We start from the raw sequence: 57,671 nt of genomic DNA, 5'->3' as shown, positions 1-57,671 counted from the left end.
GTGTTCCTGGCGATCGTCTTCGTCTCGCCGGATGGAATTCTTGGGTTGTGGGGGAGGATCAAGCCACATCTTGCCCAGGGATCATTGCGCGCCGGCCCCTAGCGGCTGGCGCGGATGAAGCACTGCTGACCAATCAAACGGGAGGAACCGAAAATGCACAGACGTACACTGCTGGCCCTGGCGCTGTTCACCGGGCTGACCGCGCCTTCGATGGCGCTCGCCGCCGACGACACGATCAAGATCGGCCTGCTCGCCACTTTCGAAGGGCCGTTCACGGTGCTCGGCGAGGACGGCGAACGCGGCGCCATGACGGCGGTCGCCGAGACCAACGGCACTGTCGCCGGCAAGAAGATCGAGATCGTCAAGGGCTCGTCCGACGCCTCGCCCGACAGCGCCGTGCGCGCCGCGCGCAAGCTTGTCGAGCAGGACGGCGTGAAGGTGCTGGTCGGCCCGCTTTCGGGCGATGAAGGCCTCGCCGTCAAGGACTATGCCAAGACCAAGCCGGACGTGACGTTCATCAACGGCACCTCGGCAGCGCAGGACACGACGCTGCGCAATCCGGCCGAGAACTTCTTCCGCTTTTCCACCGACGGCGCGCAGTGGATGGCCGGCCTCGGCACCTATGCCTTCAACGACAAGGGCTACAAGAAGGTCGCCACCGTCGCCGAGGATTACTCCTTCCCCTACACGCAGGTGTTCGGCTTCATGGCCGAGTTCTGCAAGGCCGGCGGGCACGTGCCGTCGAAATCCTGGGTGCCGATCGGCAACAAGGACTTCTCCTCCGTCATCGCGGCGATTCCCGAGGATGTCGACGCCATCTATGTGGCGCTCGGCGGCGCCGACGCCGTTAACTTCCTGACCCAATACCAGCAGGCCGGGGGCTCGGCTCCGCTCATCGGCGGCTCGATCACTGTCGACCAGACCGTGCTGACTTCGAAGGGCAAGCTGAAGGATGTGCTGAAAGGCACGCCGTCTGCCGGCCCGACCGCCGACACCAATGACGCGCCGGCCTGGAAGACGTTTGTCGACGCCTACGAGAAGCAGCCGGGAGCCTTCCCCTCGCCGTCGCTCTTCGCCCATGGCTACTATGTGAACATGAAGGCGACGCTGCTGGCGCTCGACCAGGTTGGCGGCGACGTCTCCGACGGCGGCAAGAAGTTGCGCGAGGCCTTGTCGAAGCTTTCCTTCGACACGCCGACTGGCAAAGTGTCGCTCGACAAGAACCGCAACGCGGTCGCCGACATCTTCTTGACCGAGGTTACCGAAGGCTCGGACGGCACTCTTCTCAACAAGCTGGTCAAGGTCGTGCCGCAGGTCAACCAGACGCTGGGCATCCCCGAGGACGAGTTCATGAAGCTCGGGGCGGTCAACCGCGACAATCCGAGCTGCCCGTAACGGCACGCGCCAAGAGCATCGTCAGTGACCGAAAACCTGGCCGCGAACCGTCTGCAGAGCACCAGTGCCTACGCGCTGGAGCTCGATGGCGTGGCGCGGCATTTCGGAGCGCTGGTGGCGCTCTCGGGCATCGATATGAGGATCGCGGCCGGCGAGCGGCGCGCGGTCCTCGGCTCCAACGGCGCCGGCAAGACCACCCTGTTCAACGCCGTGACCGGCGACTTCCTGCCGACTGCCGGACGCATCCGTTTCTTCGGCGAGGACATCACCGACCTGCCGCCGCACGAGCGTATCCGCCGCGGCCTGCGCCGCACCTATCAGATCTCGCAGCTGTTCAAGGGGCTGTCGGTCCTCGATTCCATCTTTCTCGCCTGCCGAGGCGTCTCGCGCCAGCGGTTTTCGCTGCTGAGGCCCACCGCCGCCGACGTCAACATGGTGCAGGCGCGATCGATCCTCGAGGCGGTTCATCTCGAAGCCCATCGCGACGCACTGGTGGCGACGCTGAGCCACGGCCAGCAACGCCAGTTGGAAATCGCGCTGGCGCTCGCCGGCGCGCCGCGCTTCATCCTGTTCGACGAACCGGCGGCGGGTCTTTCGCCGACCGAGCGGCGCGACCTCGTCGCCATCCTCAACGCGTTGCCGAAGCATATCGGTTTCATCATCATCGAGCATGATCTCGACGTCGCCCTGCGCGTGGCGGACTACGTGTCGATGATGCACAATGGGCATCTGTTCAAGGAAGGCACGCCGCAGGAAATCGAGGCCGATCCGGAGGTCCAACAGATCTATCTCGGAGGCAAGCATGGCTGAACGCCCCGCCGGCAAAAGCCCCAGGGCGGTGCTGAAGATAGAAGACCTGCAGGTCTTCTACGGCGAGAGCCATGCCTTGCAGGGGATTTCGCTGACGCTGGAGAGCGGTGTGCTTTCCGTGGTCGGCCGCAACGGCATGGGCAAGTCGACGCTGTGCAATACCATCGTCGGACTGAAGCGCGCGCGCTCCGGCTCGATCCGCTTCGACGGCCGCGAGACCACCGCGCTCGAACCGCACGAGATCCACCGCCTCGGCGTCGGCTATGTGCCGCAGGGGCGGCGCGTCTGGCCGAGCCTGACGGTCGACGAGCATCTGCGCCTTGCCGGCGGCAATCGGCGTGACGCGAGTTGGACGGTCGAGCGCGTCTACCAGACCTTTCCGCGCTTGGCGGAGCGCCGGCACAATGGCGGATCGCAGCTGTCGGGGGGCGAGCAGCAGATGCTCGCCATCTCGCGCGCGCTCCTCAGCGACCCGAAGCTTCTGGTGATGGATGAGCCGACCGAGGGGCTGGCGCCGATCATCGTCGACCAGGTCGAAAAGATGCTGGTCGACCTTGCCGCCGAAGGCGAGATGGCGGTGCTCGTGATCGAGCAGAACATCGGCGTCGCCACCGCTGTCTCCAGCCAGGTCGCGATCATGGTCAATGGCCGGATCAACCGGCTGATGGACGCGGCCGCGCTCACCGTCGACCGCGACCTGCAGCAGCGGCTGCTCGGCGTCGGACGCCACGCCGAGGAAGCGCCTGTCACGCCGACGGAAGCGGCACAGGCAAAGGAGCAACTGGCGGCCGTCTATCGCATCGACCGCGCGTCCGCCGGATCGCTCGAGCCGGCGGGGGGCGACGGCGTCTATCGGCCCGTCACCCAATTGCCCAACCGCTGGAACGTGCCGGTCACCGAACTGAGGCAAGCGGCCGTCGACAAGACGGCGCCCCAGGACGACCCGAAGAAGGTCTTCGCCATCCCCTTTGCCGAGCGCATCGGCAAAACCGTGCTGATCGTCGGCACGTTCGACACCAAGGGCAAGGAATTGCGCTTCGTCGCCGACCGGCTGAAGTCGCTCGGACTGCCTGTGCGCACCGTCGACCTGTCGACATCGGGAAAGCCGTCGAGCGCGGACGTGCCCGCCATGCAGGTGGCCGGCATGCACCCGCGCGGATCCTCGGCCGTCTTCACCGACGATCGCGGCGGCTCGGTCGGCGCCATGGCGGAGGCTTTCGCGCGCTGGATCGAGCGGGAACCGCGCATCGGCGGCGTCATCTCGGCGGGCGGCTCCGGCGGCACCACGCTGGCGACGTCCGGCATGCGGGTCTTGCCGGTCGGCATCCCCAAGCTGATGGTCTCGACGGTGGCTGCGGGCGACGTCGCCAAATATGTCGGCGGCGCCGACATCATGATGTTCCATTCGGTCGCCGATGTTCAGGGGTTGAACTCGATCACCGAGCAGGTGCTGTCCAACGCCGCCCACGCCATGGCCGGCATGGTCGCGCAACTGCCCAATGCCGAGGCGTGGGACGCCAGGCGCAAGCTGGCGCGCCCTGCCCTCGGCATCACCATGTTCGGTGTCACCACGCCGGCGGTGCAGGCGGTGACGAAACGGCTCGAAGCCGACTATGACTGCCTCGTCTTCCACGCCACCGGCATCGGCGGGCGCGCCATGGAGAATCTCGGCGACTCCCGGCTGCTGTCGGCTTTCCTCGATCTCACCACGACCGAAGTGGCCGACATGATCGTCGGCGGCGTCTTCCCGGCGACCGAGGATCGTTTCGGAGCGGCGATCCGCACAAGGCTGCCCTATGTCGGCTCGGCCGGCGCGCTCGACATGGTCAATTTCGGGCCGCGCGAGACCGTGCCGGAAAAGTTCCGCGGCCGCAAATTCGTCATTCACAATCCAAATGTCACGCTGATGCGCACGACCCGCGACGAGAACCGGGCCTTCGGCGAATGGATCGGCACGCGGCTCAACGCCATGGACGGACCGGTGCGCTTCCTGCTGCCCGAGGGCGGCGTGTCGCTGCTCGATGCGCCTGGCCAGCCCTTTCACGATCCGGAAGCCGACAACGCTCTGTTCGAAGCGATCGAAAAGACCGTTCGCCGGACGCCCCAGCGCCATGTCGAGCGGGTGCGCGCCAACATCAACGACATGCCCTTTGTCGATGCGGTGATCAGCGCTTTCCACGCGATCGGCCCAAAGCTGCAGAGGCGGGCATGAACAGTTGGACTTTACCGGACGGCGGACGGATCTTCGAAATTGGTGCCGGGCGCCTGGCACTGACCGGATTGTGTAGGGGAGAATAAATCATGGACGCGCAGAGCTTTGGCGCTTTCCTGTTGTGGCTGATCGTTGCCGCGGTCGTCGTGGTGATCGCCGTCTACATCTTGCGATGGCTCTATCGCCGCTCGACCAAGGAGACGGCGTTCGTGCGCACCGGCTTCCTGGGCGAGAAGGTGGTGGTGAATGGCGGCGCCTTCGTCATTCCGGTGCTGCACGAGATCACCCCGGTCAACATGGGTGTGCTGCGCATCGAGGTTCGCCGCGAGGACGCGCTGGCGCTGATCACCAGGAACCGCATGCGCGTCGACCTCATCGCAGAGTTCTTCGTCCGCGTCGGCGCGAGCCGGGAATTTGTTGCCGCGGCGGCGCAGACGCTCGGCCGCCGCACGCTACAGCCCGAGAGCCTGCGCGAATTGCTGGAGGGCAAGTTCGCCGGCGCCATGCGCACCGTCGCCGCGCAGATGACGCTGGAAGAGATGCATGAGCTGCGCGGCGACTACGCCGACAAGGTCCGCGCGCTTGCTTCGGATTCGCTGACCGCCAACGGGCTGGAACTGGAAAGCGTCGCCATCGTCGACCTCGACCAGACCAGCCTCGAATATTTCGATCCGTCCAACGCCTTCGATGCCGAAGGCCTGACGCAGCTGACGGAGTCCATCGAGACCAGGCGCCGCATGCGCAACGAGATCGAGCAGCGCACTTTGGTCGACATCCGCAACCAGAACCTCGACACCCAGCGCAAGGTGCTGGAGATCGAGCGCGACACCGAATATGCGCGCCTCGAACAGGAGCGCGAAGTCGAGATCCGCCGCGCGGCGCAGCGCTCCGAGCTCGCCAGGGAACGGGCCGTACGCGACCAGGAAGCCGAACAGGCGCAGCTTTCCGCGCGCGAGGCGGTGGAGAAATCGCGTCTTGCCCAGGAGCGCAGCGTCACCGAGGAACGCATCCGCAGCGAGGAGGACACGCAGCGCCGCGAGATCGCGCGCCGCCGCGCGCTCGACGAGGCCGAGATGAAGATGCGCGAATTGACCGAGCGCGAGCAGATCGCTCTCGGACTTGCGCTGGAGAAGGCGCGCATCGAGCGCGAAGGCGCGCAGAGCGGGCTCGAGATCGAACGCAAGAAGTCGCTCGAAATAGCCGAGCTCGAACGCCAGATCGCGCTGGCGGAAAAGGCGCTCGAAGTGACCAGGGCGGAGGCGGAGAAGCGCCGCGCCGAAATCGTCGAGAACCAGGCGACCGAGACCGCGCGGATCGAGCAGGAACGTGCGGTCGACGAGGTGCGGATCGCCAGGGAACGCCATCTCGAAGCCTTGCAGATCGCCAAGCGCCAGGCCTTCGAGGAAGCCGAGATCTCGGCTGGAGAAGAGGTCGAGCGAGCACGCATCACCACCGAGCGCGGCATCGAGGAGGCTCGCCTTATCAAGGAGCGCGATCTTCGTCAGCTCAGCGTCGACCGCGACCAGAAGATCGAGATCGCCGAGATCCAGAAGGCTATCGACATCGCCAAGAAGACGCAGGAACGCTCCTCGGCAATCGCCGCGTCGGAAGCCGTTCGCGCCAAGGCCATCCAAGCCGAGGAACAGGCCCTGACCGCCCGCGAGCGCGAGATCGCCGAGCGCCGCAAGCTGACCGACCTGATCGGCGCCAGCCGAGAGGCGGAGCGCGAGGCCCTTCGCGTGACGGCCGCCGCCGACGCCGAGATGAAGGCCGCAAAGAGCCTGGCGGAGGCACAGAAGATCGCTGCGGTGGCGGCCGCGGAATCGGAAAAGATCCACGCCCTTGCCGCAGCCCAGCGCTACGAGGTCGACGCGACCGGCCATCGGCAGATCAACGAAGCGGAGAACCTTCTCTCCAGCGAGGCGCGCGCCGGGCGCCTGCGCGGTAAATTGCTGGATCACATGGAAGGCATCATCCGCGAGAGCGTCAAGCCGATGGAGAAGATCGACGGCATCAAGATCCTGCATGTCGACGGTATCAACGGCGGATCCGGCGGCAACCGCAACGTCACCGACGAGGTGATCGATTCGGCGCTGCGTTACCGGGTGCAGGCGCCGATGATCGACAATCTGATGAAGGAGATCGGCATCGAAGGCGGCTCGCTCGGACGGATGACCGACGTGCTGCGCGACGCCAAGGACATTTCCAACCTCGCCCGCGATAAAAAGGGCAAGGGCAAGGCCGCCAAGGACGATGATGACGACCGCGACCATTGAGGTGACGGCGGTGTTTTCTTGCCAAGTGGTTCCCCCACTCCGTCGCTGCTTCGCAGCGCCACCTCTCCCCCCTCCGGAGAGAGAGGAAAGGAGCCAGTTGGAATCGCCTCGCGCCTTTCCTCTCCCCCGTCGATCCGGGGAGAGGTGTCGAGCGAAGCTCGACGGAGTGGGGGTCGATCTGGCGCGGCGCAAGACAATAAATGCTCGGACCGCCATGCCCACGGCCGGCTCGCAAGCATGACCAAGGTCTATGTCTCCTCGGTCATCCCGGCCCCGGCCGCGGACGTCTGGAAGGTCGTGCGCGACTTCAACGGCTTGCCGGACTGGGCGCCTTTCGTGGCCGAGAGCCGCATCGAGCAGAATGCGCATGCCGACCGGATCGGCTGCATCCGCAGTTTCACGCTCAAGGACGGCGGACGGATCCGCGAACGACTGCTGGCGCTGTCGGACTACGACCTCTCCTGCAGTTATGCGATCCTGGAGAGCCCGATGCAGGTGGAGAACTATGTCGCCACCTTGTCGCTGACGCCGATAACCGACGGCAATTTGACGTTGGCCGAATGGCAGGCCGAGTTCGATTGCGCCCCCGAGCGCGAGGCAGCGCTGACGCAGCAGATAGGCAGCGGCGTGTTCCAGGCCGCGCTTACCGCGCTGAAGCAGCGCTTCGGACGCTGACCGCCGCGAATGGTCCAGGTCCGCCAGAGCACGATCATCGATGCCCCGATCGAGGAGGTCTGGGCCATCCTGCGCGATTTCAACGGCCACGACCGCTGGCACCCGGCCATCGCGTCGAGCGAGATCGATGGCGGCGAGCCGGCCGACGCGGTCGGCGCCGTGCGCCATTTCCGTCTGGCCGACGGCGGCGAACTGCGCGAGCAGCTTCTGGCGTTGTCCGACAAGGAGCGCCGGCTGAGCTACTGCCTGCTCGAGGCGCCGCCGCCGTTGATGGGTTATGTCGCGTCGATACGGCTGAAACCGGTGACCGACGGCAACGCCACCTTCTGGGAATGGCGCTCCGAATTCCACCCGCCGGCGCATCGCCGCGACGAACTGGTGAAGCTGGTCGCCGAAGATATCTATCGTGCCGGCTTTGCCGCGATCCGCAATCTCCTCGGACGTCGCGACGCCGCCATGCCGGCCGAGGCAAGGCCGTCGCCGGCAACCATGCCGTCGACGCCGACAGGCGTGGCACCCCGTTCGATCCCCGCGCCGTCGATCCTCGCACCGCCCCGGGACACACGAGAAACGACGCGCGCGATCCTTGTCGAGCGCTATGGCGGACCGGAGGTTCTGCAGCTGAAGGAAATCGCATTGCCGCCGCCGGCGCCCGACGAGGTGCGGATCCGCCACATGGCGATCGGCGTCAACTTCATCGACGTCTATTGCCGCACCGGCTTCTTCGATCTGCTGCGGCCGCCGGGCGTGCCGGGCATGGAGGCCGCGGGCGTCATCGAGGCTGTCGGCGCGGCAATATCCGGCCTGTCGGTCGGCGATCGGGTGGCCTATGCCTGCCCGCCGGTCGGCGCCTATGCAGAGCGCCGCAACATGACGGCCGACCTGTTGGTGCGGCTGTCGGACGACATTTCTGACGAGGTCGCCGCCGCGAGCCTGCTCAAGGGCGTGGCAGCCAGTTTTCTCCTGCACGACGTCCATGCCGTTCGGCCAGGCGAGGTCGTGCTCATCCACGCCGCCGCCGGTGGCATCGGCCAATTGCTGGTGCAATGGGCACGCCATCTCGGCGCCACCGTGATCGCAACCATGTCGAGCGATGACAAGGCGCGCATCGTCGAGCGTCTCGGCGCGCACCATGTCATCGTCTACTCCCGGGAGGATTTCAGCGAGGCGGTGATGCGGCTGACCGCCGGCGCAGGCGCCAACGTCATTTACGATGCCGTCGGTATCGATACTTTCGCCGGCTCGCTCGCGGCCCTTGCCACACGCGGTCATCTCGTCAGCTTCGGCCAGGCATCGGGGCCGGTCGGCGCCTGGGACATCGACCGCCTGGCCTCGAAGTCGATCACCGTTTCGCGGCCCAATTATGCTCATTACACCGACACGCCCGAGAAGCTCGCGCCGCATGTCGACCGCTTCTTTACGGCATTTCGCCAGCGCGCCGTCAGGATCGGGCAGCCAGCGTCCTACGACCTGGCCAAAGCCGCGGACGCCCATCGAGACCTGGAAACCCGCAAGACCAGCGGGGCGCTCGTTCTGTTGCCGTAGCCACCCACGGCCGGTCAGAGCGATGGGAAGCTGTTGACGCCGGTGCGCATCGGGTTTTCCGACTTCCATTTTTCGAGCGGGTTCTGCGATTTCCATTCGGCGGCATAAGGGCCGAGCGTGGTGAAATGTACGCCCGCGCAGGCTTTCATGCGCTGGATCAGCCGGTCGAGCATCATGATGCGATGGCCGCGGCCGATGAATTCGGGATGCATGGTGAGCGTGTAGATGCCGCCCTTGCAGTTCTCGAGCGCATACCGGAAGTCATCCCACCAGATTTCCTCGATGTCGCGCGGATTCGAGTAGCCCTGGTTCCAGCCGGCAACAACCTCGAAGGCCGGATAATCGTCCAGCCCCCAGGTGACGGGAAGCTCGACGATATCGGTCGCCGGGCCGAATTTGTAGGGCTCGTCAAGGCCCTCTACCTCGTCTCCCGTGTCGGGCAACCTGAAAAGCGATAGAGCTGTATGGCCCTACTGAGTGGCTGGCCCGATGAGAATTCACCAGTTCCGGATCGTCGCAAGTGACGCCTTGAAGTTTTGCCGTCGGGGCCAACGCAATCTCGATCGGCGCCGGGGTTAGATTTGCCGCCAGGATGCGGATTTCGTCGGCGAGCTGAAAAGCGACGGCCGCCACTGCCGAATGATTGACCGAAACGTCGTAGCGCTGGGTTCCTGCTGCAGCCACGAGTTGGGCATGGATGGCCTGTAACGGTCGCGGGGTGCCATCCTCATTCAAAAGCCCGAACGGTCCGGTCGGTGCTGCCAATATCAATCGATCGGCGGCTGTCGCGGCTGCCTGGGTCGCCACGCCGACGGCAAAGGCGGCACCGAACAATGCTTGCTGGCGCGGGTCGATGCGGGCGGCAGGTATCCGGATAAGGTCAGGATTGGCCGCAACTGACTGTCCGTAAGGATTATGTCGCATACCGATCGTGCACGGTCCCAGCCAGATCGACTTGCCAGGACATAAATGCCGCGCCGTCTCCATCACGGCTGAATAAACCGTCAGGGTTTCCATGACCGACTGCTCGTCGGCGGCATGCACGATCGCGCTGTTGCCGAAGAAGACAAAATCCGCATCTCCGCTCGGCGGATTGCGGTTGAATTCGGTGAACAGGGAGGGAGTTCCCGCGCCTATCAGGCAATCGATGCCATTTGCCTTGAGCGCATCGACCAGTTCGCCGACGGGCCGCTCGCCTGTAGGCAAATGGTTCGAGGGCCGCGTCTTGAATTCGCGCCGGGGCGAAACCAGCAGCGCGCTGGGTTTGACTTTGGACAAACGAATCGCATCGGCAATGGCCGCTGCTTCTGCTGAGGGATCGACCGTTTCAACAACCGCCTCGACCGCCAATCGGGCGCCGAGCGCACCCGCAAGGTCGGCTGATTTGCGCAGCATCCGAGCGTCATGCCCGCGCGCGCTGTCGAAGCGAACAATGATCTCCGGAACCGGCCCAAGCAAAGATGCGCTGGCCGTCGCGTCAGGCAAATCGTCTGGATCGAGGAACAAAGCAATAGACGGCATGCGTCCAGCCGGTCCGCCAAGCGTCAGAGTTACAACGCCGCCGGTTGTCTTTTGGGTTGCCGACGCATCGGCGCGCACGGAAACAGTGATGCAATGACGGTCCTGCGTATCTTTGCGAATGATATATGGACGGGGTTTTGAAAGTGGCCGGATATAGGTCTTGAAAGAGGCGTCCGTCCAGTTGCGCTGGTCCTCCATCTCGAAGGCATCGCCTTCCATGGCGACGGTGCAGGTCATGCCGGGTGCCGGGTAATGCGTCAGCGCCGAAATGTCGAATGCAGGCTGATCCGGACTGATCAGAGAGGGAAAAATCGTATCTTCGATCATTCCGTTGCTGTGCCGGATGGAAAGCTTTCCGCCCGCTGCCTCGGCAGGGTGAAGCACGACGAAGCCTGTGCGGTTTGTCGGAAAATCAGTGAGTGCAACACCTTCGGCCTCCAGGCTGAGTTCGCCCGAGGCGTCGCCGGTAATCGTCATTCGATAAGCAAAGCGGCCTTGCGGACCGCTGCAGAGTCCATCGTAGCCTACTTTGAAGGAGTCCCCTTCCGTCGCCACAGAGACATTGGAGAGCTCGGCCTTGTAAGTCCCCCAGGATGAATCGCGCGCGAGATAGTTTATCGCTCGAACCACCTCGACGCCGGCAAAGGAAATCGTCCGCAGATTGCCGTCCTCAAGGATAGCGGTCAGCGATCCGGCAGTCAGAAGCCGTCGTTCCGGCAGGGGCTCGTCGGTGCCGTAGAGCGCCACAGGATCCGGATCGGCTGTCACAGCTTCGCCTGCTTGAAGTTCTCATCGACTTTGTATGTCACGACCGTCTTGCTGCTCACCATGTCGCGCGTGCTGGCATCGAAGCTGCGATAGTGCTCGGAAGCAAGATGCAGGTCGAAGGCTGCGCGGTCACGATAGATCTCGTAGAGGAAGATCTGCGACGGTTTCTGGGGTCCCAGCGGTGTCAGCACATCGAAGCGCAGGCATCCCGGCTCAAGCTCGACGGATGACGCCGCATTCTCCGAAACGAGCCGGTAGAACTCGGGAAAGGTCCCCTCGACGAGCTCGAAAACAACGGTCAGCGCAAAGGCCGCTTCGGAAAGCATGCTCATCCAGGCTCTCCGTTGTGAATGGGATTCCATTGCATGGGTTGAATGGCGCGCCGTTCGTCCGCGGCGCGATAGGCGGCGTCGACCAGCGCGTATGTCTTGAGATTGTCCTCGCCGCTGGTTTCGGCCGGGACGCCACGCTGCAGACAGTCGAGAAAATGGCCGCATGCGCCGATCACGCCTTGCTGGGCGACATGCCAGGGATGACCGGTCCAGGTCAGGAGCGGCGCGCCAGCATCTTGCGTCCAGGTCTTGCCATCGCTCGTCACCGTTATCCTGCAGCCGGCTCCAAGCGAAATCGCGCCCTTGGGACCTTCAATGACCAGCAGCGTTTCAGGAAAATGATCGGGCAGACGTCGCGACTCGTACGTGCATTCCACAACCGACACCGCGCCACTTGCATGGCGCAGCAGCATGGTCGCCGTATCCTCGGCGCGAACGTGCGGATTGCGTTTCTGGGTTTCACTGGATATGTGCTCGACCTCGCCGAGGAAGAAGCGCGCAAGGTCCAGCATGTGGATGCCGACATCAGCAATCGCCAGCCGCTCCTCGTCATAGAAATAGGGCTGGGTCTTGTAGACATCGAAGCCGGTCCTGAAGCGAATCCTCGCCCAACTCGGCGTTCCGATGGCGCCGCTGTCGATCACCTTGCGGACCACGCGCATCGGCGCCTGGAACCGGAAGTTCTCGTGCACTGCAAGCCATACATTTGCCTTGCGGGCCGATTCGACGATCGCAACGCAATCTTGCCAGGTCGACGCGAACGGCTTCTGGACGATCGCGGCAACGCGATGCGCGATGGCGATCTCCGCCAACAGCCTGTGCGTGTCATGGCGTGTGACGATGTCGACCACGTCGAGACGCTCGGCCTCGAGCATGCTTTCGGCGTCCGAGTAAAACGGCACGCCGAACTGCTCCCCAGCCGCGCGCGCCTTGCCGGCATCGACATCGCAAACGGCAGCGAGTTGCGCTCCCGTTTCGGCGAGGTCGCGCCAGGAATGCAAATGGTTCTGCGCGAAGAAGCCGCAGCCGATCACACCAATGCGCAAAGGGCGGGCCATACCTCTATCCGGCCACGATCGGCGTTCTGAGCACGCCGATGCCAGTCGCCTCGATCTCGACGATATCGCCCGCCTTCATGAAGATCTGCGGCTTCTGGAAGGCGCCTACGCCAGCCGGCGTTCCGGTCGAGACGAGATCGCCGGGCTCAAGCGGCACATAGTGTGAGAGGAAGGATATCAGCCGCGGCAGCGAGAAGAGCCAGTCGGACGTGCTGCCATTCTGCAGCAGCTTGCCGTTGAGCCGGGTCTTCAGCGCCACATCATCCGGCCTGGTCAGTTCATCGGCAGTGACGATGCAGGGGCCGATGGGCGCGAAGCCGGCGAAATTCTTGCCGATGGTAATCTGGTTGTCCTTGAATTGAACGTCGCGGGCGGAGATATCGTTGAGCAGCGTGTAGCCGAAGACCGCCGGCATCACATCGGCCTCCGCGGCCTTGTGCAGGCGCTTGCCGATCACGGCGGTGAATTCAACCTCGTAGTCCATCTGTTCGGTTCGAACCGGCTTCTCGACCGCCACGTCCGGCCCGACGACCGATGACGGCAGCTTTGCGAAGAAGAACGGCTCGGTTGGCATCTTGGCGTTAGGATTTTCCTCGGCATGCCCTTTGTAGTTGATGCCGGAGCAAAGAACCTTGCCGGGGCGGATGGGGGCTTCGAGCATGACATCGACAAGCGCATAGCGCGGCGCCTGGGTAAGTCCGCCGCGAATTTTGTCGAGCGCCGACTTGCCGCCCTGCACGATGTCGAGCACCGACGCCGCTAGCCCGGCTTCGGTGAGGCACACCACCTCCTCGCCGTCGAGGACGCCGGCGTGGTGGTGATGCCCCGCCTTCTTATGGGAGAAAGTCACGAATTTCATACGGCCTCCGAAACGAAGACAGCCTTGTGCAAGGCCATCGGATTGTCAGCGAGTGTTTTGAAAACGGTGGGTGCCTCGGACAGCGAGAAGCTGCTGGCGATCTTGGGATAGTGGATCTTGCCCGACGCAAGCAGATCGAGCGCCTCGGGAAAGCAATCGACGGACGCGCGCGACCCGAGGATCGTGACTTCCTTGCGGGTGAAATCCAGGCCGGGAAACGTGACGCCCTGCCCTTTCTTGACGAGGCCGAGGATGACGATACGGCCGCCGGCGGCGACGAGGTCGATGGTCTGTTCCATCGCTGGCGCCGCACCCGTCGCCTCCATGACGACCGGCATGCCCTCGCCGTTCGTGATCTCAAGCACGCGCTCGAGCAGGCCCGCGCCGCCGGCGATCGGAGTTGCACCCATGTCCGCGGCGGTGGACAGCCGCTCCGCCGAAAGGTCGGTTGCGTAGACTTTGGCGCCGAGCGCCCGCGCGACCTCGACGATCGCCAGACCGATCGGACCAGCGCCTAGAACGAGGACCGTGTCGTCGGCGGTGACCATTCCACGCCGGCAACCCTGGACGCCGATGGCGACCGGCTCGGCGAATGCCGCCTCGAAATCGGTCAGCCCGTCCGGCACAGGGTTCAAATTGGTCGCGGGCGCGGTGACGAAATCGGCGAAGCCGCCCTCGCGATGTACACCGATAATGGCGAGGTCGGCGCAGCAATTGCGCTTGCCGACCCGGCAAGGATAGCAATGGCCGCAGCCTATGAACGGGTCGACGACGACACGCGTCCCGACCTTCGGACCGGCGGTCCCTTGACCGTAAGCCTCGACCGTGCCGGCGATCTCGTGACAGCCGATGCGCGGGTAGATCACGTAAGGATTTTTGCCGGTGTAGATGTAGAGATCGCCGGCGCACAGGCCCGCTGCCCCGACGCGCACCAGCACCTCGCCCGGTCCAGGGAGCGGCTTCGGCACATCGGCGATGCGGATCGACCGCGGCTGATCGAAAATGGCGGCCTGCATCATGCCGCCTTTGCGGGGCGCACCACCCTGCCTTCGGCGTCGAATTCGATCCAGTCGCCGGCCCGAAGCAGATAGGGGTCGGCGATAGGCTCGCCGCGCGCCCTCGCCGCGCCATGATGCTTCATGTAGTCGGCGACATCCTTGTCGCCGTCGAGGGTGATGTAGTGGCATGGCAGCACGGTCTCGAGCCCGAGCCATTGGGTCGCAAGGACCCCCTCGTAGGGGCTCATCTCGCCCGTCAGCATTTCGCCAGGCATCGGATTGAGATGCAGGACCTCCTGCGGATTGGCGATGCCGATGCATCCGACATTCGGCTTGTAGAGTTGGCCCTGCAGCTTCAGGTCGGAGAAGATGGCTGTGTCGCCATAGTGGTAGAAACGCAGCCCGTCGGCATAGACGATGAAGGCCATCGGCACGCCGGATATGAAGGAATTGTCCTTCAACCTGATCTGCGACCAGTGGTGACATTCGAGCGGCTGTATCTCGATGCCCGCCACCTTGACACGGATGCCCCAGGTGGTTGCACGAATCTGGTTTGCGGGGATGCCGCGGTCCATCAGCCAGGCCTTCACCTCGCCGCCGCAGACGACCGGGCATCCATATTTGGCAGCGATTTTGTCGGTGTCGCCCAGATGATCGAAGGCCGCATGGCTAACGATCACCAGATCCACGTGGTCGAATTCGATGGATTTGGTTGCGGCGCCGGGGTTCTGATCGAGAAAGGGATCGCACAATATGCGCATGCCGTTCTCGGTCAGAATCTCGTAGGCGGCGACGCCGTGGAAGCGGATGCGGGTCGTGGGTCGAAGCGTCATCGGTTCAACTCGTCTTTCTCGTGTCGATCTTGAGCGGCAGGCAGGAAAGTCCGTGCCGATCGCCGCGTGTCTTCCAGCGAAGTTCTTTCGTCGTGTCAGGCGCAAGGCTCAAGCGGGCTTCGATCAGCGTCTCAAGTGTCACCGCCATTTCCATGCGCGCTACACCCGCACCGGCGCAAAGATGTGGGCCGGCCCCGAAAGTGAGATGCTTGTTCGGATTGCGATCGAAGCGCAGCTCGTTCGGCGCTTCGAATACCGATGGATCTCGGTTGGCCGAGCCGAAACCGAGCGCCACAATATCGCCCTCGCGTATATTGCGACCGTGCAGGCACAGGTCGTGCGAGGCGTTGCGGCCGAAAATCTCGATCGGCGAGGAATAGCGCAGGAACTCCTCCACCGCGGTGGGAACGAGCGCTGGCTCCTCGGCAAGCCGCTCCAGGGCCTTCGGGTGTTCGGCGAGCCAGTGCAGCATTACCGAAAGGCCATCCGCCGTGGTCTCGAAACCTGCGCCGAAGACGACGGTCATGAATGAGCGTATCTGATTGTCGTCCAGCCGTTCGCCATCGATCTCGGCCGCAATCAGCATGCTGATGAAGTCGTCGGTCGGCTTGGAGCGCCGCGCCGCGATCAGCTTCTCGATATAGGCGTTGAGTTCACGGCTCGAAGCCGCGCCGGCTGCAGGGTCGCTCATGTTGAACATGCTGGTGATCCAGCCGATCCACCTGTCCGAATCTTCCAGCGGCACGTCGGTGAAGGCCGCCAGCGAGGCGACGGCAACCGGCACGCAGAATTCGGCAACGATCTCGGCCTGTCCCTTCGCAGCCATCTTCTCGAAGAGGGACCGGGCCAGCGCCCTGACGCGCGGCGTGATGGCTGCGACACGTTGTGGGGCAAAGACCGGGTTGACCAGCGCGCGGTAGCGCGAGTGCCGCGGCGGATCGACTTCGATCGGCAGCTGGGGTTCGGTGCGCGGCGTGATCACGGGAATGGCCGTCACGCCGGGAACGCTGGATGTGTAGTCGCGCCAATTGATTGCCGCCGACCGCACGTCGTCATAGCGGCTCAGCAGCCAAAAACCTCCGTGCCTGTTCGACCAGGCCACCGGACATTCGCGCCGCAGCCTGTCGAAGGCCGAGAATGGATCGGCGACGAACGCGGGATCGTGGATGTCCACGTCGTCCGGTATCGTCTGTGGTGTCACTGTTGCGGCCATGGTCGCGACTTGATCGGGTTGGTTCGCTTCAAAGGTGCCTCCGGCGGCAGGGGTGAACCGCCGGAGGAAGGGGCAACAGCCCTCGTGGAGATCGACTACTTGACGCCGAGCGCGGCCGTCACCTTGTCGACATTGTCCTTGGTGACGAGGAGTACGCCGGTGTCGAGCGTATCGGGGACCGGACGACCGCCATCGGCGGCGCCAAGGCCGGCGGACTTCAGACCGTTGTGATTGTAGTCGTGCAGGATCTTGACGGCGTAGTAGATGAAAAGCTCGCGGTTCTGCACCACGATGCCCTCGACCCAGCCTTGCTTGGCTGTCTTGAAGAAGTCGGGCGTCTGCTCCATCGCGGTCACCTTGATGTCGCCTGGATTCTTGCCGGCCTCGCGCAATGCGGTGACGATGCCAGCGCCGGACTCCGAGTCGAAGCCGGCGATGCCGGCGATGTCCGGATTGGCGGCCAGGATCGCGGCCGTCACCTGCGCGGCCTTCTGCGCGTCGCCGCCGTCATCTTCGTTGGAAACGATGTTGTACTTGCCGCCGCCATTGGCCTCGATATAGGCCTTGAAGCCAGCGACCGCCTCACGCATGTTGCCGGCATTGATGATCGACATCATGGCCAGCTTGCCGCCGCTGGGCAGCTTCTCCATTATCTTCTTGGCCTGCGCGACGCCGACCTGTGTCCAGTTCGTGCCGATGTAGGCCAAGCGGCCCGAGTCCGGCAGATCGCCGTCGTCGACGACGGTGGGCACACCCTGTTCCAGGCACTTCTTGACCGATTCCGTCAGAGACGGATCCCAGCCACCCACCACGGACACGCCATTTGGCTTCTGCGCGCAGACCTGGTCGACTGCGGCGATAAAGCCCGGCAGGTCAAAATCGGTCGGCCCGGCAACGACCACTTTCACGCCGAGTTCCTCGGCGATCTTCTTCATGCCGACATAGTCGTACTGCACGAAGAGCGGAAGGTTGGCCTTGTTGGAAATCCAGTAGTAGGTCTCCTTGGCGTCAGCGGGGCCAAACGATGATTCCTGAGCGCGCGCAGGTGCCGTCACGGCCGATGCAAGCGCCGTCATGCCCAAGGCGATCAATGTCGATTTCAGCATAGAGCCCATTCCTGTTTCCTCCTGATTGGGTTCTGATCCCAGTTTTTGCAGTTCCCCCGGCTCTGGCCGGATTTCCCCCGCTTGCTGCCCGATCAGGCGCGGCCCGCGGTCTTGAAGCGGTCGAGCGAGACGGCGAACAGCAGGACGAGACCAACGACCAATCCCTGCCAGAACACACCGACCGCGTTGATGATCATGGCGTTCTCGATCAGGGCGATGAAAAGCACGCCGAGAATGCCGCCCAGAACCGTGCCCTCGCCGCCCTTGAGGCTGGCGCCGCCGAGCACCGTCGCGGTAATGACCTTGAGTTCGATGCCGACGCCGGCATTGACGACCGCGCTGTTCAGCCGCGCCGCCCCAAGCACGCCGGCGATACCCGCCAGCGCACCCATGATCACGAAGCCGATGAGAATCAGCCTGTCGACGCGGATGCCCGACAATTGCGCCGCACGAGGATTACCGCCGACGAAATAGAACTGGCGGAAGAAGCGGGTGCGCGCGATCAGCCAGCCGCCGATCAGGACAAGAACCAGCATTGCCCAGAACGGCGACTGGATGCGCAGGATCGGATCGGCGGCGCGGCCATACTCGGCGAAGCTGTCCGAGATCGGGGTGACGCCCGTTCCGGCCGTCACATAGGTGAGGCTGCGGTAGATGGTCAGCGTGCCGAGCGTCGCGATCAGCGCGTTGATGCCGATGCGGGTGACGATCAGCCCGTTTATCAGCCCAGCCACAGCCCCGACCACGACACCGATGAGGAGAGCCGCCTCGGCGGGCCAGCCCCACCAGCCCGCGACAACGCCGGCCCATACGCCGGCCAGCGCCAGCGTCGAGCCGACCGAAAGATCGAACGTGCCCGCAATCATCAGGAGCATCATGCCGCAGACGAGGATGCCGACGGGCGCGAGGTTCAAAAGCACGGCCCGCATATTCGGTCCGGTCGGGAAATTGTGCGGATAGACGACGGTCATCGCCAGCGCCAGCAGCACGACCAGAACGAACAATGTCAGCTCGCGCGAATTGGCCAGCCGGCGCACGATGCGCAGCGGCAAGGCCTCGCGCTGCTCCACCGGCGCCTGCGCTTCGTTGCGGGAAATCTGTGCCAAGCTCATGCTCCAACCGCTTCCTTGCGTACGTCCGCCACGGACGATGTGAACCGGGTCGCCAGCCGCAGAACCTGCTCTTCGGTCGCGCCTTCGCCGGGGAGTTCTCCGACTGTTCGGCCTTCGGCCATCACCACGATGCGGTCCGCGAGCGCGAGCACCTCGGGCAGATCCGAAGAGACGACCAATAGTGCCACGCCCCGCTCAGCGAGGCCGCGCAGGAGGCGATAGATTTCGGAGCGGGCGCCAACATCGACGCCGCGCGTCGGCTCGTCGACGATGAGCAGGCGGGGCTCCATGGCTAGCCATTTTGCCAGCAGCACCTTCTGCTGGTTGCCCCCGGAGAGCTCGCCGACGATCTTGTGCACGCTCGGCGTCGAGATGCGCAGCTCGCTGATGAAGTTGCCGGCCAGCGCCTCGGCCTTCCTGTTGGAGAAATTGGCGCCCGACGAGACCTTCGACAGGACCGTTGCGGCGATGTTGTTGACGAGATCCATTCCCAGGAAGAGGCCCGAGGTCTTGCGATCTTCCGGCACCATGCCGATGCCGGCGTGCTTGGCGTCCCACGGTCCCTGCGGGTTGATCGGCGCGCCTGCGATGCGGATTTCGCCGGCCCTGCGGACCCTGGCACCGAAGATGGCCTCGCAGAATTCGCTCCGCCCTGAGCCGATCAATCCGGCCAGGCAGACGACCTCGCCCGCACGCACGGTGATCGAAGCCGACCGCACAAGCGGCGGCGCGGAGATCTCATTGGCCTCAAGAACGATCGGCCCCACTTGTCGTGGCGAAGCCGAGCGCGCGAGATGGACCTCGCGCCCGACCATGAGCCGGATCAATTCGTCCGTCGTGGTCTCGGCGACCTTTCGGGTGCCCGCCAGCCGCCCATCCTTCAGCACAGTGACCGAATTGCAGAGCGAGAAGATTTCGGCGAGGCGGTGGGATACATAGATGACCGAAACGCCGTCCCTGGCCAGCTGACGCACGATCTCGAACAGCTTTTCGGTTTCGGTCAGGGTCAGGGCCGCCGTCGGCTCGTCAAGGATCAAAAGCTTCAACTCGCGCGACAGCGCCTTGGCGATCTCGACGATCTGCGCCTGGGCCGGCGACAAGAACGCCACCTTCATGGCTGGATCGATGGCAACGCCGAGTTGGGCGATGAGAGCGTGGGCTCGTTCACGCATCAGTCTCACATCGACCTGGCCGAGCCATTTCGTCGGCTGCCGGCCGGCAAAGATGTTCTCCGCGACCGAGAGCTGCGGCACCAGCGAGCCTTCCTGATGGACGATGCCGATGCCGAGCTCGCCGGCCGCTTTCTCATCGAGTTCGCCGAGAGCGACGCCATCGAGGCGCACCTCGCCGCTGGTGCGGGCATAGACACCGGCGACGATCCTGCCGAGCGTCGACTTTCCGGCGCCATTCTCGCCCAGAAGAGCCCGGATTTCGCCGGGCTCAACCGTCATCGATACATCGTCGAGCGCGCTCACGCCGGGGAACGATTTCGAGAGCTGCGAGACTTCGAGGCGCGCCGCCATCTCAAGCCTCAAACGCTGAACGACAAGGCCGGCATCGTTATGCCTTTGCCTGAAGATAGTGGGCTTGTTTGGCCTGGATCATCCAGACCATCGTGTCGTTGACCGGCGTCGCCACACCGATGCGCTTGCCGGCATCGACGATGGCGCCATTGATCACCTCGATCTCCGTCTGGCGCCTAGCCTCGACGTCCTGCAGCATCGAGGCCTTGCCGCCAACCGCCTTCTCGAGCAATCCGGTGATGGCCGCCCAACGTTCGTCGTAATCGAGCGAAATGCCTTGCGCATTGGCAACGGCCACGACCTCCCTAAGGATCGCGGCCATCAGCGACTTGGTCGCGTCAAAAGCGACCAGTTCGTGCGACATGAAATGCAGCAGGCCGGCGACCGGCAGCGTGCAGGCGTTCAACGCAAGTTTCTTCCAGACCTCGTCCAGGATGCGTTCCGATTTCGTGGTTTCGATCTGCGCGGCGCGGAAGGTTTCGATCACCTTGTCCAGACGCGGCGTCGTCTTGCCGTTCAGCTCGCCGATATAGGTCATCCCCACACCAGGATGCTTCACCCTGCCGGGACCAAGCAGCGTGCCGCCGTGATAGGTCAGGCCGACAAGCACCTTGTCTTCGCCGACAATGCCGGCGATGCGCGGTGCGTTTCCCCAGCCATTTTGCAGGCTGAGCACCGCGGTATCGCCCGAGATCATCGGCGCCGCGGCGCGGACCGCGGCATCGGTGTGGTAGCATTTAACGAAATTGATGATGAGGTCGACGGGCCCGACCTTGGACGGCTCCGTGCTTGCGGGAACGCGGATGATCGGCTGAGTGCCGTCCTTCTCCTCGATCGTCAGGCCGTTGTCGTTGATTGCCGCCACGGCAGGCTTCGACACATCGATCAGCGTGACGTCATTGCCGGCGCGGGCGAGGTATCCGCCAAAAATGCCGCCCATCGCGCCGCCGCCGCCCAAAATGGCGATCCGCATGTCTTCTCGCTCCCTGACCCGCCGAGGGGTGTTTTTGGCAAGGCCGTGCCTTCGCTTCCGATCGCTGTCGGAAACGCGCTTTCGGCGAACGAAGCCGTTCGCCGATCCGGCCTTGTTTTGGTTCATGTTGCCGTCATCCTTGCAAGCAGTTGCATGGTTGTCAAGTATGATGGTATGAAAGGTCTATGGTCGACCCTCTCGTCATAGAACGCAAGAAGCTCTTCGAGCACGTAGCCTCGCATCTCGAGGCGCAAATCCTATCCGGCAAACTGAAGCCCGGCGATCAATTGCCGCCCGAGCGCGACCTGCAGATGCGCTTCGGCGTCGGCCGGCCGGCAATCCGCGAGGCTCTGATCTCGCTGCAGAAAGCCGGGCTCGTCGAACTCACCAACGGCGCGCGCGCCAAGGTACTGATGCCGACCGCCTCGCATATCTTCACCGGCATGGCCCCGGCGGTGCGCCAGATGCTCTCGACCGAGGAGGGGCATCGCTACTTCCAGGGCGCTCGCCTGTTCTTCGAAGTCGGGTTGGCGCGCGAGGCAGCCCGCCACGCGACGGCCACGGACCTTGAGGCGCTGGCGGCTGCGCTCGAAGCCAATCGCAAAGCGATAGGCAACCGCGAGCGGTTTACCTCGACCGACATCGCCTTCCATTTCGAACTGGCGAAGATGGCGCGCAATCCGGTCTTCATCGCGCTGCACGACCAGATTTCGGAATGGCTGAAGGAACAGCGCACCGTCACGCTTGCCGCCAAGGGGCAGGAAAAGACGGCTTTCGAGGCGCACAAGGCGATCTATGAAGGCATCGCCGCGCGCGACCCCGACCGCGCCGAGCAAGCCATGCGCACGCATCTGGAGCAGCTTGCCGTGACCTTCTGGCAGCAGCGCACGCACGACTGACGGCCATGCGGATCGGCGTCATCGGTGATGACTTCACCGGCTCGGGCGATATCGCGAATACGCTGGCCAAGGCCGGGGCACGGACGCTGCAGTATATCGGCACGCCCGCACATCCGGCACAACCGGACATCGATGCGGCCGTCATCTCGCTGAAGACCCGCTCGATCGCTGTCGACGAGGCGGTCGCGCAATCCATCGCCGCTTGCCGTTGGCTCGTTGCAAATGGCGCCGAGCAGATCGTTTTCAAATATTGCTCGACATTCGATTCGACTCCGCAAGGCAATATCGGGCCGGTCGCTGCGGCGCTGCTCGATGAACTGGAGGCGCCGCTGGCACTCGTCTGCCCCGCCTTTCCAGCGAATGGGCGCACGGTCTATCAGGGCCATCTCTTCGTCTGGGACAAGCTGCTTAGTGAATCCGGCATGGAAAGCCATCCGCTGACGCCAATGACGGACGCTGATATCCGGCGCTGGCTGGCGCGCCAGACAAACCTGAAGGTTGGACATCTTCCGTTGCACGCCGTCCGATCGCAGATGCTGGGCAAGGCGCTTACCGACGCCGAAGCCGCCGGCGAGCGGCTGGTTGTCGCCGACACGATCCTCAACGACGACCTTGTCAAGCTCGGCCGCGCCGCCGCCGGTCACAAGCTGGTCACTGGTGGATCAGGCATCGCTCTCGCGCTACCGGGAAATTTCGGCATTCGCGCCAGCCGCGCCTCCAGGGGCTTCCAGGGCGCGCATGGTCCGGCGCTGGTTCTGTCCGGCAGTTGCTCGGCGGCGACACGACGCCAGGTTTCGCTCTACCGGCAAACGCACCCGTCCATGGAACTGAGTGCCGAGGCTTTGAGTAACGACGGCGACGCGGTCGCAAAGCAGGCGTTTGCTTTCATCGAAAAGCACAAGGACGTTGCTCCGCTGGTCTTCTCGTCCGCGGATCCGGCGGTTGTGTCGGCGGCGCAGGCTCGATATGGCGGCTCGGAGCTTGCTGGCCGGTTCGAGTATTTTTTCGCCTCGCTGGCCACGCAAGCGGCGGCAGCCGGCTTTCGCCGCATGATCGTGGCTGGCGGGGAGACGTCCGGCGCGGTTGCCTCAGCGCTGGGGCAAGGACCGATGCGCATCGGCTCCGAGATCGACACTGGCGTGCCCGTGCTGGTTCTCGACGGGCCGCCGCGTCTGGCGCTGGCGTTGAAGTCGGGCAATTTCGGCGCCGATGATTTCTTTCAACGCGCCCTGAACATGCTGAAAGGCAGCAGCCGATGACACTGGAAGAACAGCAGCTTCGCGACGAAATCTGCCGCTGGGGCGGCTCGCTCTTCAAGCGCGGCTATACCGCCGGTTCCTCAGGCAATCTGTCGGCGAGGCTCTCCGACGGTTTTCTTGTGACGCCGACCAATTCCTGCCTGGGATATCTTGAAGCTTCCAAGCTCACAAAACTCGATTGGAATGGTGTCGCCGTTTCGGGGGACGCGCCGACCAAGGAAATTCCGCTGCATATGGCATTCTATGAGTCGCGATCACAGGCCGCCGGCGTCGTGCATCTGCACTCGACCTATGCCACGGCGCTATCTTGCCTCGAGGACACCGATCCCGAGGATACGATCCCGCCCATAACCCCCTATGTCGTGATGCGGGTGGGGCGTGTGCCTCTCATACCCTACACACATCCTGGATCGGCAGACACCGGTGCCTTGGTACGAGCACGCGCGCCCGACCATGCCGCAGTTCTTTTGGCCAATCACGGCCCGGTTGTCTCGGGCCGCAGTTTTCGCGATGCGGTTTTCGCGGCCGAAGAGCTTGAGGAGACCGCAAAGCTGGTTCTGCTGACAAGAAACATGTCCGTGCGTCGCTTATCCGACGATCTGGTTGCCGAACTCAATCAACGCCGAAAATCGTGAATGCCCGACTGCGCTTAGCCTTCGCACGCACTGGCCCGATCAGCCTCATGCCGCCTCTTTCATCGTCAAGCTGGAGGGCGGAACATCTCGACGCCGTCAGCGTCCACAGGCAGTGTCACGCGCGCACAAGCCGCATAATGGTATCGATATTAAACTCCAAGCGCTGATCTAGGGCGCCCTTGTCCATCAGATCGCGCTCGAAAATAATTGAGCCCGTGAAGCGGTTCGTCAGATAATAATATCCGATGGCGGCGATCGTAATATTCAGCTGCACGGGATCGATCCCCGCACGAAAATCCCCGCTGCTCACGCCCCTCTCGAGGATGCTTGACACCATGGCGACGAACTTGCGGCTGGCGGTCTTGATCAGCTCGGACTTCTTCACATGCTTTGCGCGGTGAAGGTTCTCGCTGTTGACCAAGGTGATAAACTCGGGATTCTTCAGATAATATTGCCATGTAAACCGCACGAGGCGTTCAAGGGCATCCCTGGGTTCGAGGTCGTCAAGATGAAGTTTCTGCTCGGCTGTGCGGATGTCCATATAGGCGTTTTCCACAACCGTCTGAAAGAGACCGTCCTTGCTGCCGAAATAATGATAGATCATGCGCTTGTTGGCATTGGCCTTCGCCGCAATGACATCGACGCGGGCGCCGCCGAGTCCGTTCTTGGCGAAATCGCTCTTTGCCGCTTCCAGGATGCGAAGCTTGGTCGCCTCGGCATCCCGAAGCCGCTTCTTCTTGGCGACATTGCCTGATTTGTCGGACGTTGCGTCCACTTTGGTCGCTCCCTTGATTCCAGTTCCAGCGTGTAGGCGACGATCGATCATACGCTGAAAGTCATTTCAATTGTTCGAGAAGTCAACAGGCCGCGCATTGCGCCGGCGCTTGACTCTCGCCCGTTAAGGAAGTAACTAGATGGTGCATTAAGCGACCAGGGGAGCGGTTTGGACGGCCAGACTCTCGACGTTGCTCAATAGATGCCCGCGCCTGCGGGTCGTTGCCAAATGGGAGGTAGCATGTCGACTTTCATCAAGGATTTCATCGAGCGCGAGACCATCAACCGGCGCAATTTCCTGCTCGCCACGGCTGCGGGCATGGGAGCCATGGCCGTGCCATTCGGCTTGGGCGGCGGCGCCGCTCAGGCGGCTCTCACTGACCCGGCGGTCGCCTGGTCCTACCGCGACCGCGCCTCGGCTTACTGGAACTCGATCGTGTCGGGTGGTGAAGCTTTCGTGGAATCGCTCGGCAAACCGAAGGATTCCCTCGTCTCGCTGATCAACGAGGGCTCCTCCGAAAAATCGCTGGCCGACATCAAGGCGTTTCTTGCCAAAACCAACGGCAAATGCGCCATCGCCTGCGACGCCAACGACAGCCCGAACGCACGTCCCGTGGTCGAGGCGGTGCGGGATGCCGGCGCCTACATTTCCACTATCTGGAACAAGACCGACGACCTGCATCCCTGGGACATCGGCGACAATTACGTCTCGCATATGACTTGGTCGGACGAGAAGCCGGCCGAGCAGACAGCGCGTATCCTGTTCGAGGCCATGGGAGGCAACGGTGGCGTCGTGCATCTGGGCGGCATTGCCGCCAACAATCCGGCCATCGAACGCCTCAATGGCTTGAAGAACGCGTTGAAAGATTTTCCCAACATCGAGCTTCTCGACGCCCAGCCGGCCGATTGGGACACGACCAAGGGTACGGAACTGATGGCGTCTTTCCTGACCCGTTTCGGCGACAAGATCACCGGCGTTCACTGCGCAAATGACAATATCGCGTATGGCGTGATCGAGGCCCTGCGCGCCGAAGGCATCGAGGGTATGCCGATAGTGGCCTATGACGGAAATCCGGAGGCGGTGAAGCTCGTCATGGACGGCAAGCTCCTGGCGACCGTCTTCACCAATCCGCACTGGGGCGGCGGCATCACGGCGGCGCTCGCCTACTATGCAGCGACCGGTGCCTTCAAACCCTCCGAAGAGCCGAAGGAGCACCGCGAATTCTACGGCCCGACGATCCTGATCTCCAATAAGGATGCCGCGGACTTCAAGGCCAAATATCTCGATACCGTTCCGTCCTACAACTGGAAGGACTTCTGGGGCCCGGGCAACGGGCAGATCAAGTACAAGTAATACGAAGCTCGATCGGGCGGCCTTTTTCAGGGCCGCCCCCCTCCACAACGGCACGCCTGGACGGGAGGCCGAAGTTGCCACGCATCCTCACGCGGGAGAACGCGATCCGCTGGGCACCTTTGCTGGTGCTTCTCGCGCTCATAGTGCTGTTTACGGCGATAAACCCTTCGTTCCTGTCGCAGCGCAACTTCGCGCGCATCGCGATCGCGGCTACGCCCGCGCTCATGGTGGCGGTCGGCGTGACCTTCATCATCGTGATGGGTTCCATCGACCTCTCCATGGAGGGTGTCGTTTCCCTGACGGCGGTCCTGTTCTGCTTCCTGATGCTGGCGCTCGGCGGAACGCTCGCGTCGGGCGGCTGGATCGCAATCCCGGTCATTCTTGCCGTCGGGGCCGCGGTCGGCCTGGTCAACGGCCTCATTCACGTCAAGCTGAAAATACCATCCTTCATGGCGAGCCTCGCGCTTGGATTCGTCGGCACGGGCGCCGCGATCCTGCTGACTGGCGGCGACATCGTCAAATTCAACGATCCGACGTTCCGCGCCCTGCTGACCTGGCGCATTCTCGGTTTCCCGCTGATGGTTTATGTCGCGGGCCTGTGCCTCGTTCTTGCCTGGTTCATCCAGGCCCATACCCGCCTTGGACGCTATTTCTACGCGGTCGGCGGCGGCGAGGAACTCGCTCACGCCTCGGGCGTGCGGGTGCGGCAGGTGAGGATGGCGGGTTTTTCGCTTGCCGGCTTCTTCTACGCGATAGCCGCGATCCTGCAGGTGGCGAAGCTCGGCCAGGCCGAGTCGGTCACCGGATCCAATTTCATGTTCATGTCCATCACTTCGGTCGTGGTTGGCGGCGTGGCGCTGTGGGGCGGCGTAGGTGGAGTGTGGAACACGCTCGTCGGCGTCCTTATTGTCGCGGTGATCAACAACGGCATGGTGGTCATCGGCCTGCCCGACTTCCTGCAGGCCGCCGTTCTCGGACTGCTCGTCATCATCGCGGTCATCCTGTCGACGGACCGACGCTCGGTCGCGTTCGTCAAGTGAGGGCGCCATGTACGAATTGAGAGCCGTCGAAAAGAAGTTTCCCGGCGTCAGGGCACTGAAATCCGTCGACTTCTCCATCAGTCGCGGTGAGATCGTCGGGCTGGTGGGCGAAAATGGTGCCGGCAAATCCACGCTCATGAAGGTGATTTACGGCGCCTATCAGCCCGATGGCGGCGAAATCCTCATCGATGGCAAGCCTGTGCGGTTCAGCGGCCCCCGCGATGCGATGGAAAGGGGCATCGGCATGGTGTTCCAGGAGCAATCGCTGGTCACCAACCTGTCGGTGATGGAGAACATCTTCCTGGGCTATGAGGACCAGTTTTCGCGCTTGGGCGTGGTCAACTGGAAGGCAATGGCCAAAGCCGCCAGGAAGCAGCTCGCCAAGGTCAAGCTCGATATCGACCCGCGCGCGGTCACCTCAAGTCTTTCCTTCGCGCAGCGCCAGCTTGTGGAACTGGCCAAGGTGCTGACCCTGGAGGAACGGGTGCAGGGTCATCTGGTCGTCCTGCTCGACGAGCCGACCTCGGTGCTGGCGGAGGAAGAGGTAAAGCTGTTGTTCAAGCTCGTGCGGGAGCTGACGGCGCGCGCTTCATTCATCTTCGTGTCCCATCGCATGGACGAGGTGATGGAGCTCTCGGACCGCATCTACGTGATGAAGGACGGTCAGGTGGTCGATGTCGTCTCGCGCGGCGCGGCGACGCCGGAGGCGATTCAGCACAAGATGGTCGGCCGCCACGTCGACAAGGAATATTATCGTGAGCAGCGGCAAAAGCCCTACGACGCAACGAAGCCTCTGGTCGAGCTGTCGGATGTCAGCCTGCCCGGACGGGTCCGCGACATCTCGCTGACGCTGCATGCCGGCGAGGTGCTGTGCCTGGTCGGCACCGAGGGTTCCGGCCGCGAAGCGATCCTTCGAACCATTTACGGCATGCGCGCGCCCATCAAGGGCACTTTGAAGGTCAAAGGCGAGATCATCCCCGGGCTGACGGCTCGCGGCGCGGTGGAACGGGGCGTCGGCTATGTACCGCGCGAGCGCAAGGTCGAAGGGATCGTGGCCGGCATGAATGTCTACGAGAATATGACGCTCTCGCAAATGCCGCGCTACGCTCGGATGGGTTGGCTCGACGTGGCCGACGAGCGTGCCCTTGCCAGGACGTGGATCAGCAAGCTCTCCATCAAGGCAAGTTCAGAATACGCCGATTGCGGCAACCTCTCCGGAGGCAACCAGCAGAAGGTCGTGCTCGCCAAATGGCGGTCGGGCGGCTCCGATATCATGCTTCTCGACCATCCGACCCGAGGCCTGGATATCGGCGCCAAAGAGGATGTGTACGATATGATCAGGGAGATGTGCGACGATGGGGTCGGCGTCATCCTCGTCGCCGACACGCTCGAGGAGGCGATCGGCCTTTCCCACACCATCGTCGTCATAAAGGACGGTGAGATCCAGAAGCGCTTCGACTGCGTTCCCGGCTCCAAGCCGACGCTCTACGACCTTCTGCACTACATGATCTGAGAGGCCACATGGACATCCAACGCCTCAAGCCACACTTCCCCTGGATCACCCTTTTGGTCCTGGTCACGATCGTCGGCATCGCCGATCCGAGCTTCCTGAAGCCGGCCAATCTGCTGAGCCTTGCAGGCGACATCGTGCCGCTGTTCATCATGGCGCTGGGACTGACCTTCGCGATCTACATCGGCGGCATCGACCTGTCGGCTCAGTCGATGGCGAACATGATCACCGTGGTTGCCTCGGTCTATCTGGCGTCGCTGGGCATATGGGTTGCCGCGCTGTGCATCCTTGCAGGCTTCGCGCTGGGCACCCTCTCCGGCTACCTGACCACCCGCATGTACGTTCCCTCCTTCATCTCGACGCTGGCCGTCGGCGGCGTGTGCTTCTCGGTGGCGCAATGGCTGTCTGGCAATCGAGCCCTGAACATGGACGCAACACAGCGCAACGAAACCTTCGGCTGGATGATCGGTCGAACCGGCATCGTGCCGCACGAGCTCTTCATCGCGCTCGGCCTGCTGGCAATCTGCCTGATCATAGAACGGCGCACCATCCTCGGCAGGGCGCTGAAGGCCGTGGGCGCCGGCGAACTGGCCGCGGCCGCGTCCGGCCTCAACGTCGCCCGCTACAAGATCCTCGCCTTTGCCATATCGGGAGCGCTGGCCGCAGTGGCCGGGCTACTCTTTTCCGTCAAGCTGTCGGGCGGCGCGCCGACGATTGCCAACGGCTTCCTTCTGCCGGCCATCGTCGCGGTGCTTGTCGGCGGGACGCCGCTGACGGGCGGCGTCGGCGGTGTGCTCAACACCGCGATCGGCACGCTGATCGTGGCGGTCATCCGCGCCTCGATGCTCTACTTCGGCATCGCCGCGACGCAGCAGCAAATGGTCTTTGGTCTAGTGCTGATCGTCGCGATCGCTTTGACCATCGACCGCTCCAAACTTCGCACCGTGAAGTGAGACACGCCATGGCAACAATGCGCGCGGCCGTTCTGACAGCTCCGCACCGTTTCGATCTGCTTGAGGTCGCCGTACCGGAGGTTGGCCCCGACGACGCCTTGATCCGCGTCTCGCGGACCGGCATATGCGGCACCGACATCCATATGTTCAACGGTCACTATGCCGCCGACCGGCTGCCGCTCGTGCCTGGCCACGAGTTTGCCGGGACCGTCGCCGCGACGGGCGAGCGTGTGAAGCATATCAAGCCAGGCACGACCTGCGTCGCGGACGTCAATATCGGCTGTGGCGAGTGCTATTGGTGCCGCCGCAACGAGGTCCTCAACTGCCCCTCGATGACGCAGGTGGGCATCGGGCGCGACGGCGCGTTCGCCGAATATGTCTGCGTGCCGGCGCGGCTCGTCATAGAGGCGCCGGACGATGTGCCGGTTCAGGTGCTTGCCCTGACCGAGCCGGTGTCCTGCGTGGTGCGCGCCGCGCGCAAGGCGCGCGCGAGTTTCGGCCAGTCAGTCGTGATCCTCGGAGCAGGACCGATCGGCAATCTGCATGTCCAGATGATGCGCTTGTGCGGCGCCGCCCCAATCATTGTCGCGGACCTGTCGGAAGACCGTTGCCGCCTTGCCCTTGAAGCCGGTGCGGATGCAGCCGTTGCCAATCCTGCCCTGCTTGAGGCAGAGGTCTTGAAAAGGACCGGTGGACGGGGGGCGGACCTGGTGATCGAGAGCGTCGGCTCCGCACGGCTCTACGCGCTCGCCTTCGAGCTCATCCGCAAGGGCGGCCATGTCGCTTTCTTTGGCCTTACCGGGCCGCACGACACGGTGCCGGTCGATATCCTGCGCACCATCCTCGAGGAGAACAGTCTGAAGGGCTCGGTGGCCGGCATGGGAGAAGACATGCACGACGCGCTGACACTTTTGTCGCACGGCCGCTTTCGGACCGAGGCGTTCACACGCGCGACTTTCCCGCTCGATGACATCCAGCGCGCCTTCGAGACCCTGGCCGAGCGGCCCCAGGATCTCAAGACGCAAATCGTATTGAACTAGGCGCCGGCGCGTTCCGCCCGCAACGGATCGCGGACGGCCGGCGCACAGCCAGAACGGAGGCATTCCATGCTCGATTTCACTGACCGCGCAGCCCTCCCGGATGCACCGCGCGAATTTGGTTTCTGGTCGGACGGATGCTGGCGCAAAGGCGGCGCCATGTTCGAGCGCCGGTCGCCGGGCCACGGCGTGCCGGTGACGCTTACGCCCAGATGCACGGTGGACGACCTCAATGCCGCCGTCGCCGCGGCGCGCCGCGCATTCGAGGATCGCCGGTGGGCCGGACTGCCGGGGGCCGACCGGGCCGGCGTGCTGCTAAGGACGGCCGACATTCTGCGCCGCCGCCGTGATGAAATCGCCTATTGGGAAGTCCTCGAGAACGGCAAGCCGATCTCCCAGGCGCGCGGCGAGATCGATCACTGCATCGCCTGTTTCGAGGTCGGCGCGGGCGCCGCGAGGCTGTTGCACGGCGACAGCTTCAACAGTCTCGGCGACGGCCTTTTCGGCATGGTGCTGCGCGAGCCAGTCGGCGTGGTCGGGCTCATCACACCATGGAACTTCCCGTTCCTGATCCTTTGCGAACGCGTTCCGTTCATCCTCGCCAGCGGCTGCACCGTGGTGGTCAAGCCTTCCGAGGTCACGTCCGCGACGACGCTTTTGCTTGGCGAAATCCTTTCCGAAGCCGGCGCGCCGGACGGCGTCTATAACGTCGTCACCGGATCGGGCCGGACGATTGGTCAGGCTTTGAGCGAGCATCCCGATGTCGACATGCTGTCTTTTACCGGATCGACATCCGTCGGACGCTCATGCGTCCATGCGGCTGCCGACTCGAACTTCAAGAAGCTCGGCCTGGAGCTGGGTGGCAAGAATCCGATCATCGTCTTTGCGGACAGCGACCTCGAGGATGCGGCGGACGGCGCGGCTTTCGGCATAAGCTTCAACACGGGCCAGTGCTGCGTGTCGTCGAGCCGCGTCATCGTGGAGCGCCCGGTCGCCCGCGAGTTTGAGGAAATCCTTGCCGCCAAGATGGCCAAGATAGTCGTTGGCGATCCGCTGCAGACGAAGACGCAGGTCGGAGCCATCACCACCGATGCGCAGAATTCAACCATCCTGAGCTATATCGACAAGGGCAAGGCCGAAGGGGCGACGCTTGTCGCCGGCGGGCAGGCCCTGGATCTTGGCGGCGGCCAGTATATCGCGCCAACGTTGTTTTCAGGGGTCACACCCGGGATGTCGATTGCTCGCGACGAAATCTTCGGGCCCGTCCTGTCGTCCTTCCATTTCGACACGGTCGAGGAGGCCGTCAGTCTCGCGAACGATACGGTGTATGGCCTGGCTGCCAGCGTCTGGACAAAGAACATAGACAAGGCGCTGGTGGTGACGCGGCGCGTGCGCGCCGGCCGGTTCTGGGTGAACACGATGATGGCCGGAGGGCCGGAGATGCCGCTCGGCGGGTTCAAGCAGTCCGGATGGGGAAGAGAGGCCGGAATGTACGGCGTGGAGGAATACACACAGGTGAAGTCCGTCCACATCGAGGTCGGCAAGCGTGCGCACTGGATCAAGTGATGATGGCGGATTTCGACTATGTGGTCGTCGGCGCCGGCTCGTCGGGTTGCGTGCTTGCCGCGCGCCTGTCCGAGAATCCGGCTGTAAGGGTCTGTATCATCGAGGCCGGCGGCAAGGACAGCCATCCCTACATCCATATGCCGGTCGGCTTCGCCAAGATGACCACGGGGCCGCTCACCTGGGGGCTGGTGACGGCGCCGCAGAAGCACGCCGACAACCGCGAAATTCTTTATGCCCAGGCGAAGGTTCTCGGCGGCGGTTCGTCCATCAATGCCGAAGTCTATACCCGCGGGCACGAGACCGATTACGACCGCTGGGCGAACGAGGAAGGCGCGGACGGCTGGGCGTTCAAGGACGTCCGGAAATATTTCCTCCGTTCCGAGGGCAACAGCATACTCTCCGGCAAGCTGCACGGCACCAACGGACCGCTCGGCGTATCGAACATACCAGATCCGAACGTCGTCTCGCGCGCATTCGTCCAGAGCTGCCAGGAATACGGGCTGCCCTATAATCCGGACTTCAACGGCGTGAAGCAGGAAGGCGCCGGCATCTACCAGATCACAACGCGCAACAACCGCCGCTGCTCTGCTGCCGTGGGCTACCTCAAGCCTGCCCTGGCACGCCCGAACCTGACGCTGATCACAGGGGCGCTGGTCCATCGCATCGTCTTCAAGGGCCGCCGGGCCGTTGGCGTCGAATGCTCGGTCGGCGGCTCACTGAAGGTCATAAACGCCGACAGCGAAGTGCTGGTCACCTCCGGGGCGATAGGCACGCCGAAGCTGATGATGCTGTCAGGCGTCGGCCCTGCCGATCACCTTCGTCACCATGGCATCGAAGCGATCCAGGATCTTCCGGGTGTCGGACAGAACCTTCAGGATCATTTTGGCATCGACATCGTGGCCCAGCTGAAAGGCCACGATTCACTCGACAAATACAACAAGACGCACTGGATGCTGTGGGCCGGTATCCAGTACACGCTGTTCAGGACCGGGCCGATAACGTCGAACGTGGTCGAGGGCGGCGCCTTCTGGCATTCCTCGGGGAACCATGCGGGTTCGGTTCCCGATCTGCAGTTCCACTTCCTGGCGGGAGCCGGCGCGGAAGCGGGCGTGCCGTCGGTTCCGAAAGGATCGTCCGGCATCACATTGAACAGCTATACGCTGCGCCCGAAATCGCGCGGGAGCGTGACGCTCCGCTCGCCGGATCCACGCGACAATCCAATCGTCGACCCCAATTTCCTCGCGGAGCCCGACGATCTGAGAGTGTCGGTCGAAGGCATCAAGATCAGCCGGGAGATCTTCAATCAGCCTTCGCTGCGCAAATTCATCAAGGAGCTCCGTTTCCCTGACACAAGCGTGCGCTCGCAGTCAGACCATGAAGCCTATGCGCGACGCTACGGTCGGACCTCGTATCACCCGACTTGCACGTGTAAGATGGGGAAGGATGCGATGTCCGTGGTCGACCCTCTCCTGCGAGTGCACGGGTTGGATGGCATCCGCATCTGCGATAGCTCGTCAATGCCGTCCTTGGTCGGCTCAAACACCAATGCAGCGACAATCATGATCGGCGAGCATGCGTCGGACCTGATCCGAGGCAACCGCTAGCATTTGCCAGTCACCTCGGATCTGCTCACTTTCCCTGTTCGCGTGCTCAGGTATCGAAATCCGGTGCATAAGGGATCAGCCGCTTCCCAACAACGCGGAAACCGACGGCATTCATGGCGTCGATGCGGCCCATGTCGATACTCGACAAGGTGAAGTCCATAACGTCGAAATTCGAGCGGATGTTGCCTGGCTTGGTGGACATCGTGTTGATCGGCAAACCCTTCTGCAGCACCCAGCGCAACACGACCTGGGCGGCCGACTTGCCGTATGTGGCGCCGATATCGGCGAAAAGCGGATGCTTGAAAACCTCGCCGCGCGCGACCGAGCAGTAGGACGATAGAGGGATGCCCGTCTCACTCGCGGCCGCCAGCAGCTTGCGCTGGTCAAGAAGCGGATGGAATTCCACCTGATTTGTTACGAGCGGCACGCCGGTGATCTGCCTCGCCTGCCGCATCATCGCCGCTGTGTAGTTCGAAATTCCGATGGTGCTGGCGAAACCCCGTTCCTGCGCCTCCTGAAGCAGTTCAAGCGAGAGCTTGATGTCGCCTCCTGGCGTCGGCCAGTGAAGAAGCAGAATGTCGACACGATCCAGCTTCAGATCCCGCAAGGACTGTTCGACGGATGACATGAACCGCTCTTGCGAGAAGTTCTCCACGGTGACTTTTGTCGTGATGCAGAGCTCGTCCCGAGCTATGCCGCTCTCGGCCAAGGCCAGGCCTGTATCGGCTTCATTGCCGTAAGCCTGGGCCGTGTCGAAGGCGCGGTATCCCGTGTCGATTGCCGCCGCGATCGCGTTGCGCAGCGCATCGCCCTTGAGGGGAAAGGTCCCGAACACTCTCTGGTTCGCCTTCTGGAACATGATATTCATCGAAATCCTCCCACTCATTGTGGTCAGCCCGGAGCTTGCCTTGAAAGCCGCAGGCGGTTATACCAACGATATAACTGTTTAGTTACTTATTCAAGCTTTGTGGAGAGGAAACGTGAGCAAGGTCAGGTCCGCAGCGGAGGCCGTCACCCAGATTCGCGACGGAGCGGTGGTAGCCGTCAATTCGTCGTCCGGTCTGCTGTGTCCTGACGCCGTGCTTGAAGCGCTCGGCAAACGTTTCACAGTCGAAGGGGCACCCCGTAGCATCACCACCATCCATCCGATCGCCGCGGGCGACATGTTCGGCACCAAGGGCGTCGACCACATCGCCTTGCCGGGATTGATCAGCCGCATCATCGGCGGCTCATATCCATCGGGGCCTACCAATGCCGAGCCGCCGCTGATCTGGCAGCGCATTCTCGCTGGCGACGTGGCGGCCTGGAATTTCCCCTCAGGCGTCGTGTTCGACATGCTGCGCGAGGGCGCGGCGCACCGACCGGGTGTGTTGACCAAGGTAGGCATGGACACCTTTGTCGATCCGGCACTCGAAGGCGGGGCCATGAACGACGCGGCACGGAAGTTACCGATCGTGCAGCGCGTGGAGTTCAACGGCGAGACATGGCTCCACTTCCCACCCCTCAAGCCGGACGTGGCGATCATCCGGGCGACGACGGCGGACGAGAAGGGAAATCTTACCTTCGAGCAGGAAGGGGCAACCCTCGGTGCGATGGAGATGGCGCTTGCGGCGCGCAATTGCGGCGGCATCGTCATCGCCCAGGTCAAGCGCGTCGCGGCTCAAGGCACGCTGCGGCCGCATGAGGTGCGGGTCCCCGGAATCCTGGTGGACTTCATTGTCGAAGCTCCGGATCAACTGCAGACCACGGGAACCGCATACGATCCAGCCATATCGGGCGAACTGTTCCGGCCCCTGCGCACATTCCGTACGCCTGAATACAATGTCTCCAAGGTCATCGCACGCCGAGTCGCGCAGGAGCTTCGAGCGGGCTGGGCCGTCAATATCGGCTTCGGCATCTCCGCCAACGTGCCTCGCATCCTGATCGAGGAGGGCCTGCACGGCGCCGTCACATGGGTGATAGAACAAGGCCCGGTGGGCGGCGTGCCGCTGCTCGATTTCAAATTCGGCTGCGCCTCCAACGCAGAGGCCTTCGTCGCTTCCCCGCACCTTTTCACATACTTCCAGGCTGGCAGCTTTGACTGTTCCCTGCTGTCGTTCCTCGAGATCGGATCCGACGGGTCCGTGAATGTCTCGCGGCTTTCGTCGACGCCGCACCGCACCGCCGGCGCCGGAGGCTTCGTGGACATCACCTCGCGGGCGCGTAAGATCGTGTTCTCGGGCAATTTCAATGCAGGCGCGAAGATGCGGCTGGAAAACGGAAATCTGGTCATCGACAAGGAAGGCAAGGTCGCCAAGATCGTGCCGAAGGTGGATCAGGTCAGCTTCTCGGGGGCGCGCGCCCGCAGCCAGGGCCAGGACGTCACCTATGTGACGGAAAGATGCGTCATCCGGCTGGCGGCCGACGGCTTGGTCGTCACCGAAATAGCACCGGGGCTCGACCTCGAACGTGACGTCCTGCAGCAGGCAGCCACACCGCTCTCGGTCTCCCCCCAACTGAAGGTGATGGACGAGGCACTGTTTCTTGACCAGCCGATAGGGCTGCGGTTGTGAGCGACCCTCGTCTCGACCTGAGCATTGACGGAACCGTCGCACGGTTGACCATCCGCAGGCCTGAAAGGCTGAACGCGCTTGACGCGGCGATGGTCGATGCGCTCGTCCCGCTGTGCAGGTTGGTGGAGCGTTCCGCAGCCAAGGTTCTGATCCTGATCGGCGAAGGCGACAAGTCATTCTGCGCGGGCGGCGATGTCGCCGCCTGGAGCGCCCTCGGTCCAGCGGAGTTCGCACGCCACTGGATCCGCGACGGCCACGCCGGCTTCGATGCTCTCGCCAGGCTTTCGCAGCCGGTCATTGCCGTCCTGAACGGACACTGCCTCGGCGGAGGCCTGGAACTGGCGGCCTGCGCCGACTATCGGATTGCGGAAGGCCACGCCCGTATCGGCCTGCCCGAGACCAGCCTCGGAATCATACCCGGCTGGTCAGGGACTCAGCGCGCGGCCCGCCGTTTCGGCCCGCAGCTTATCCGGCGCATGTCGATCTTCGGTGAAGTCTATTCCGCCGACGAGGCGTTGAGACTGTCGCTTGTCGACAAGGTCGTCGACAAGGGGCGCGGCCTGGCAGCGGCCAAGGACCTTGCCGCGGTCGTTGCAGGCAGGTCCGCTACCGCGATCGAACTGACCAAGATGCTCATCAATGCCGTTGAAGGCGAGGAGCGCGAGCGCGTGCTGGACGCCCTTGCCGGGCGTATCGCCGCCGGCAGCGAGGATCTTCGGCAGGGCCTGGCGGCCTTCCGACAGAAGAGCCAGCGGCCGAAAGACTAAAGCGCGTCGCGCTGAAGCGGATTCAGGCGACGCATGTCGTTATCGCAAAACCGCTGCACACTTTTGCGCGACATGCATTAATATCGGGATCGATCTGAGCGCGGCAGAAGGCCGTTTCGCAGGCGGCGGCTGACCACGCAACAGTCCCCGAGCGGGGTTGCGAGCGCTGTCAAACCTTCGTCTTCAACAGACGGAGCGGAAGCGCTCCACGCATGCGTCCAGGACGTCCCCGGGATCACGCTTCCACCAGTCTTGCGCCGAGAACACCTCCACCTCGCACGGCCCGTCATAGCCAGCCGCTTCCACCGCCGCGCGGATCGCCTTCAGGTCGGCCACGCCGTCTCCCATCATGCCGCGGTCGAGCAGCACGTCGCGGGTCTGCGCCAGCCAATCGCAAAGGTGATAGCCGAAAATGCGCCTCGGCCCGACCCGCAGCAATTCTTCGGCCAGCGTACGATCCCACCAGACGTGGTAAACGTCGACCGCAACGCCCACATTGGGTGCATCGACGGCGACGCAAAGGTCGACCGCGTCGCGCATCGTCACCAGGCAGGATCGGTCGCCGCCATAAACCGGATGCAGCGGCTCGATAGCGAGGCGAATATTTCTGACAGCCGCGTAAGGCGCCGCTTCGGCAACACGATCCGCAACCAGCTTGAGGCTTTCGCCGATGCCTTTTGTTCCCGGCTCTACCCCGCCGGCGACGATGGTCAGAACAGGCGCGCCGAGGCCAGCAGCCATATCGATCGCAGCCCGGAAGTCATCCATTACCGCCTCGCGGTCGGGCAGCGCCAGGGGGCCGGTGAGATATGGCGCGCGGCACAGCCCGACCACCCTCAGACCGGCGGCGCGAACCTGTTCACCTATCTGAATGGCGCGATCGCCGAGTTCGCGGCGCCAGAAGACGATGCCGCCGAAACCGCGTTCGGCGCATGCATCGAGCACACGCTCGATCGACCAGCCCGCACCGTACCCGTCGAGACTGTGGCCAAGCGTTGCCGTATTCAGCGCCAATGCGGAATGATCCTTCGCAAAATCGCGCATGGCGCCGATCAGAGACCGTAAAGGGCAAGCAGCTTGCGCATGCGCCCAGCTGCGAGCTCGGGATCTCCAAGAAGACCGCATCCATCGGCCAGCTTGAACACCTCCACGAAATAGGGCAGCGGCCGCATCGACTGAGCGCCTCCGAGCATGATGAAATGGTCCTGGAAGCCGTTCAGCCAGGCAAGGAAAACGACCCCGGTCTTGTAGTATTGCGTGGGCGCGCGGAAAATCAGCCGCGCGAGCGGTACGGTCGGATCCAGCGTGGCGTGGAACCCTTGGGTATCGCCCAGACCGAGCCGGTCGATGGCGTAGGCGGCGGCCGGCGCCAAAGGATCGAAGATACCAAGAAGGGCATGCGAGAAGCCCTTCTCGTCGCCCGCGATCAGCTCCGGATAATTGAAGTCGTCACCGGTGTACATCTTAACGCCGGCAGGCAGACGGCGGCGCATCGCGATTTCCTTCTCCTTGTCGAGAAGCGAGATCTTGATGCCGTCGATCCTGGCGATGTTGTCCCCGATGATCGCCAACACCGTCTCGAGCGCATTCTCGAAGCGGTCAGCCCCCCAATAGCCCTTGAGGGCCGGATCGAACATCTCTCCCAGCCAGTGCAGGATCACCGGGCGGTCACAGCGCGCAAGCACGTCGCGATACACCGATATGTAGTCGTCCGGCGAACACGCCACGGCCGCCAGCGCCCGGCTGGCCATGACTATCAACCTGCCGCCGACCTTCTGTATGACCTCGATCTGTTCGAAATAGGCTCGGCGGACATCGTCGAGCGAGCGTGCATCGGCCGGTCCGAGCTGATCGGTGCCGACGCCGTTGAAGACGAGCGCGTCCGGCAACTCCTCCTTGGTCCTGCGGATGAGCTGCAAAGCCGAGGGCCAGTCGAGACCCATCCCGCGTTGCGCGGTGTCCATTGCTTCGGCGATGCCGAGGCCGAGTCCGTCGAGGTGGCGCCTGAATGCCATCGTGGCCTTCCAGTCGATGGCGGCGGGGCCGCCGGGATCGCTCACGCTGAAAGGATCCGCCACAACATGGGCCGCCGACAGCACGGTGCGTGGCGCATCGGGGGGCAACCGCGTGGCCGGAATCGCTTTGCCCTGCAGCCGATAATCGGAAAGTCTGCCTGTGGTGTCCGGCAGCTGGATGATCATGGCGTTCTCCCTGGCGCTGCGCAGTCAGAACCGCGGCACCAACATACCCGCATCGACGGCAATGACATGGCCGGTCGTATATGGCAGCTCGCCTGTGGCGAGCGTCGCCATGACGCGGCCGACATCTTCCGGCTTGCCGAGGCGGCGGATCAATGTCAGCCCCTCCTCGTCGATGCGGCGTCGGTAGGTTTCGCTGACCGCCGTGGTCATCGCCGTCTCGATCAGACCAGGCCTGATGTCGTAGACGGCGATGTTCTCGCGGCCAAGGCGGACCGCGAAGACTTGGCTCACCATGGCAGATCCCGCCTTCGATACACAATATTCGGCCCGGGTCTCCGCCACCGCCGTGGCATTGGAAGAGGAGACGTTGATCAGGCTGTAGAAGCGGCCGTCATCGCGCCTGCGGGCGACAAGCCGCCTGGCCCAGCATTGCGACAGGAAGAACTGCGCCTTCGTGTTGATTGCCTGACAGCGGTCATAACTCTCTTCCGTCACATCGAGCGGATCGCCACGCGAAATGACCGACACGCCGGCATTGTTGATCAGCGTCGACAGCGGCCCGATGGCGGCCTCGACGGCGTCAAGCATGCTTTCGTGCGCACTCAGATCGGCGACATCGCCCGCGATGCGCGCGACCGGAACGCCGAGCGCGGCGACCGCGGCTTCGGCGGATTTCAATTCCTCGTCGTCGGCCGGGCCATTGAGCGCCACGCCGAATCCGCGCCGTGCGAGCTGCAATGCCGCTGCAAGCCCGATGCCGCGGCTCGATCCCGTGACGAAAGCCGCATGGCGCGATCCGGCACTCACGCCCGGGCTCCATGCTTGAGGAGCTCGCGGGCGATGATCATGCGCTGGATCTGGTTGGTGCCTTCATAGATCTGCGTGATCTTGGCGTCCCGATAGAGGCGCTCGACCTCGAAACCGCGTATGTAGCCGGAACCGCCGAAGACCTGCACGGCATCGGCGGTGCGCGCCACGGCTATGTCTCCCGCGAAACATTTGGCGATCGAGCAGGCCTTGGTTGCATTTTCCCCCGCATCGATCTTCTCGGCGGCGCTGCGCACAAGCAGACGAGCCGCCTCGATGTCCTTTGCCATGTCGGCAAGCAGCCATTGCACGCCCTGGAAGTCGGCAATCGGCTTGCCGAACTGACGCCGCTGCTGGGCATAGTCGACGGCGGCCTCGAGCCCGGCCTGCGCAATGCCGACGGCGAGCGAGGCTATGCCCACACGCCCCTTGTCGAGCACGCTCATCATCATGTGGAAGCCGCGGCCTTCTTCTCCCAGCAGCGCTTCAGGACCCAGAACGACGTCGTTGAAATTGAGCGCGCCGACCTGGCTGGCCCGCTGACCCATCTTATGTTCCTTCGGCCCGCGCTCTATTCCCTTGGCATGCAGATCGACGATGAAGATCGACATGCCGCGATGGCCCGCATGCTTGTCGGTGCGCGCCAGCACGAAACCGACGTCGGCGACCGGTGCGTTGTGGATCCAGATCTTGCCGCCGTTCAGTCGCCACCCGTCCCCGTCGCGCCTTGCGGTGGTGCGTATCCCGGAAACATCGGTGCCGGCTTCAGGCTCGGTGATGCAGTAGGCAGCCTTCTTCTCGGCGCGCATCGCAGGCCCCAGCCACTGCTGCCGCTGCGCCTCGGTGCCATGCTGAACAAGCAAGGTGCTGATCAGTTCGACGAGGCCGCATTGATCGGCGACGGACGCATAGCCGCGCGACAGTTCCTCCATCACCAGCGCATAGGTAAGCGTGTCGAAGCCCGGGCCGCCCATGGCCTCCGGGACGCCTATCCCGAAGAGACCGAGCTCACCCATCTGCTCATATATCTCGCCGGGAAAGCGCTCATCCCGATCGAGCGCCTCGGCAACCGGACGAATGACATCCTCGGCAAATTGGCGCGCCATCTCGCGCACCTGCTGCTGCGTTTCGCTCAGCGGCACGGTCGACCTCCGTATGTAACTATCTAGTTACTACTATGCCGGAATCGCCGCCGACGTCAAGCGCCGGACTTTTGCATCGCGAGGCGTTGCCGCTATCAAGTGCTTGCGGCGCCGCGTGAACTTAAATATAAATAACCAGATGGTTACTAATGGAGGATGTCATGAAGCCGTCTGGCAAGCGTGTATTCGGCCGGTCCGGGCTCGAGGTTACGGCCTTCGCGTTCGGAACCGCTCCGATCGGAAATTTCCTTCAGCCCATAGAGGAGCAGACCGCGGATGCCATGATCCAGACCGCATGGGATGCGGGCGTGCGCTTCTACGACACCGCGCCGATGTACGGCCACGGCCTCTCGGAACTGCGAACCGGGCATTCGCTTCGGTGGAAGAAGCGCGACGAGTTTGTCCTCGCCAGCAAGGTGGGCCGGATGCTGAAACCGGCAAAGCGCTCGCAGATCGACTTCGCGCCGTGGTCGAACGCCGCGCCGAACACCATGAATTTCGACTACTCCTACGACGGCACCATGCGGTCGTTCGAGGATTCGCTGCAGCGCTTGGCCCTCGAACGCATCGACATGCTTTTTATCCACGACATCGATCGGTTCACCCGCGGGGACGAGCAGCCGGAGGTCTTTCGGCAGGCGATGGATGGCTGCTGGAAGGCGCTGGAGAAGCTGCGTTCGGAAGGCCTTGTAAAGGCGATCGGCGTTGGCGTTAACGAATGGGAGGTTTGCCACGAAGCCCTGAAGCAGCGCGACTTCGACTGCTTCCTGCTGGCAGGTCGCTATACGCTTCTCGAACAGCAGGCCCTGGACGCTTTTCTTCCACTTTGCGTCGAACGTGGCGCGGCGGTGCTCGTCGGCGGGGGATTCAATTCCGGCATCCTGGCCACGGGTGCCGTTCCCGGCGCCAAGTACAACTACTCACCAGCGCCAAGCCACATCGTTGAAAAAGTCGCGAAAATCGAAGAGGTCTGCCGCGCACACGGCGTGCCGCTGCCGGCCGCCGCCTTGCAGTTCGTGGTAGCGCATCCGGCCATCCCCTCCTTCTGCGCTGGCACCCGCACCGTCCAGCAACTCGAGCAGAATCTCTCCTGGTTCAGCTACTCTATCCCGGGCGATTTCTGGAAGGACCTGAAGAAGAAGGGACTGTTGCGAGAGGATGCTCCGGTGCCGGCATGAGTGTCGAGCCCAAGGGGAAATCGCTCACAGGTTTCGGGTTGAGCTACGAAGACGTGGAGATCGGCGACCATTTCGAAACGCCTTCCCGAGAAGTAACGGCAACTGTCATCGAGGCATTCGCGGAAATGACCGGTGACCGGTTCGAAATCCATATGAGCGACGAGGCGGCGCGGCGGCATGGCTTCCCGGCCCGTGTAGCTCATGGCTTGCTCGTGCTGTCTCTTGTCGATGGACTGAAGAACAATGCCGTCGCCCGGTTCAGGGCGGTAGCGTCGCTCGGCTGGACGTGGCGGTTTTCAGGCCCGGTGTTCGCCGGCGACACCATCAAAGCGGAGGTAACGGTCGCGGACAAGCGGACCACGCGCAATCCGGCCCGCGCAGTCCTTCGCCTGCGTTTCGTCGTTCGCAATCAGTGGGGTGGGATCATACAGGAAGGCGAGAACCAGCTGATGATCTATCGGCGAGACATGGCTTGAGGGATCCCGCTTCTGCATCCTCAAGGGGTGCAGGCATGCTGTCTGCTTGTCGAGCGTGCGCTCGATCGCGTTGCCGAGATTATTGTAGCGCATCAACGCAAGGCGAGCGGTCGGAGCCGCCGCGATACAGTGACATGGTCATGCGATGTCGGCTCTCCTCGCTTCCCTGCTTCTTTCCGCCGCGCCGCGGGGAGCCAAAGGACGTAGCTGGACATCCCGCTGCAGAAGGATGGCCGCAGATACTCCTTCCGAAGGAACCTGTGTACGGCAGGCCCGACGGTAAGCATTAAAGCTTAGCCAGGGCGAATGCCCGGAGACTTCGCCACCATGTAAACTCTATTCTCACTCGGATCGGCCGTCTGGGCGCTAGGCGCGAAAAGATGCTTGCCAAAAGTCGCGAGGAACTGGCTGACGAGACCGGGCGCGTTGGTTTTGCCGGTGATCACGGGTTGCTGCCAAAGTTGGCCATCTCTTCGGGCGCGCAGGGCGATGCTGATAGACGAAGACGGCGATTTGCTTGGCGTTCCAACGCAAGAAGGGGAAACGGTATGGCCAGGCAGATTATGCGTGAGACGTTGGGGGCCAAGGAGGTCCGGCAGCTCAAAGAAGTTTACGATCGCGCCCGGGCCGTCCAAGCCAGGTACGCAGAATCCCACCTTGCAGGCAGGGCAGCAAAAACGCTGATCGATGCCTTCGAAGCCCCCACCCATCCCGACGATACGGCTCTCGATCCTCAATGGCTGAGCAAGGCCGCCCCCAAGGGGAACGCCTGAAGACCAAAACGTTATCATGCATTCGAAGACAGCGGCTGCGGCGGCCCAGTAGCTGGCCTGCCGACCTCACATTTTCGAGGCTCGGCGGGCAAATTCCCAACTGCAACTTTCTGCAAACGGCCAAATGCGCGTTTGGACGCGAAATGCGCAAGCCAGGCGGATGTAAATGCCGCCTCGCCTGAAGGCCGCACTATCGCCGGCGAAGACATCGGCCTTCGATTTCTCCACCGTGGGCGGCTGATACGGAACTTCGAAGTCGCAGCGGCGTTGCAGACGTCGGAGAAGAGTTCTTTTCCGTCGGGCATTGCAACCATACCCAGCTCACTGTGAAGTCGCTCACATCTGGCTTTCAAGAATTATCTATTGTAGGTTGTGGTAAAGTTGGAGAAACTGGGGATCTCCATGCAGACGCTGTCGCAATTCATAGGCCCACGTCCGGTTGGGGGGACATGGTCGAAGACTGAGTGGGCCAACAACGATTTTCTCGGTGTTGCCGCCAGAGCCTACAAACCCCATTCGATCGTATGTCGCCAGGATGACGACGACGATACGATATTCATTGTAAAGTCAGGCTGGACCCTGCTCTACCGCGGGTTGCCGGACGGAGAACGGCAGATCATCGACACTCCCCTTTGGGGAGACATTGTCGGCTTCCGCTCCGTGGACGGGCCCCGGTTCGCTTCGCTAGCCTCCATAACCGATGTGACCGTCTATCCAATACCAAGGAAGGCCCTGGTCGAGGGAATCTTGTCCGAAGCTAGCTTCGGCAGCAGGATTGCCCACTCCCTGGCACGGATGAACGCCATTCTAGCCGAGCACCTGGTGAATGTCGGGCGGCGCAACGCAATGAGCCGGACCGCCCATTTCCTGCTCGAATTGGAGGAAAGGCTCTCCAACGTTGGCCTGTCGGCCCACGGGAAGTATGACTGCCCTCTCACTCAGAATGAGCTGGCGGACATCCTCGGAATGACCCCCGTTCACGTGAACCGGACATTGAGGGAGCTCCGCAGTGCCGGTCTCGTCTCATTCAAGGCTGGCCATGTCGAGATTCTTAACCGCAAGAACCTCGTAAAATCGGCCGGATTTGAGAAAGAGTACCTCAGCTAGATCTTCTGGCGGATCCAGCATGCTCCCGCGATTGCCTCCTCGGTTCAAGCAGCAGGCACAACGGCGTGCCTGGGAACCAGCGGCGCAGCGTCTTCAAGGCCTGGTCGGCTTCGCTTATTTGGAATTTTACTAAAAATTAACCTAGGTTAGCGACCGCTAATAATCTCACCCTAGAGTAACGTTAGCAGTTCTTCGCTGGGTAGGCGGGAACTGCTGTGTGGTCAGAATGAAGCGATCCAGCCTTAAACTGGACGGGTGGGATTGCTTTTCCAAATTCTAGAATAAGGGGTAGTCGGCCGCGCAAGGCGGCTGGTATGCAAAAGGGCTGGTAGTATGAGCTCCTCAGCTGGACTGGTTAATTACAACTCTATGAATCAACCAACGGTTTCGAGCAACGGAACCGAAAATGCTCGTCATGAGCAATGCCTTCTCATACTGGATGGAAGGGCCTTGGACCGAGAATGCCTTGCATCGGCCCTCGTAGACCACGAACTCGGCATGGCGGTCGCCGCCATGGGTTCAATCGAAGAATGGCGCATGAAGAAGGGCTCAGCCCCTCCCCTGGTCGCCATACTCTTCAACCTTGGCGGTCGGAAGGCCGCCGATCATGCCACGGCAGACGAGATCAGGCGCATATCGTCTGAGTTCAAATCGATCCCCGTAGTTGTCCTGGCGGACAATGAGGACCTTGCACAGATATTGGCAGCTCTCGAATGTGGCGCACGAGGCTACATTCCGACCTCAGTCGGTATCGATGTGTGTGTCGAAGCGATCAACCTTGCTGCAGCCGGAGGTATCTTTGTCCCTGCAAGCAGCGTTCTCTCCATGCGGCATCTGATCGAGTCAGACAGCCGCGACACGCAGCCTTTGTCGAGAATGTTCACTCTAAGGCAAACCGAGGTCGCCCAAGCGCTCCGTCGCGGGAAGGCGAACAAGATCATCGCCTATGAGCTGAACCTGCGTGAAAGCACCGTGAAGGTGCATATACGAAACATCATGAAGAAACTGAAGGCGACCAACCGCACGGAAGTCGCCTACAAGGTCAACGATCTCTTCACGGAAGGAACTATGCGGAAGTGACGATCCCAAGTCGAGGGACCTCGTTGCAGTGATTGGAGCGGAGTGAAATTGCCTCCGGTCATCAGGCGGGCGGGATCAACCCGTTCTTGATGTTGGACCTACCGCGCCCGCCGGCGCGCCGCGTCAACACGATCCTGCTCAGCTGCAGTCAGCGCCTTTTTTTGTGCGGCGTGCACGAATTCGCAGACCGAGCGATGGTCGACCTTCAGGCCGCGTTTGCCAAATTCGGCCACCGGAAGCTAACCGCGCGCCGGGTTGCGGAAATCCGCTGATCAATCAAGGGCATTAGGGGAAGGTATGTCTGCCCACCCAGCTTACGGCTTCCTCGATCGTATCGAAATTCTTGTGCTGACCGCTCAGCAACCCGAAGCCTGTCTCGAGGAACCATTTGCCCTTTGTGGAGTAGGCTTCCTCGTCGATCCGAGTAAGGACTGCAACCAGTTGGTCGAATTTCCAGACCAGGAGCCCAGATTCTCCGCCCTCGACCGTTCCAATTCGGGCTTCGTTGAGCGAAAATCCAGGAGCAATTTTTGCGTTGCCCACCTTAATGCATCCCCTCAACTTCAAAGAAGGATAGTGAGATCTGTTAGCTTTGAATGGGCTGCTTCCGTATGTCTTCGCTGTAAAATGTCCCGACGAGACATACAAATTTTTGTTAGCAGATCGTCGGGCGAGTTCAAGCGCTTTCGCTCATGATCCACCGTTAGTTTTTCGCGAGAGAATTTAACTGCCAAAGAATTTGGCCTGCCCGAGCTGAGAGCCATGGCGAAATACTCGGGTTCCCCGCAACCTGGAGGCGATCACATCGGATGAGTGCTCTCGAGAAAGCGGTACCCCTTTTGCGCTTCAATTAGCTCTTGCGGATCATGAGAGGGCTGAATTGCGATCTTTTCATTCCCTGACAGGCCATTGCCGGCGGAGGGAGTGAGCAAGCCATGATTCATCGCCCAAACTGCAGCCTGAGTACGGTTGCGGACCCGTATCTTTCGAAGGATGGCCTTGACGTGTACCTTCACCGTAGCTTCGGCGATGTTAATCTTGCGCGCGATGATTTTGTTAGACTCCCCTTCGATTAAAAAATGAAGAATATTCTTTTCACGATTTGACAAAACCGACAACTCTGTCTCCTCGTCCTCCGTTTTAAGAGCCACTTTTGCCAAATCATGTGCCGCATCATATTTCATGCTAGGCCAAATATCTTGAATAAACATCGACGTTTCTGCAGGCAGCACCGTCTGCCCAAGCATAACCAATTCGATGGTTTTGATGAAGGTTTCGCGAGCAGCGGCTTTTGTCAAATACGCGTCAGCTCCCGCACGAAAGGCTGAAACTATATCGTTCGATCGACAGTTATCGGCTAGCGCAACGACATGACTGGTCGGGTAAATTGCTTTAAAGTCTGCAATTTGTGCGAATCCAGCGTTGGCATCAGTACCGCCGACATCCATGATGAGCAAGATGGATCGGTTCTGGGGAAGTGGCTTCTGCAGAAGATCGTGAACACAGTCTGCAGAGGAAAGAATACGAAACTTTTCTGCATCGAGGATTCGAATAAGACCCTCTCGTAGTAACTCGCTCGTTCCCACAAGCACTGTTATAAAAGATTGTCTTGTCATCGCAGCCTTCCTCTGATCTGTGGCGCTCGACCTCTCTTATGGCCCGTTTGATGTACGAACCCGGCACTCCACGCGCCAACCGCCATGGTTTCTTTTCAGCCTATATTACCTTACGCCACGAAACCCCCATGCCAAGATACCCTCTTTAGGCGCCAAAATACCCTCTTTAGGCTTAGGGCAGCATCGTCGAGATCTATCCGGATTCTCAAACCCGAAACCCTCGATCGGGTTTGCGGCCAGGAGCCGTGGATGGTGATCGGCCCGTTCTCCAAGGCTTGGACGATGAAATTGGAGATGGCCCAGCCGTCCTGCGATTGCATGTTGGTGCCGCAGGCGGTTCGAGACGCTCCGTCGATAGACCAATATTCCGGTTCTTCGCTGCGTTCGATTGCCTTGTCTCGTTTTCAAAGAGGTTCTCCTGCGGCGCGGTAATCTGCTCATTGAACGAGTTCGTGCAAGGCGGTGTTATCCCGAAGGAGTGCCCACAAAGGGATAGTTGTGCCGCTGGCGGTGAAGGGTCACGATAAGGCAGAGCCTTGCTCGGCTCGACCAGTTCGGGACGGGATGGCCACCATTGAAAAAGCGAAAGACACACGCCATGGCCATGGATACAAAATACAACTCCGAACCCGTCACTTCCTCCTCGTCGCATTTGGCCCGGAGCGGCATGAAAGGCGTCCTGTTTGTCATGGGGCTCTCTGGCGTCGCCGCCCTGGGAGCGGGCGCGATCAAAAACTGGAAGGCCATCGAGGATGTCTCCGGACCCGTGATGCAGAAGGTCGAGGATGTCTCCGGACCCGTGATGCTGAAGGTCGGGGAGGTCTCCGGAACCTTGGCACAGAAGGTCGAGGATATCTCCGGACCCGTGATGCTGAAGGTCGAGGAGGTCTCCGGAACCTTGGCACAGAAGGTCGAGGAGGTCTCCGGAATTCTGGCACAGAAGGTGTCTGCTGCTATCGACAGCTGGCAAGATCAACCGGCCCAAGCCACGGCCGAACCCTCCCGCGCGATCGTGCCGTTGGCCGCCGCTCTGATCGAACCGAGCGCCGCGCCTACCGTCCTCAGTACCGAGCGCTCCAAAACTCTCAGCACGGGACCGGATGCGTCTACCGCAGCGTTGATCGAAAGGAGCGCCGCCCCTGCCGTCGCCACCAATTCCGAGCGCTCCAAAACGCTCGGCATGGCGCCAGACGTGCCAACAGGAGGCCTGTTCGGCGTCGGCGATCGCCTCAAGGTCGCGTTCTACGAGCGAGTCGACGTCGAGGAAGACAAGTGGGCGGGCGCGTCCTCGGCCTCGGCGCTGGGCGGCATCCTGCAGCGTCCGGAACTGAGCGGCGAATATACTGTCCAGGAGGACGGCACGATTTCCGTGCCCTTGCTTGGCTCCATTGCGGTCGCCAACCGGTCGGCGCAACAAGTACAGGCCGACCTGGTGGAAACCTTCGAACAACTGCTTGGCCGCAAGGGGCTGGTCAACATCGTGTCGCTGGAGCGCTCGCCCATTTACGTGCTGGGGCCGGTCAAGAATCCAGGCTCGTTCAAGTACGCGCCCGGCATGACGATCCTACATGCCATCGCGCTCGCCGGCGGACTGAACCAGGGCCAGAGCGAGCCGTGGCAGAAGATCGAAGCCGTGCGTGAAACCCAGAAGCGGAGCGGGGCGATCGATGCCATGGTGAAACTGCTCGCGCGCGGGGCGGTCCTGGAGGCCGAGCGCGACGGTACGGCGCCCAAGATCCCGTCCCAGTTGCTGGAATTGGCCGGCGCGGTCGAAGCCGCCAACCTCGTCAATGAGCAGAGCGACCGTCGTAGTGCCCTCGCCATGGCCCGCAAGTATCGCGAACGCGCGACCCTGACTGCGCTGGAGGCGGCCAAGCAGGATGTCGTCGCGTATGGACACATGGAATCGCTCGACGAACTCGTCAAGCTGCGCCAGGAGCGCGTCAACAGTATGCGCACGCTCGTGGACCGCAAAGTTCTCAACGTGACGATGATGGACCAGGCCCAGAGCGAGTTGTCCGACGCGGAACAGCGTCGGCGGGACGCCCGCAACCAGTACGCGAGCGCCAAGCAGCGCGTCGCTTCGCTGGAGGCTGAGGTGTTGCAAACCCGTGCCGACCTCAGGAACGATCTGGAGGTCGAGCTTGAGACGACGGAGAGCCAGATCGCGGCCAATGTACGCGATTTGAACGCAAGCGAAGGCATCCTGTACACGTTGCCGGTGACCCGCGCCCAGTTTGCGGCCCAGTTCGCGACGAACGCGAACAGGGTGACCTATCAAATCGTGCGGCAATCGACAGCCGGGCCGGTCAGCATCGAGTCCGCCGGGATGACCCTGTTGCGACCAGGTGACCTCGTCAACATCATCGTGGGCGAAAGCCAGCCAGGAGAGCCAGCCGGTTCGCCGGTCCCAACCTCGTCGCCGACCGGCGACAGCTTGCCGGCCGCGAGCACTCTCAACGACGTAGGGCCTGGCCGCGTGCTGGCGGATCAGGTGATGAGTCCGAATTGATGCCTGGCAAAGGATTTTGCCCTGGACATGGCAATTCGCCTCCGGCGGCCGCAACGCTAGTAATCCAGGGCGCGTCCCGCTGGAATCATAACGTGGGGCGTTGGCGAAGTATTTAGCCAATGGCACGGCGTCGAAGGCAAAGTATTTGAAAGATGGGGGCATGTCAGAATCTGGCGACATCTCGGTTGTCGATGCGAAGCGCTATCGTGTTGCTTCAGACAAGCCTGCCATGCCTCAGGATACGGTGATCGACGTTAGCGTGGAGGTCTTGCAGAACATCGCGAAACTTGAGACCGATTGGAAGGAGCTCGAAGCGCGAGCAACTCACTCATTCTATCTGTCCTGGCTTTGGATCGGAACTTGGCTGCGGCATCTCCCGGCGGGGGCGCAACCCCACGTTTTAGTCGCTCGGACGTCAAGCAAGATCGTCGGCCTGGCGATTATTTGCCGGCGGAGGGCGTGGAGTTTCGGGCTGCATGCACGAGCGCGTTGGCTGCTCAATGAAACCGGAGACGTTCATTTCGATCGATTGTTCATCGAGTACAACAATATTCTTGCGGAGCGATCCTTGGCCGATGCCACCAGGGTGGCATGCCTCGAGGCTCTGGCACATCACTTGCGCTACTCCGACCAGCTGGTGCTCTCCGGAATTGATCGGGACTTCGAATTGGCCGCTTGCCGCACCGCGCGTAGGGCTGGGTTCCTTACCGAGGTCAAAGCGGAAGATACGGCACGGTGGATTGATTTCGCCAAAGTCCGGCAGAAAGGCGGAAATTACCGCGCCACATTGGGCCGCAATACTCGCCAAGCGGTAAGCCGTGCCATGCGGTTATATGCGGAACGCGGCCCCATTGAGTTCCGGACGTTGGAAGCGACGTCGGAAGCGCTCGCCGCGTTTGATTTGCTCGCCGAGCTTCATCAGGCGCGGTGGAGACACAAGGGATCCTTTGCCAATCCGAGCTTCCGTCGTTTTCACGAGGACCTCATTGCGCGCGGAGTTCCCACGGGGACCGTCCGCATCTCACGGACGCTGGCTGGGGACCAGACAATTGGAGTCTTGTACAATTTCGTGCATGACGGCCGTGTTCTCAACTATCAAAGCGGCTTTCTGTTTGAGCGCGACGGCCGGCTCAAACCCGGGCTTGTCAGTCATGTGCTGGCCATTGAGGACAGCTTCGGACGCGGGGAGCGCGGCTACGATTTTCTGGCAGGCGCCGCCGGGCACAAGTCACACCTGGCCAATGCCGAGCATCCTTTGACGTGGATCGCAATAGGCAGAGACAGTCCAGAGCGCCGCATCGAGGCAAAGCTGCGCGGTGCCAAGCGGGTGCTAGGGACCATTGCCACTCGCATGAGACAGGCCGCGGCTTGAAGTGTCGAGCAAAATAGGAGTTGCCACTTTGTATCAAGTTTTTGGGGCAGGCTCTTGGACCATCGATCGGCAGGTTCGGCAGGCGAGGACAAAGGAGAGGTTGGATTTGTCTAATCTATGTTTCAGCGTGGCGGAATTGGTAGACGCACCGCACTGTTGATGCGACGCCGGAAGGCTTGTAGGTTCGACTCCTACCGCTGGAGCCATAGATTCCAAGTGGCCACGTAGCCACCATGGCCGATCAATCAGTCAGAAGAGGTAATCCGAATTGGACCTTAACTGACGGTGGCATCGCAAGCGAAGCGGAGATTGCTTTGATCTGACGCATTCCGCATCCAAGTAAACTGCTCTTTGGCCAGCAGCCTTATTCCTCAGAGCAGGAGATCAATGGGGCGCGAGTTCATCGTCAAGATAGGTATCAAGATAAGTTCGGCCGTTTCGCCTCGACAGACCCCTCGCGAGCAGCAGCATGTCTGGGTCTTTATAGCACATCCATACATCAAAATATCCACCAGCCGCTCCTTGCTTTCGCTCTTACGTGATTGTTTCATCGGGATTCCGCATGAACGAGCGTTCCCAGCGATCGGGATCCACGTATGACTTCTGAGTGCTGCCCCGTGCTCGACTTTATCCAACTTTCCGGCGCGGGCGGGGACGATCGCCATGGCGCATTTGGCGCGAGCTGGAATTTTCATGCTGTCTCGGCTCGGCCGGGACATCGATCAATTCGACCCAGATTCGACGTCAGTCAGCCTCTTGTGGAGCCGGCACCGCCCCGCTCAAACTCGTTGGATAAAGTCGGGCTGAGACCCGGGATCATAATGCCGGTTCTCGACAAAGATGGTTTGGAGGTCCTGGCATTCATGCTCGATGCTGAGCAGGACGTCATCCGCGAGATAGGCGTTTGCCTCAACGAAGAGGAACGTCGGCGCGCCGAGGGGTTGAGACTGGAGCGGGACCGCCGCCGCTTTGAAGCTACCCGTGGGCTGCTGCGACGGCTCCTCGCCTCCAAACTGGGAATCTTGCCGTCCGACATCGAACTGGAATATGGACGACTGGGCAAACCCCGCCTCTCGCACCGCATGCCTGCTCGCGATTTGCGCTTCAGCGTCTCACGATCCGGAGATGTCGCGGTCGTCGCCCTCTCGACCAGGGAGGAGGTCGGGGTGGACATCGAGGCAGTTCTGCCGGTGCCCGAAGCGGACGAGATCGCAGCGCTCTGCTTTTCCGCCTCCGAATACGGGTCCTACACCGCCCTTGCTCCGCAAGACCGGCTGGAAGGTTTCCTCCGGCGCTGGACCCGGCTGGAGGCTATCTCCAAGGCCTTGGGATGCGGTTTAGGACAGCCCCTTTCTTGGGAGGAAAGGGATTGGGCTGTCCATAGGTTCGTACCGAAACCCGGGTACATCGGGACCGTGGCAGTCCGGAATTGAGTGGTAGTCCGGAATTGAAATGTCGGCGATGCCATCATTCACCTACGATGCACTGCGGATAAGCGAGGAGGTCAACCAACTCGAGAGGCCCTATGTCGGCGGACTTGATGCAGATCCCGGAGCTTCTCGCAGACCTCGCGGTCAAGGACGTCAAGGTCTGGGTAGAGGGCGACCGGCTGCGCTGCAACGCCCCAGTTGGCGCACTGACTGCCGAGTCTTCCGACCAGTTGCGTAACCGGAAGGGCGAAATCATCGCGTTTCTGAACATGGCCACGGCTGCAGCCCGGCAACAGCCAGCAATCATTCCCCTGCAGTCTCGCGGAACACGCACGCCCATTTATGCCGTGCCCGGGCATATCGGGGCGCCCTTCTCATTCTCAGACCTGTCGAAGCACCTGGGTGGCGATCAGCCGTTCTACGCACTCCAACCGTCTGGCTTCGATGGGCAGAGCGAACCGATGGAACGCGTCGAAGATATCGCGGAGTATTTCGCCCGCCAGATCGTCGCATATCAGCCCACCGGTCCGTACATCATCGCCGGTTACTGCTCCGGCGCTGCAACCGCTCTCGAGCTGGCGAAAATCCTGCGTCAACGCGGAGCGGAGGTCCCGTGCATGGCGCTCTTTGGCCCCCTACACCCCATCATCTTTAAGGAATTGCCGCGTCAGCTATATTTCTTTGCCAGTCGCACCGCCGATTCATTTCTGCGAGAGATAGCAAAGCTGCCGACATTCGGCGCTCGTCTCCGGTATTTCGGCAGGCGTCTCGGGAACCTTGGCGGGCGCGTCGGCGCCCTCGTGACCCCCGTTCGCAAAAGCAAAGAGCCTGCCACGGCAGATCCGGTGCTGGCGAGCAGAGCTCGACTCAAATCCACGGCGATCACGGCTTTGCGGCGGTACATCCCCACCCCGTATTCGGGTCGAGTATGCATATTCCTTCCGAACAAGGCTTGGATGCGATCGGGTGCGGCGGCGCGCCAATGGCTTCGAGTGATGCCCCAAGCCGAGTTTTATTTCGGGCCCGAGGACTGCAACGATAGCCGTATGCTGGAGGAGCCGGACGCACCTGCCATCGCAGAGCTCTATCGCCAGGCAACCCGAAGGGCTGAGCGATTGACGTGATTGATTTTTGATTTCTGCAATGGAGAGCGTATCTCATGAATGAAGTCCTACCTATCGTGGCGAAGGGCGTAGCACTTCCCCTGCCGAAAGATGCTGAACATCAGGCGCTGGTTGTCGAGTACAATGCCACGGCGGCGCCCTACCCGTCGGACAGGACGGTCATCGATCTCTTCCGCGACCAGGCGAGGCGTAGTCCCAACGCCGAAGCGATCCGTTTCGGTGACGCAATGCTGACGTACCGGCAGCTCGACGAACGCTCCAACCAGATGGCCACGCATCTAAGTTCGACCGGCGCTGGGCCAGGTCGGATTGTCGTTGTGTTCATGGAGCATTCCATTGAGGTCGTCGTCGCGATCTTGGGCGTCCTGAAGTCCGGCGCGGCCTATGTGCCGGTGGATGCGGCAACGCCCAAGGGGCGTCTCGCAACGATCCTGAAGGACATTGCCAACGGGACCGACGGGCGGGCGCCGGTGGTGATCACACAGGCGCGCCTTCAATCCGTCATTTCCCCGAACCTTGCAGACATTTTCGTGCTCGACGCCGATTTCGGGCCGATTTTGAATCAGCCGGACTCGACCCGACCGTCCGCTGCCACTCCGGACAGCGCCGCCTATATCATCTTCACCTCCGGCTCGACCGGCACGCCCAAGGGCGTGGTGATCGAGCACCGGAGCCTGGTGAACTACATCTGGTGGGCCGCTCGGGTATACGGTTCCAGCGAAGGTGACGCATGGCCCCTTTTCTCATCCCTCGCCTTCGACCTGACCGTTACCACGCTCTTTACGCCACTCGTCACCGGCGGCCGCATCGTGGTCTATCTCGGTGATCCCGGAGTCCAGAGCATGGTCGTGCTCAAGGTCATCGACGACAATGCCGTCAATATCATGAAGCTGACGCCGGCGCATCTCGCGATGATCCGCGACCGCAATCTCGAGACCACAAGGCTGCGCAAGTTCATCGTGGGCGGCGAGGATTTCAAAACTGAATTGGCTCGCGATATCACGAACGCCATCCCCCACCCCATCGAAATCTACAACGAGTACGGACCAACCGAAGCCACGGTTGGCTGCATGATTCACCGTTTCGACATCGACCGGGATCAATCCGCATCGGTGCCGATCGGCGTTCCGGCCGCCAATGCGGGCATCTACGTCCTCGACAAAGCACATCAGCCCACCGCCTCCGGCACCATCGGTGAGATGTTCATTGCCGGCGACGGTCTCGCGAGAGGCTATTTCAATCGCCTTGACCTGACCGACGAGCGTTTCCTTACGGTCCCCGATCCTCGAGATGGGTTTTCGAAGCTGCGGCTGTACAAGACGGGGGATCTTGCCCGCTGGAACTCGGAAGGGCGCCTGGACTTTCTCGGCCGCGCCGATCATCAGGTGAAGATTGGTGGCGCACGTGTCGAGCTGGGCGAGATCGAAGCGCGGCTTCTCAAGCATCCACACGTTCAGGAATGCGCTGTCATCGCCATCGCCAACTCGACGACGACGCCAGCGACACCAACGATCGTCCAAATGGGCGATATCGAACCGCCAGCGGCCGAAGACGGCATCGCGCGACTTGTGGCTTACTATGTCTCGTCGAAACCCCTGACCGTCGCGGACCTGCGCGCGCACCTCGCCGAAGAACTCTTAGGATCCATGATTCCGACGCACTATGTCTGCCTCGAACGGATGCCGCTCACGTCCAACGGCAAGATCGACCGCTCGTCGCTTCCCGAGCCGATCGCGGAAAACTTCCAGGCTGCGCAAGAATTCGCCGCCCCGTTGACGGAGACCGAGAAGACGCTGGCCGCGCTGTGGTGCGATCTCCTTAAGGTCGAGGCAATCGGCCGTCGCGACAACTTCTTCGGTCTGGGCGGGGAATCGCTCCTGGTGATGCGGGCGGTGTCGCGCATGCGGAAGATCTTCGGCGTCGACGTGCAGCTTCGCAACCTCTTTGAGCGCCCGACGCTCGCCGAACTGGCGGAAGTGATCGACGGAATGCGTTGGATGGCAAATTCCAAAGGCTCCCCACTCTCGGAGGGACCGAGAGAGGAGGTCGAACTCTAGCTTGCCGGAATGCCCCCGACCTTGGGCACCAATCCAGGCGGTGCCTTTGCATTGGACGCATGCAGAGCGGATGAAGATGATGGACAAAGCTTGGGTATCGGCACGAGAACCCGGACTGCCTTGGGTGGCGGCGGAATATGAGCTCTTGCGCGACCAAGTGCGCCGGTTCGTGGATGAGGAAATCAAGCCGTATGCGGATCTCTGGGAAGAGAACGGATTCATTCCTCGTCCGATCCTGCGCCGCATGGGCGAGCTCGGCTTCTTCGGCATCCGCTACCCTGCCGAGTACGGTGGTGCCGAGATGGACGCGGTCGCATCAACGGTCTTCGCCGAGGAGCTCGGGCGCTCGACCTATGGCGGCGTCGCCGATGCAATGCTGGTCCATGCCGACATGGCTTCCTTGTATGTCTTTCACGACGGCACCAAAGCCCAGCGGGCGCGCTGGATGCCGGGCATTATCAGCGGCGAGGTGATCACCGCGGTCGCCATAACGGAGCCGGATGCGGGCTCGGACGTGAAGGCCATCCGCACGCGTGCGCTGCGAGATGGCGACTCCTATGTGCTCGACGGTACGAAGCTCTACATCACGAATGGCGTTCACGCGGATCTCTACTGCGTCGCAGCCAAGACTGATCCCTCGGCAGGAAGCCACGGGATCACGATGTTCCTCGTCGAAAAGGGGACGCCAGGCTTCAGTGTCGCCCGCGAGCTGGACAAGCTCGGCTGGCGCTCCTCCGATACGGCGGAGCTCGTCTTCGACGGTTGCCGCATCCCCGCCGAGAACGTGCTCGGTGCGGAGGGACAGGGCTTCTACTCCATAATGCGCAACTTCCAGAATGAGCGCCTTGTTCTTGCAGGCATGGCGATAGGGATGGCCGAGGCCGCGATCGATATGACCCTCTCCTGGGTAAAAACGCGCCGCGCATTCGGGGGCGTCCTGTGGGACATGCAGGCGATCCGTCAACGTCTTGCGATGCTCTCTGCGAAAGTGGAGGCAAGCCGTGAGTTTCTCTATGCCACCGCTTGGCGCATGGCGGCGGACGACGACTGCCTGCGCGAAATCTCGATGTTGAAGGCCATCTGCGGCGAACTTGTCAACGAGGTGTTGTATGCATGCGTGCAGTTCCACGGCGCTATGGGCGTTATGCGAGAGAGTCCGATCGAGCGCATAGCGCGGGATGCACGCGTCCTATCCATCGCCGGCGGCGCGACGGAGGTGATGCTGGAGGTGGTCGCGTCGTTGTCGTGAGCCCAATGGGGACATCGCTCCCTGGCGTTGATTGTAGGAGGGCTGCGTTAAGGGCTCTTCGGACGGCGGGCAGGTTGATGGGGTCTTTCGGCTGTTTTTCCCAACCGCTCTCAGGCGGCGCTGAGTGGTATGAGCACCTGTCGATGCAGGCCCCGCCAGGAGCCACGTCACGTCTGGAGCGCCGATCCGGCGCCACCGACGGCTTGCAGCTGCTGCGCCGGCCCGTCCCGCCGCTCGCCGCTTAATGCATGTCGCGCAAAAGTGTGCAGCGATTTTGCGATAACGACATGCATGAAAACAAAGCCTTAAAACGCGTCGCCTGAATCCGCTCACAGTACACGACGCAAGGGTGAGGACGGCTTGAAGTGATTTGATTGGAGGATTCTTC

50 protein-coding genes, 1 tRNA gene and 2 pseudogenes (1 of these 53 running past the window's edge) are annotated in these 57,671 nt (G+C 62.2%); 31 read left to right on the top strand and 22 right to left on the bottom strand.

Translation table 11 applies throughout. The annotated features are described in order from the left end of the window. The 7 genes from FJ424_RS18670 to FJ424_RS18640 all read left to right on the top strand — a co-directional run. Positions 1–102, top strand: partial view of a branched-chain amino acid ABC transporter permease gene (locus tag FJ424_RS18670; RefSeq protein ID WP_140653992.1) — the 3' portion only. The gene continues 927 nt to the left of window position 1, outside the view; the window shows 102 of its 1,029 coding nt (coding positions 928–1,029); its start codon lies beyond the left edge, outside the window; it ends in the stop codon at positions 100–102. 51 nt (positions 103–153) lie between these two features. Further along, positions 154–1,395, top strand: a complete 1,242-nt coding sequence (locus FJ424_RS18665; protein ID WP_140653990.1) for an ABC transporter substrate-binding protein — start codon at positions 154–156, stop codon at positions 1,393–1,395. A gap of 24 nt (positions 1,396–1,419) precedes the next feature. Continuing rightward, complete coding sequence (locus FJ424_RS18660; RefSeq protein ID WP_140653988.1) at positions 1,420–2,205, top strand: ABC transporter ATP-binding protein; 786 nt, start codon at positions 1,420–1,422, stop codon at positions 2,203–2,205. Continuing rightward, positions 2,198–4,417 (top strand): ABC transporter permease, encoded by a 2,220-nt coding sequence (locus tag FJ424_RS18655; RefSeq protein ID WP_140653987.1) that lies wholly within the window; start codon positions 2,198–2,200, stop codon positions 4,415–4,417. The genes FJ424_RS18660 and FJ424_RS18655 overlap by 8 nt, the downstream gene beginning before the upstream one ends. 89 nt (positions 4,418–4,506) lie before the next feature. Continuing rightward, positions 4,507–6,693, top strand: a complete 2,187-nt coding sequence (locus FJ424_RS18650; RefSeq protein ID WP_140653985.1) for a flotillin family protein — start codon at positions 4,507–4,509, stop codon at positions 6,691–6,693. Between the two features lie 237 nt (positions 6,694–6,930). Continuing rightward, positions 6,931–7,368, top strand: coding sequence for an SRPBCC family protein (locus FJ424_RS18645; protein ID WP_140643851.1), 438 nt, complete (start codon positions 6,931–6,933; stop codon positions 7,366–7,368). 9 nt (positions 7,369–7,377) lie between these two features. Further along, positions 7,378–8,913 carry an SRPBCC family protein gene (locus FJ424_RS18640; RefSeq protein WP_140653984.1) on the top strand — a complete coding sequence of 512 codons (1,536 nt, stop codon included), beginning with the start codon at positions 7,378–7,380 and terminating at the stop codon, positions 8,911–8,913. Positions 8,914–8,927: 14 nt separating this feature from the next. Here the strand turns inward: FJ424_RS18640 and FJ424_RS18635 are convergent, their stop codons facing one another. From FJ424_RS18635 to FJ424_RS18580, 12 genes are all read right to left on the bottom strand, one after another. After that, positions 8,928–9,356, bottom strand: coding sequence for a hypothetical protein (locus FJ424_RS18635; RefSeq protein WP_140653982.1), 429 nt, complete (start codon positions 9,354–9,356; stop codon positions 8,928–8,930). Continuing rightward, entirely contained in the window at positions 9,322–11,202 is a 1,881-nt protein-coding gene (locus FJ424_RS18630) for a hypothetical protein (protein WP_140653980.1), read from the bottom strand. Before FJ424_RS18630 ends, FJ424_RS18635 begins: the two co-directional genes overlap by 35 nt. Continuing rightward, complete coding sequence (locus FJ424_RS18625; RefSeq protein ID WP_226891957.1) at positions 11,199–11,534, bottom strand: putative quinol monooxygenase; 336 nt, start codon at positions 11,532–11,534, stop codon at positions 11,199–11,201. Before FJ424_RS18625 ends, FJ424_RS18630 begins: the two co-directional genes overlap by 4 nt. Beyond that, the gene (locus tag FJ424_RS18620; protein ID WP_140653978.1) at positions 11,531–12,592 is read right to left on the bottom strand and encodes a Gfo/Idh/MocA family oxidoreductase; all 1,062 of its coding nucleotides are present in this window, start codon (positions 12,590–12,592) and stop codon (positions 11,531–11,533) included. The genes FJ424_RS18625 and FJ424_RS18620 overlap by 4 nt, the downstream gene beginning before the upstream one ends. 4 nt (positions 12,593–12,596) lie before the next feature. Next, positions 12,597–13,451, bottom strand: coding sequence for a fumarylacetoacetate hydrolase family protein (locus FJ424_RS18615; protein ID WP_140653977.1), 855 nt, complete (start codon positions 13,449–13,451; stop codon positions 12,597–12,599). Then, positions 13,448–14,470 carry a zinc-binding alcohol dehydrogenase family protein gene (locus FJ424_RS18610; protein WP_246677290.1) on the bottom strand — a complete coding sequence of 341 codons (1,023 nt, stop codon included), beginning with the start codon at positions 14,468–14,470 and terminating at the stop codon, positions 13,448–13,450. Before FJ424_RS18610 ends, FJ424_RS18615 begins: the two co-directional genes overlap by 4 nt. Beyond that, positions 14,467–15,282 carry an MBL fold metallo-hydrolase gene (locus tag FJ424_RS18605; RefSeq protein WP_140653975.1) on the bottom strand — a complete coding sequence of 272 codons (816 nt, stop codon included), beginning with the start codon at positions 15,280–15,282 and terminating at the stop codon, positions 14,467–14,469. Before FJ424_RS18605 ends, FJ424_RS18610 begins: the two co-directional genes overlap by 4 nt. Positions 15,283–15,286: 4 nt before the next feature. Further along, a complete protein-coding gene (locus FJ424_RS18600; protein WP_140653974.1) occupies positions 15,287–16,495 on the bottom strand; it encodes a cytochrome P450 in 1,209 nt (402 codons plus the stop codon). Between the two features lie 95 nt (positions 16,496–16,590). After that, positions 16,591–17,610: a substrate-binding domain-containing protein gene (locus FJ424_RS18595; protein ID WP_140653972.1), complete on the bottom strand. Its 1,020-nt coding sequence runs from the start codon at positions 17,608–17,610 to the stop codon at positions 16,591–16,593. An 83-nt stretch (positions 17,611–17,693) separates the two neighbouring features. Beyond that, positions 17,694–18,707, bottom strand: coding sequence for an ABC transporter permease (locus FJ424_RS18590; RefSeq protein ID WP_246677289.1), 1,014 nt, complete (start codon positions 18,705–18,707; stop codon positions 17,694–17,696). A gap of 2 nt (positions 18,708–18,709) precedes the next feature. Further along, a complete protein-coding gene (locus FJ424_RS18585) occupies positions 18,710–20,236 on the bottom strand; it encodes a sugar ABC transporter ATP-binding protein (protein WP_140653968.1) in 1,527 nt (508 codons plus the stop codon). A gap of 37 nt (positions 20,237–20,273) precedes the next feature. Next, entirely contained in the window at positions 20,274–21,209 is a 936-nt protein-coding gene (locus FJ424_RS18580) for a 2-dehydropantoate 2-reductase (protein ID WP_140653966.1), read from the bottom strand. Positions 21,210–21,394: 185 nt separating this feature from the next. Between FJ424_RS18580 and nanR the strand changes: the two genes are divergently transcribed. The 3 genes from nanR to otnC are packed head-to-tail and all read left to right on the top strand — an operon-like array spanning position 21,395 to position 24,002. Then, positions 21,395–22,108, top strand: a complete 714-nt coding sequence (gene nanR / locus FJ424_RS18575; protein ID WP_140653964.1) for a transcriptional regulator NanR — start codon at positions 21,395–21,397, stop codon at positions 22,106–22,108. A gap of 5 nt (positions 22,109–22,113) precedes the next feature. Further along, positions 22,114–23,367: a 3-oxo-tetronate kinase gene (gene otnK, locus FJ424_RS18570; RefSeq protein ID WP_140653963.1), complete on the top strand. Its 1,254-nt coding sequence runs from the start codon at positions 22,114–22,116 to the stop codon at positions 23,365–23,367. Continuing rightward, complete coding sequence (gene otnC / locus FJ424_RS18565; protein ID WP_140653961.1) at positions 23,364–24,002, top strand: 3-oxo-tetronate 4-phosphate decarboxylase; 639 nt, start codon at positions 23,364–23,366, stop codon at positions 24,000–24,002. Before otnK ends, otnC begins: the two co-directional genes overlap by 4 nt. Positions 24,003–24,117: 115 nt before the next feature. Here the strand turns inward: otnC and FJ424_RS18560 are convergent, their stop codons facing one another. Beyond that, positions 24,118–24,777, bottom strand: coding sequence for a TetR/AcrR family transcriptional regulator (locus FJ424_RS18560; protein ID WP_226891960.1), 660 nt, complete (start codon positions 24,775–24,777; stop codon positions 24,118–24,120). Positions 24,778–25,017: 240 nt separating this feature from the next. On the opposite strand from FJ424_RS18560, the gene FJ424_RS18555 reads away from it, so the two are divergent. From FJ424_RS18555 to FJ424_RS18525, 7 genes are all read left to right on the top strand, one after another. Beyond that, the gene (locus tag FJ424_RS18555; RefSeq protein WP_140653957.1) at positions 25,018–26,130 is read left to right on the top strand and encodes a sugar ABC transporter substrate-binding protein; all 1,113 of its coding nucleotides are present in this window, start codon (positions 25,018–25,020) and stop codon (positions 26,128–26,130) included. 74 nt (positions 26,131–26,204) lie between these two features. Then, entirely contained in the window at positions 26,205–27,170 is a 966-nt protein-coding gene (locus FJ424_RS18550; protein ID WP_140653956.1) for an ABC transporter permease, read from the top strand. Positions 27,171–27,177: 7 nt separating this feature from the next. Next, entirely contained in the window at positions 27,178–28,683 is a 1,506-nt protein-coding gene (locus FJ424_RS18545) for a sugar ABC transporter ATP-binding protein (RefSeq protein ID WP_140643810.1), read from the top strand. A gap of 8 nt (positions 28,684–28,691) precedes the next feature. After that, a complete protein-coding gene (locus tag FJ424_RS18540; RefSeq protein ID WP_140643808.1) occupies positions 28,692–29,633 on the top strand; it encodes an ABC transporter permease in 942 nt (313 codons plus the stop codon). An 8-nt stretch (positions 29,634–29,641) separates the two neighbouring features. Further along, positions 29,642–30,673: an alcohol dehydrogenase catalytic domain-containing protein gene (locus FJ424_RS18535; RefSeq protein ID WP_140653954.1), complete on the top strand. Its 1,032-nt coding sequence runs from the start codon at positions 29,642–29,644 to the stop codon at positions 30,671–30,673. Between the two features lie 66 nt (positions 30,674–30,739). Beyond that, positions 30,740–32,236, top strand: a complete 1,497-nt coding sequence (locus FJ424_RS18530; protein ID WP_140653952.1) for an aldehyde dehydrogenase family protein — start codon at positions 30,740–30,742, stop codon at positions 32,234–32,236. Beyond that, positions 32,236–33,840, top strand: coding sequence for a GMC family oxidoreductase N-terminal domain-containing protein (locus FJ424_RS18525; RefSeq protein ID WP_140653950.1), 1,605 nt, complete (start codon positions 32,236–32,238; stop codon positions 33,838–33,840). Before FJ424_RS18530 ends, FJ424_RS18525 begins: the two co-directional genes overlap by 1 nt. A 46-nt stretch (positions 33,841–33,886) precedes the next feature. Here the strand turns inward: FJ424_RS18525 and FJ424_RS18520 are convergent, their stop codons facing one another. After that, positions 33,887–34,708, bottom strand: a complete 822-nt coding sequence (locus tag FJ424_RS18520) for an aldo/keto reductase (RefSeq protein WP_140653948.1) — start codon at positions 34,706–34,708, stop codon at positions 33,887–33,889. A 112-nt stretch (positions 34,709–34,820) separates the two neighbouring features. Between FJ424_RS18520 and FJ424_RS18515 the strand changes: the two genes are divergently transcribed. Continuing rightward, complete coding sequence (locus FJ424_RS18515; protein WP_140653946.1) at positions 34,821–36,392, top strand: acyl CoA:acetate/3-ketoacid CoA transferase; 1,572 nt, start codon at positions 34,821–34,823, stop codon at positions 36,390–36,392. Continuing rightward, positions 36,389–37,159, top strand: coding sequence for an enoyl-CoA hydratase/isomerase family protein (locus FJ424_RS18510; protein WP_140653944.1), 771 nt, complete (start codon positions 36,389–36,391; stop codon positions 37,157–37,159). The genes FJ424_RS18515 and FJ424_RS18510 overlap by 4 nt, the downstream gene beginning before the upstream one ends. 183 nt (positions 37,160–37,342) lie before the next feature. Here the strand turns inward: FJ424_RS18510 and FJ424_RS18505 are convergent, their stop codons facing one another. The 4 genes from FJ424_RS18505 to FJ424_RS18490 are packed head-to-tail and all read right to left on the bottom strand — an operon-like array spanning position 37,343 to position 41,309. Beyond that, positions 37,343–38,203 (bottom strand): sugar phosphate isomerase/epimerase family protein, encoded by an 861-nt coding sequence (locus FJ424_RS18505; protein WP_140653942.1) that lies wholly within the window; start codon positions 38,201–38,203, stop codon positions 37,343–37,345. 8 nt (positions 38,204–38,211) lie between these two features. After that, positions 38,212–39,360: a dihydrodipicolinate synthase family protein gene (locus FJ424_RS18500; RefSeq protein ID WP_140653940.1), complete on the bottom strand. Its 1,149-nt coding sequence runs from the start codon at positions 39,358–39,360 to the stop codon at positions 38,212–38,214. Positions 39,361–39,384: 24 nt separating this feature from the next. Next, positions 39,385–40,167 carry a 3-ketoacyl-ACP reductase gene (locus tag FJ424_RS18495; RefSeq protein WP_140653938.1) on the bottom strand — a complete coding sequence of 261 codons (783 nt, stop codon included), beginning with the start codon at positions 40,165–40,167 and terminating at the stop codon, positions 39,385–39,387. Beyond that, positions 40,164–41,309, bottom strand: a complete 1,146-nt coding sequence (locus FJ424_RS18490; protein WP_140653936.1) for an acyl-CoA dehydrogenase family protein — start codon at positions 41,307–41,309, stop codon at positions 40,164–40,166. The genes FJ424_RS18495 and FJ424_RS18490 overlap by 4 nt, the downstream gene beginning before the upstream one ends. 161 nt (positions 41,310–41,470) lie before the next feature. Here FJ424_RS18490 and FJ424_RS18485 point away from each other — a divergent pair, with 161 nt between their 5' ends. From FJ424_RS18485 to FJ424_RS18465, 5 genes are all read left to right on the top strand, one after another. Next, the gene (locus tag FJ424_RS18485) at positions 41,471–42,487 is read left to right on the top strand and encodes an aldo/keto reductase (RefSeq protein ID WP_140653935.1); all 1,017 of its coding nucleotides are present in this window, start codon (positions 41,471–41,473) and stop codon (positions 42,485–42,487) included. Next, the gene (locus tag FJ424_RS18480) at positions 42,484–42,963 is read left to right on the top strand and encodes a MaoC family dehydratase (protein ID WP_140653933.1); all 480 of its coding nucleotides are present in this window, start codon (positions 42,484–42,486) and stop codon (positions 42,961–42,963) included. The genes FJ424_RS18485 and FJ424_RS18480 overlap by 4 nt, the downstream gene beginning before the upstream one ends. Before the next feature lie 380 nt (positions 42,964–43,343). After that, positions 43,344–43,736 carry a hypothetical protein gene (locus FJ424_RS18475; RefSeq protein ID WP_140653932.1) on the top strand — a complete coding sequence of 131 codons (393 nt, stop codon included), beginning with the start codon at positions 43,344–43,346 and terminating at the stop codon, positions 43,734–43,736. A 402-nt stretch (positions 43,737–44,138) separates the two neighbouring features. Next, complete coding sequence (locus FJ424_RS18470; RefSeq protein ID WP_140643778.1) at positions 44,139–44,843, top strand: Crp/Fnr family transcriptional regulator; 705 nt, start codon at positions 44,139–44,141, stop codon at positions 44,841–44,843. Between the two features lie 369 nt (positions 44,844–45,212). Next, positions 45,213–45,923, top strand: a complete 711-nt coding sequence (locus FJ424_RS18465; protein WP_226891962.1) for a response regulator transcription factor — start codon at positions 45,213–45,215, stop codon at positions 45,921–45,923. Positions 45,924–46,024: 101 nt separating this feature from the next. Here FJ424_RS18465 and FJ424_RS34065 read toward each other — a convergent pair. From FJ424_RS34065 to FJ424_RS34060, 4 genes and pseudogenes are all read right to left on the bottom strand, one after another. Next, positions 46,025–46,156, bottom strand: a pseudogene (locus tag FJ424_RS34065) (IS630 family transposase); the annotation flags it as partial. A gap of 52 nt (positions 46,157–46,208) precedes the next feature. Then, complete coding sequence (locus tag FJ424_RS18460; protein ID WP_181167072.1) at positions 46,209–46,466, bottom strand: hypothetical protein; 258 nt, start codon at positions 46,464–46,466, stop codon at positions 46,209–46,211. Positions 46,467–46,723: 257 nt separating this feature from the next. Continuing rightward, complete coding sequence (locus tag FJ424_RS18455; protein WP_140653930.1) at positions 46,724–47,539, bottom strand: response regulator transcription factor; 816 nt, start codon at positions 47,537–47,539, stop codon at positions 46,724–46,726. A 221-nt stretch (positions 47,540–47,760) separates the two neighbouring features. Further along, positions 47,761–47,859, bottom strand: a pseudogene (locus tag FJ424_RS34060) (SDR family NAD-dependent epimerase/dehydratase); the annotation flags it as partial. Positions 47,860–48,137: 278 nt separating this feature from the next. Between FJ424_RS34060 and FJ424_RS18450 the strand changes: the two are divergent. From FJ424_RS18450 to FJ424_RS18420, 7 genes are all read left to right on the top strand, one after another. Then, positions 48,138–50,051, top strand: coding sequence for a polysaccharide biosynthesis/export family protein (locus FJ424_RS18450; protein WP_140786371.1), 1,914 nt, complete (start codon positions 48,138–48,140; stop codon positions 50,049–50,051). Positions 50,052–50,151: 100 nt separating this feature from the next. Then, complete coding sequence (locus tag FJ424_RS18445) at positions 50,152–51,423, top strand: GNAT family N-acetyltransferase (RefSeq protein WP_246677288.1); 1,272 nt, start codon at positions 50,152–50,154, stop codon at positions 51,421–51,423. Between the two features lie 121 nt (positions 51,424–51,544). After that, positions 51,545–51,629, top strand: a tRNA-Asn gene (locus tag FJ424_RS18440). A gap of 615 nt (positions 51,630–52,244) precedes the next feature. Further along, on the top strand, positions 52,245–52,856 hold the full coding sequence (locus FJ424_RS18435; RefSeq protein WP_140653926.1) for a 4'-phosphopantetheinyl transferase superfamily protein: 612 nt from the start codon (positions 52,245–52,247) through the stop codon (positions 52,854–52,856). Between the two features lie 92 nt (positions 52,857–52,948). Beyond that, positions 52,949–53,977, top strand: a complete 1,029-nt coding sequence (locus FJ424_RS18430; RefSeq protein WP_140653924.1) for a thioesterase domain-containing protein — start codon at positions 52,949–52,951, stop codon at positions 53,975–53,977. Positions 53,978–54,012: 35 nt separating this feature from the next. Continuing rightward, positions 54,013–56,034: a non-ribosomal peptide synthetase gene (locus tag FJ424_RS18425; RefSeq protein WP_140653922.1), complete on the top strand. Its 2,022-nt coding sequence runs from the start codon at positions 54,013–54,015 to the stop codon at positions 56,032–56,034. A gap of 70 nt (positions 56,035–56,104) precedes the next feature. Then, positions 56,105–57,283, top strand: coding sequence for an acyl-CoA dehydrogenase family protein (locus FJ424_RS18420; RefSeq protein ID WP_140653920.1), 1,179 nt, complete (start codon positions 56,105–56,107; stop codon positions 57,281–57,283). Positions 57,284–57,671: the final 388 nt, after the last annotated feature.

It is taken from the genome of Mesorhizobium sp. B3-1-8, assembly GCF_006439495.1.
GTDB lineage: Bacteria > Pseudomonadota > Alphaproteobacteria > Rhizobiales > Rhizobiaceae > Mesorhizobium.
Note: the sequence above shows the minus strand (reverse complement) of the source record. Positions and strands in the feature narration are given on the sequence as shown.

Coding starts and splice junctions, on each gene's coding strand:
- FJ424_RS18665 (WP_140653990.1), top strand. CDS start 154: ATGCACAGACGTACACTGCTGGCCCTGGCGCTGTTCACCGGGCTGACC.
- FJ424_RS18655 (WP_140653987.1), top strand. CDS start 2,198: ATGGCTGAACGCCCCGCCGGCAAAAGCCCCAGGGCGGTGCTGAAGATA.
- FJ424_RS18650 (WP_140653985.1), top strand. CDS start 4,507: ATGGACGCGCAGAGCTTTGGCGCTTTCCTGTTGTGGCTGATCGTTGCC.
- FJ424_RS18645 (WP_140643851.1), top strand. CDS start 6,931: ATGACCAAGGTCTATGTCTCCTCGGTCATCCCGGCCCCGGCCGCGGAC.
- FJ424_RS18640 (WP_140653984.1), top strand. CDS start 7,378: ATGGTCCAGGTCCGCCAGAGCACGATCATCGATGCCCCGATCGAGGAG.
- FJ424_RS18625 (WP_226891957.1), bottom strand. CDS start 11,534: ATGAGCATGCTTTCCGAAGCGGCCTTTGCGCTGACCGTTGTTTTCGAG.
- FJ424_RS18620 (WP_140653978.1), bottom strand. CDS start 12,592: ATGGCCCGCCCTTTGCGCATTGGTGTGATCGGCTGCGGCTTCTTCGCG.
- FJ424_RS18615 (WP_140653977.1), bottom strand. CDS start 13,451: ATGAAATTCGTGACTTTCTCCCATAAGAAGGCGGGGCATCACCACCAC.
- FJ424_RS18610 (WP_246677290.1), bottom strand. CDS start 14,470: ATGATGCAGGCCGCCATTTTCGATCAGCCGCGGTCGATCCGCATCGCC.
- FJ424_RS18605 (WP_140653975.1), bottom strand. CDS start 15,282: ATGACGCTTCGACCCACGACCCGCATCCGCTTCCACGGCGTCGCCGCC.
- FJ424_RS18600 (WP_140653974.1), bottom strand. CDS start 16,495: ATGGCCGCAACAGTGACACCACAGACGATACCGGACGACGTGGACATC.
- FJ424_RS18595 (WP_140653972.1), bottom strand. CDS start 17,610: ATGGGCTCTATGCTGAAATCGACATTGATCGCCTTGGGCATGACGGCG.
- FJ424_RS18585 (WP_140653968.1), bottom strand. CDS start 20,236: ATGGCGGCGCGCCTCGAAGTCTCGCAGCTCTCGAAATCGTTCCCCGGC.
- FJ424_RS18580 (WP_140653966.1), bottom strand. CDS start 21,209: ATGCGGATCGCCATTTTGGGCGGCGGCGGCGCGATGGGCGGCATTTTT.
- nanR (WP_140653964.1), top strand. CDS start 21,395: ATGGTCGACCCTCTCGTCATAGAACGCAAGAAGCTCTTCGAGCACGTA.
- otnK (WP_140653963.1), top strand. CDS start 22,114: ATGCGGATCGGCGTCATCGGTGATGACTTCACCGGCTCGGGCGATATC.
- otnC (WP_140653961.1), top strand. CDS start 23,364: ATGACACTGGAAGAACAGCAGCTTCGCGACGAAATCTGCCGCTGGGGC.
- FJ424_RS18555 (WP_140653957.1), top strand. CDS start 25,018: ATGTCGACTTTCATCAAGGATTTCATCGAGCGCGAGACCATCAACCGG.
- FJ424_RS18545 (WP_140643810.1), top strand. CDS start 27,178: ATGTACGAATTGAGAGCCGTCGAAAAGAAGTTTCCCGGCGTCAGGGCA.
- FJ424_RS18540 (WP_140643808.1), top strand. CDS start 28,692: ATGGACATCCAACGCCTCAAGCCACACTTCCCCTGGATCACCCTTTTG.
- FJ424_RS18535 (WP_140653954.1), top strand. CDS start 29,642: ATGGCAACAATGCGCGCGGCCGTTCTGACAGCTCCGCACCGTTTCGAT.
- FJ424_RS18530 (WP_140653952.1), top strand. CDS start 30,740: ATGCTCGATTTCACTGACCGCGCAGCCCTCCCGGATGCACCGCGCGAA.
- FJ424_RS18525 (WP_140653950.1), top strand. CDS start 32,236: ATGATGGCGGATTTCGACTATGTGGTCGTCGGCGCCGGCTCGTCGGGT.
- FJ424_RS18520 (WP_140653948.1), bottom strand. CDS start 34,708: ATGAATATCATGTTCCAGAAGGCGAACCAGAGAGTGTTCGGGACCTTT.
- FJ424_RS18505 (WP_140653942.1), bottom strand. CDS start 38,203: ATGCGCGATTTTGCGAAGGATCATTCCGCATTGGCGCTGAATACGGCA.
- FJ424_RS18500 (WP_140653940.1), bottom strand. CDS start 39,360: ATGATCATCCAGCTGCCGGACACCACAGGCAGACTTTCCGATTATCGG.
- FJ424_RS18485 (WP_140653935.1), top strand. CDS start 41,471: ATGAAGCCGTCTGGCAAGCGTGTATTCGGCCGGTCCGGGCTCGAGGTT.
- FJ424_RS18480 (WP_140653933.1), top strand. CDS start 42,484: ATGAGTGTCGAGCCCAAGGGGAAATCGCTCACAGGTTTCGGGTTGAGC.
- FJ424_RS18475 (WP_140653932.1), top strand. CDS start 43,344: ATGCTTGCCAAAAGTCGCGAGGAACTGGCTGACGAGACCGGGCGCGTT.
- FJ424_RS18470 (WP_140643778.1), top strand. CDS start 44,139: ATGCAGACGCTGTCGCAATTCATAGGCCCACGTCCGGTTGGGGGGACA.
- FJ424_RS18465 (WP_226891962.1), top strand. CDS start 45,213: ATGAATCAACCAACGGTTTCGAGCAACGGAACCGAAAATGCTCGTCAT.
- FJ424_RS18455 (WP_140653930.1), bottom strand. CDS start 47,539: ATGACAAGACAATCTTTTATAACAGTGCTTGTGGGAACGAGCGAGTTA.
- FJ424_RS18450 (WP_140786371.1), top strand. CDS start 48,138: ATGGCCATGGATACAAAATACAACTCCGAACCCGTCACTTCCTCCTCG.
- FJ424_RS18435 (WP_140653926.1), top strand. CDS start 52,245: ATGCCGGTTCTCGACAAAGATGGTTTGGAGGTCCTGGCATTCATGCTC.
- FJ424_RS18430 (WP_140653924.1), top strand. CDS start 52,949: ATGTCGGCGGACTTGATGCAGATCCCGGAGCTTCTCGCAGACCTCGCG.
- FJ424_RS18425 (WP_140653922.1), top strand. CDS start 54,013: ATGAATGAAGTCCTACCTATCGTGGCGAAGGGCGTAGCACTTCCCCTG.
- FJ424_RS18420 (WP_140653920.1), top strand. CDS start 56,105: ATGAAGATGATGGACAAAGCTTGGGTATCGGCACGAGAACCCGGACTG.